Genomic DNA, 53,618 nt, shown 5'->3' with positions numbered 1-53,618 from the left:
CCCCAGACCGCCCTGTATCTGGAGGACCTGTTCCACCGGGCGGGCTTCAAGGAAGGCTGCTTCCAGACGCTGCTGATCGGCTCTGGAGCGGTCGACGCCATCCTGCGCGACGAGCGGGTGAAGGCGGCGACGCTCACCGGCAGCGAGCCGGCCGGACGCGCCGTCGCCGCCACCGCCGGCGAGATGATCAAGAAGACGGTCATGGAGCTGGGCGGCAGCGACCCCTTCGTCGTCATGCCCTCCGCCGACCTCGACCGGGCCGCACAGGTCGCCGTGACCGCGCGGGTGCAGAACAACGGGCAGTCGTGCATCGCGGCCAAGCGGTTCATCGTGCACACCGACGTGTACGACGCCTTCGCCGAGAAGTTCGTCGCGGGCATGAAGGCGCTCAGGATCGGCGACCCGCTGGAGGAGGACACCGAGATCGGGCCGCTCGCCAGCGAGCAGGGGCGGGCCGACCTGGAGGAGCTGGTCGACGACGCCAAGCGCAGCGGTGCCGAGGTGCTGTGCGGCGGCGAGCGCCCGGAAGGGCCGGGCTGGTACTACCCGCCGACCGTGCTGGCGGGCATCACCCGGGAGATGCGCATCCACCGCGAGGAGGCGTTCGGGCCGGTCGCCACGCTGTACCGGGCCGGTGACGTGGACGAGGCGGTCCTGATCGCCAACGACTCGCTGTTCGGGCTGAGTTCCAACGTGTGGACGCGGGACGAGAACGAGGTGCAGCGGTTCGCGCGGGACCTGGAGGCGGGCAGCGTGTACGTCAACGGGATGACCGCCTCCCACCCGGCGTTCCCGTTCGGCGGAGTGAAGCGGTCCGGTTACGGCCGTGAGCTGTCCGGGCACGGAATCCGGGAGTTCTGCAACATCACCACGGTTTGGCAGGGTGCGTGAGCGCCGCGCGGCTACCATCCCGTTTGTGAACCGCGAAGTGACTCTGCCTCTGATCGTCGACGACCGCGGTACCTTGCAGGTGGCTGCGTCCGACGTGAGTAAGTTGTTGCGGACCGTGGGCGGGCGGTGGCTGCACCTTGTCGAGGCCGGGGAGCAGGGGCTTGATGAGAACACGGTCGCCGCGTTGACCATTGAGTTGGCGAAGCTGGCGGATCGTATCGACGTGGCCTGTATCGCTCATAGCAGTGGGGCGCCGTAGTCGCTTCGGTCGTGTCCCCGCTCCCCTCGGGTTGGCTCCCCCGGCGTTGCCCGGGAGGCCAGTAGTTCAGCGGCCGAGAGGCTCATCGGGACCCCCTGAGGGGGGTCTGGGCGCCAGGTCCGATCACGACCCGTTGTCCCCGGTTCGGAGTAATCCGACGAGAGATCGTCGCCCCCTCGGGTGAACCTGGGTGGACCACCTTCTGACCGGTGGGCCCAGACCCGCCGGACGGCGAAAGCAGGGACGGCTCATGGCGACTTTGTGCAGACCCTCGGTGTCCGTACCCGAACACGTGATCACGATGGAGGAGACGCTGGAGCTCGCCCGCGAGCACCACGCGGACCACCCCCAGCTCCCGCTGGCCCTCCGGCTGATCGAGAACACGGGCGTCCGCACCCGGCACATAGTGCAGCCCATCGAGGAGACCCTGAAGCATCCGGGGTTCGAGGACCGCAACAAGCTCTACGAGGCCGAGGCGAAGGCCAGGGTCCCCGCGGTGATCCAGCGCGCGCTCGACGACGCGGAGCTGTTGACCTCCGACATCGATGTCATCATCTACGTGTCGTGCACGGGCTTCATGATGCCCTCGCTGACCGCGTGGCTGATCAACGAGATGGACTTCCCGAGCACCACCCGCCAGCTCCCCATCGCCCAGCTGGGCTGTGCGGCCGGCGGTGCGGCCATCAACCGGGCCCACGACTTCTGCTCGGCCTACCCGGAGACCAACGCCCTCATCGTGGCCTGCGAGTTCTGCTCGCTGTGCTACCAGCCCACCGACCTCGGCGTCGGCTCGCTGCTCTCCAACGGCCTGTTCGGCGACGGCATCGCCTCGGCCGTGGTGCGCGGCCGGGGCGGCACGGGCGTCCAGCTGGAACGCAATGGCTCGTACCTGATCCCCAAGACGGAGGACTGGATCGCGTACGACGTCCGGGCGACCGGCTTCCACTTCCTGCTGGACAAGCGGGTGCCGACCACCATGGAGCCGCTCGCCCCGGCGCTCCAGGAGCTCGCGGGCACGCACGGCTGGGACGCCGCCGACCTGGACTTCTACATCATCCACGCGGGCGGTCCCCGCATACTCGACGACCTCAGCAAGTTCCTGCAGGTCGACCCGCACGCGTTCCGGTTCAGCCGGTCCACGCTCACCGAGTACGGCAACATCGCCAGCGCCGTCGTGCTGGACGCGCTGCGCCGGCTCTTCGACGAGGGCGGTGCCGAGCACCGGGCGCGCGGGCTGCTGGCCGGGTTCGGTCCCGGCATCACCGCCGAGATGACCGTGGGCCGCTGGGTCCGGAACGGCGAGACGACACGATGAGCGAAGAGACCCTCACCGGGACCCTGCCCCCGATCCGGCACTGGCCGGCCCTCGACCTGACCGGGACGGACTTCGACCCGGTGCTCGCCGAGCTGATGAGCGAGGGCCCGGTCACCCGTGTCCAGCTGCCCAACGGCGCGGGCTGGGCGTGGCTGGTCACCCGGTACGAGGACGTGCGCACGGTGACCAACGACCCCCGCTTCAGCCGCGAGGCGGTCACGGAGCAGCAGGTCACCCGGCTCGCCCCGCACTTCATCCCGGACCGGGGCGCGGTCGGCTTCCTGGACCCGCCCGACCACACCCGGCTGCGCCGCTCGGTCGCCGCCGCGTTCACCGCGAAGGGCGTGGAGCGGGTCCGGGACAAGGCGCGCGCCATGCTGGACGAACTGGTCGACGAACTCCTCCAGGACGGCCCGCCCGCCGATCTCACGGCGGCGGTGCTCAGCCCCTTCCCGATCGCGGTGATCTCCGAGCTGATGGGTGTGCCGGCGGCCGACCGGCACGGCATGCACACCTGGACGCAGCTGATCCTGTCCTCCGCGCACGGCAAGGAGCTCAGCGAGAAGGCCAAGCGCGAGATGAGGGCCTACTTCTGCGACCTGATCGGGCTGCGCGAGGGCAGCACGGCCGAGGACGTCGCCTCGCTGCTCGGCGCCGCCGTGGGCCGGGGCGAGGTCAGCCTGGAGGAGGCCGTCGGTCTCGCCGTCCTCCTCCAGATCGGCGGCGAGGCGGTCACCAACAACAGCGGGCAGCTGTTCTACCTCCTGCTGACCCGCCCCGACCTGGCCGAACGGCTGCGCTGCGAGCCGGAGATCCGTCCGAAGGCGATCGACGAGCTGCTGCGGTACATCCCGCACCGCAACGCCGTCGGCCTCTCCCGGATCGCCCTGGAGGACGTGGAGATCGGGGGCGTACGGATCCGTGCGGGCGATGCGCTCTACGTCTCCTACCTGGCCGCCAACCGCGACCCGGACGTCTTCCCCGACCCGGAGACCATCGACTTCTCCCGCAGCCCCAACCCGCATGTGGCGTTCGGCTTCGGCCCGCACTACTGCCCCGGCGGCATGCTGGCGCGGCTGGAGTCGGAGCTGCTGGTGGACGCCCTGCTGAGCCGGGTGCCGGGCATGAGGCTGGCTGTGCCGCCCGGTCAGGTGCCCTTCAAGAAGGGCGCGTTGATCCGCGGGCCCGCGGCCCTGCCGGTGACCTGGTGAGCCGCCCATGACACAGACCGAGGGACTGCTCGTACCGCCGGGTCACGGTCGCGTCGTCGCGACGCCCGCCCAGCGCGTGACCTTCAAGGTCACGGGCACCCATTCACGGACGGCCTCCACCTTCGAGGTGGAGGTCCCGCCGGGCTTCGACGTCGGCGCCCATGTGCACACGCGCAGCGAGGAGTTGTTCTACGTCCTCGAAGGCGAACTGGACGTGCTCGCCTTCGAGCCGCGCGTCCGCACTCCCGACAACTGGCAGAAGTGGGAGTCGAGTTCGGGCAGCCGGGTGGTCCGCGCGACACCGGGCACGGTCATCGTCGTACCCCCCGGCTGCCCCCACGCCTTCGCGAACCCGACGGACAGCCCGGCGAAGATGTTCTTCCAGGCCTCTCCCCCACCGGACCACGAACGCTACTTCGAGGAGCTGCTGGAGATCCTGGGAGACGGGGGCCCGCCGGACCACGACGCGATCGAGGAGCTGCGGAGGCAGTACGACATCGAGCAGCTGACGCCGCTCAGACTTCGTTAACGGATGGGCATCCCCGACAACGTACGGGCGATCACCAGCCGCTGGATCTCGCTCGTGCCCTCGAAGATCGTGTAGATCGCCGCGTCACGGTGCATACGCTCCACCGGGTACTCCCTGGTGTAGCCGTTGCCGCCCAGAATCTGGATCGCCTGGGCGGTGACCTTCTTCGCGGTCTCGCTGGCGAACAGCTTGGACATGGAGCCCTCGGCCGCGGTGAACGGTTTGCCGCTGATCGCCATCCAGGAGGCACGCCAGACGAGCAGCCGGGCGGCGTCGATCTGCGTGCGCATGTCCGCGAGCTGGAAGGCGACGCCCTGGTTGTCGATGATCGGGCGCCCGAACTGCTCACGCGTCGTCGCGTAGTCGAGGGCCACCTCGTACGCGGCCCGGGCCGTGCCGACGGCCATCGCACCCACCGCCGGCCGCGAAGCCTCGAACGTGGCCATCGCCGCATTCTTCACCCGCTCGCCGGAGGACTTCGCCCTCTCGCGGGCACGCGCCAGCCGCTCGTCCAGCTTCTCCTTGCCGCCGAGCAGGCAGGAACCGGGCACACGGACGTTGTCGAGGACGACCTCGGCGGTGTGCGAGGCGCGGATGCCGTGCTTCTTGAACTTCTGTCCCTGGGCGAGACCCGGCGTGCCCGGCGGGATGATGAAGGAGGCGTGTCCCTTGGAGCCCAGCTCCGGGTCGACGACGGCGACGACCACGTGGACGTTGGCGATGCCGCCGTTGGTCGCCCAGGTCTTCGTGCCGTTGATCACCCACTCGTCCTTGGCCTCGTCGTACACCGCACGCGTGCGCATGGAGGCGACGTCGGAGCCGGCGTCGGGCTCGGAGGAGCAGAAGGCTGCGACCTTGACGTCGTTCTGGTCGCCGTACATCTGCGGGATCCAGGTGCCGATCTGCTCCTCGGTTCCGTTGGCGAGAACGCCCACGGCGGCGAGGCCGGTGCCCACAATGGAGAGGGCGATGCCCGCATCGCCCCAGAACAGCTCCTCCATGGCCATCGGTATGCCGAGGCCGGTGGGGTCGAAGTACTGCTGTGCGTAGAAGTCGAGGGAGTAGATGCCGACCTTCGCGGCCTCCTGGATGACCGGCCAGGGAGTCTCCTCACGCTCGTCCCATTCGGCGGCCGCGGGGCGGATGACGTCGGCGGCGAAGCCGTGCAGCCAGTCCCGGACCTCCTTCTGTTCGTCGTTGAGCTCCATGGTGAACTCGGCCATGTCCCCTCCAGCGGCGGCACGTACGGTGTTACTAGCGGTAACCCGAGTCTGTTACCGACGGGTAGGAAAAGTCAACTCCCGATGACGCCTCGGCATCCCGTTCGATGTCAGGGGCATGGACAGTGTTAGTTTGCGCAGGCGTCACCGAATCAGCACGGGTGGGGAGAGCTCATGGACACCACGCAGCGGACCGATCAGCAGCGGTCCGCCGACCGCCGACGGCGCGAGCTGCTGGAGGCCGCCGACCGGGTGGTGCTGCGTGACGGCCCGCAGGCGTCGATGAACGCCATCGCCGCGGAAGCGGGTATCACGAAGCCGATCCTGTACCGCCACTTCGGCGACAAGGGCGGGCTTTACGCGGCCTTGGCCAAGCGGCACACGGACGCGCTACTGGATTCGCTGAGGGCTGCACTGGACGCTCCGGCGGATCGGCGGGAGCGGGTGGAGTCCACCCTGGACACGTATCTTGCCGCGATCGAGGCACGGCCTCAGGTGTATCGGTTCCTCATGCATCCGGCGGAGGGCAGCACCGGAGGCGACCAGGGGTTCGACGTCGGCAAGCATTCCGCTCCGCTGCTCCGGCGGATGGGCGAGGAGTTGGCTCAGGTCATCGAGGACCGGCTGGATCTCGGACCCGGGAGTCAGCAGCTTGCCCGGGTCTGGGGGCACGGGATCGTCGGGATGATGCATGCGGCCGGGGACTGGTGGCTCGGGGAGCGGCCGTGCTCCCGGGCCGAGTTGGTGAGGTCTCTCGCTGATCTGCTGTGGGGGCGTCTTGCGGCTGCGGGGGACAAAATGGGCGGTCCGGGGTTCTGACCGCCCCTGACATCCACAGCTCAGCGGTGCCATGCAGATCGGGAGACCTGTCTCATCAACCTGCGGTGGCGCCAGCCCTTCAGGTGGTCGGCGTACACCGTGCCCTCCAGGTGATCGCACTCGTGCTGCAGGCAGCGCGCGAAGAAACCCGTGCCGTGGATCGTGATGGGCTCGCCCGTCATCGTGCAGCCCTCCACGACCGCGTGGTCATAGCGCTCCGTACCCGCTTCCAGACCCGGCAGGGACAGGCAGCCCTCCGGGCCCCGGAGCACCACGCCGTCAGTCTCCACCAGCCGCGGGTTCACGATATGTCCGAGATGTCGTACATCGTCGTCGTCCGGGCAGTCGTAGACGAACACCCGCAGCGGCACCCCGATCTGGTTCGCTGCCAGGCCCACCCCCTGGGCCGCGTACATGGTCGCGAACAAGTCCTCCACGAGGGCGGCGAGTTCGGGGCCGAAGTCCGTGACGTCCCGGCAGGGCTCGTGCAGGACGGGGGCGTGGAGCAGGGAGAGGGGCCGGACGCGCCCGCGGGCGCCCGGGATCGAGCCGTGTCGCATGGCGGCAAGGGTACGGTTCCTTCAGCTCATGCCCGCCGCGCAGGTGTGGGCCGGGATTCGGGTGTGCGAATGGATCTCGATAGGCTGAGCCCCACACCACGTAGCCGGATGGCCCCAGGCGCGGCGCGTACGCAAGGAGGATCGAGGAACTGATGGCAGGCAACTCGGACCCGCTCACGCCGCGGGCCAAGCTGGCCGTGACCGCGGGCAAGGCGGTCGCTGCGGCATCGCGTGCCGCGGGACGCGGCAGCGGATCGGTGATCGGTGGCCGGGTCGCGCTGAAACTCGACCCCGACCTCCTCGCCCGGCTCGCCCAGAACCTGGACGTCGTCCTGGTCTCGGCGACCAACGGCAAGACCACGACCACCCGGCTGATCGCGGAGGCCCTGCGGGCCGCGGGCGAGGTCGTCTCGAACGCGCTCGGCGCGAACATGCCGGCCGGCATCACCTCGGCACTGGCCGGGGGCTCGGACGCCAAGTTCGGCGTCATCGAGGTCGACGAGAAGTACCTGGCCGGGGTCGCCCGGGACACCGACCCGAAGTGCATCGCGCTGCTCAACCTCTCGCGCGACCAGCTGGACCGCGCGGCCGAGACCCGGATGCTCGCCGAGAACTGGCGCGAGGGCCTCGCCGGAACCAAGGCCGTCGTCGTCGCCAACTGCGACGACCCGCTGGTGGTCTGGGCAGCCTCCTCGTCCCCGAATGTGATCTGGGTCGCAGCCGGGCAGATGTGGCAGGAGGACGCCTGGTCCTGCCCGTCGTGCGGTGGCGTGATGCAGCGCCCCGGTGACGACTGGTTCTGCGGCGAGTGCGGATTCCGCCGGCCAACGCCCAGCTGGGCGCTCTCCGGGGACCATGTGCTGGATCCGCACGGGTCCGCCTGGCCGATCCACCTCCAGCTGCCGGGCCGCGCCAACAAGGCGAACGCGGCCAGCTCCGCGGCCGTCGCCGCCGTCTTCGGGGTGCCGCCGCAGGTGGCCCTGGAGCGGATGTACCAGGTGCAGGCGGTGGCCGGCCGGTACGACGTGGTGCAGTTCCAGAACCGTGATCTGCGGCTGCTGCTGGCCAAGAACCCGGCCGGCTGGCTGGAGACGTTCTCCCTGATCGATCCGCCGCCCGCCCCGGTGATCCTGTCCGTGAACGCGCGCGGCGCCGACGGCACCGACACCTCCTGGCTGTGGGACGTCGACTACACGCGGCTGACCGGCCACCCGATCTTCGTCATCGGTGACCGCAAGCTGGACCTCGCCGTCCGCCTGGAGGTCGCGAACCAGCACTTCCAGGTCTGCGACAACCTCGACCAGGCCGTGCAGATGTGCCCGCCCGGACGCATCGAGGTCATCGCGAACTACACCGCGTTCCAGGACCTGCGCCGCCGCGTCGGCAACTGATCAGGAAGGGCGATCACCTCATGAGCGACAACCAACTGCGGCTGGTGTGGATCTACCCGGACCTGCTGAGCACCTACGGCGACCAGGGCAACGCGCTCGTCGTGGAGCGCCGGGCCCGGCAGCGCGGCCTGGACGTGGCCCGGCTGGACGTGCGCAGCGACCAGCCGATCCCGACCTCCGGCGACATCTACCTGATCGGCGGCGGCGAGGACCGGCCGCAGCGGCTCGCGGCCGAGCGGCTGCGGCGCGACGGCCATCTGCAGCGTGCGGTGGAGAACGGCGCGATCGTCTTCTCCGTGTGCGCCGGCTACCAGATCCTCGGTCACGAGTTCATCAACGACCTCGGCCAGCGCGAGCCCGGCCTCGGCCTGCTCGACGTGGTGTCGGTGCGCGGCGAGGGCGAGCGGTGCGTCGGCGACGTCCTCGCGGACATCGACCCGCAGCTCGGCCTGCCCCAGCTGACCGGCTTCGAGAACCACCAGGGCGTCACCCACCTCGGCCCCACGGCCCGCCCCTTCGCCCGGACGCTGATCGGCAAGGGCAACGGCACCGGGGACGGCACGGAGGGCGCGTACAACGGCACGGTGTTCGGCACGTACATGCACGGCCCGGTCCTCGCCCGCAACCCGCAGATCGCCGATCTGCTACTGAAGCTGGCGCTCGACGTCAACGCGCTGCCGCCGATCGACGACCGCTGGTACGAGGCACTCCGCAACGAGCGCATCGCGGCTGCGCAGCAGCCTGCGTAAATACTGCTGCGCAGCAGCCTGCGTAGACACTGTTGCGCAGCAGCCTGCGTAAGCCTCACGTCAGGGACCTTTCAGCGTGTTCCGGCAGGCTCGTAGCGGGCCCGCCTGACGGTCCGTCCGCTCACATGTGCGGGCGCGTCCAGCAGGCGGACGCCCGCTACGGAGCCACCCCCTCACGCCGGTAGGCTGGCCCGGAATCCGCCGGACGACGTGGTCCGGTTTCCCGGCCCACGTTGAGAAGGTATTTCGGGCTATGCGCATTGGTGTCCTCACGTCCGGCGGCGACTGCCCCGGCCTGAATGCCGTCATCCGGTCCGTCGTGCACCGCGCCGTCGCCGACCACGGCGACGAGGTCATCGGCTTCCGGGACGGCTGGAAGGGCCTCCTGGAATGCGACTACATGAAGCTCGACCTCGACGCCGTGGGCGGCATCCTGGCCCGCGGCGGCACCATCCTCGGTTCCTCCCGGGTCCAGCCCTCGCACCTGCGGGACGGCGTGGAGCGGGCCAAGGGCCATGTCGAGGAACTCGGCCTCGACGCGATCATCCCGATCGGCGGCGAGGGCACGCTGAAGGCGGCCCGGCTGATGTCGGACAACGGCCTGCCCGTCGTCGGCGTCCCGAAGACCATCGACAACGACATCGCTGTCACGGACGTCACCTTCGGCTTCGACACCGCCGTGGGGGTCGCGACCGAGGCCCTCGACCGGCTCAAGACCACCGCCGAGTCCCACCAGCGCGTGCTGGTCGTGGAGGTCATGGGCCGCCACACCGGCTGGATCGCGCTGCACTCCGGCATGGCGGCCGGCGCTCACGCCATCGTCGTACCGGAACGGCCCTTCGACATCGAGGAGTTGACGAAGAGGGTCGGCGAGCGCTTCGAGGCGGGCAAGCGGTTCGCCATCGTGGTCGCCGCTGAGGGTGCCAAGCCGCGGCCCGGCTCCATGGAGTTCGACGAGGGCGGCAAGGACATCTACGGCCACGAGCGCTTCGCGGGGATCGCACGGCAGCTGTCCATCGAGCTGGAGCAGCGGCTCGGCAAGGAGGCGCGGCCGGTGATCCTGGGCCATGTCCAGCGGGGCGGAACGCCCACGGCGTACGACCGGGTGCTGGCCACGCGGTTCGGGTGGCACGCGGTGGAGGCTGTGCATCGCGGGGAGTTCGGAATGATGACCGCGCTGCGCGGGACCGACATCGTGATGGTGTCGCTCGCCGAGGCCGTGGAGACGCTGAAGACCGTTCCTGCCGAGCGGTACGACGAGGCGGAGTGCGTCCTGTAGTTCACCCAGGTACAACCCGCCCCCGGTCGCAGCCGTGACCGGGGGCGGTTCTACTCTTGGGGGCGGACAGACGCGTACAACCCCCACGAATCAGGAGCCGCCGGATGGATCACAGCGGGCACGGCATGATGATGGATCTGCCGCCGTTCACGCTGGGGCGGGGGCTCCAGTGGTCGGCGGATCCCTTCTTCCTCATCGCCTGTGTGGCCGGGCTGGCTCTGTACGGGTGGGGTGTCGTGCGGCTGCGGCGGCGCGGGGACGCGTGGCCCGTCGCCCGTACGGTGTCGTACGTCGTCGGCGTGCTGACCATCGCGCTGGTGATGTGCACCAAGCTGAACGACTACGGCATGGTCATGTTCAGCGTGCACATGGTGCAGCACATGGTGATCAGCATGCTCTCGCCGATCCTGATCCTGCTGGGCGCTCCGATCACGCTGGCACTGCGCGCGCTACCGGTGGCCGGCCGGGGTCGCAAGGGCCCCCGTGAGCTGCTCCTGGCGCTGCTGCACAGCCGGTACATGAGGATCATCACCCACCCGGTGTTCACGATCCCGCTGTTCGTCGCGAGCCTGTACGCGCTGTACTTCACGCCGCTGTTCGACTTCCTCATGGGGTCGAAGGCCGGGCACATCGCGATGATGGTGCACTTCCTCGCCGTGGGTGTGGTGTTCTTCTGGCCGATCATCGGCGTGGACCCGGGACCGCACCGGCCGGGTCACCTGATGCGGATGCTGGAGCTGTTCGCGGGCATGCCGTTCCACGCCTTCTTCGGCATCGCGCTGATGATGGGCTCGGAGCCGATGGTCGAGACGTTCAAGCACCCGCCCGCCTCGCTCGGCATCGACGCGCTCTCCGACCAGAACGCGGCCGGCGGCATCGCCTGGGCGTTCAGCGAGATCCCGTCCGTGCTGGTGCTGATCGCGCTGCTGTTCCAGTGGTACGGCTCCGAGCAGCGGCAGGCCAGGCGCAAGGACCGGGCCGCCGACCGGGACGGCGACAAGGAGCTGGAGGCGTACAACGCCTATCTGGCCTCCCTCAACGCGCGCGAGGGCTGAGCCGGCGGATTCCAGCCCGGGTATCCCGCCCGGGCGGAAACCGGGGCACCATGGTCGAGGACGGACCATGAGGAGGGTGTCGCGATGCCCGGTTCCACGAACGGTTCCACCAAGGCGATGGGGGCGATGACCGTCGGCGGGCTCGTCCTGGTGACGGCCTACACGGTCGCCCTCGGCAGCAACGGCTGGCTGTGGTTCGGATGGGTGGTGCTGGGGCTGCTGACGCTCACCATGGTCGTCACCCAGTCCTAGGCACTCTCGCCGCGGGCTTGGCTGATTACAGTGCCCGCATGAACAGCAGGACCGCGTCCTTCGACGACCTCGACCGCAAGATCATCACCGCGCTGATGGCGAACGCCAGGACCAGCTTCGCCGAGATCGGCGGGGCGATCGGGCTGTCGTCCACCGCGGTCAAACGGCGCGTGGACCGGCTGCGGGAGACCGGTGTGATCACCGGGTTCACGGCGACCGTGCAGCCCTCCGCCCTGGGCTGGCGCACCGAGGCGTACGTCGAGGTGTACTGCGAGGGCGCCGCCCCGCCGCGCCGCCTGGCGGAGGTGGTGCGCAACCATCCGGAGATCACGGCGGCCATGACGGTGACCGGCGGCGCGGACGCGCTGCTGCACGTACGGGCGCGGGACGTGGAGCACTTCGAGGAGGTGCTGGAGCGGATCCGCGTCGAACCGTTCATCCGGAAGACGATCAGCGTGATGGTGCTGTCCCACCTGCTCCCGGAAAGCCCGGAAGCGGGCGCCACCCACGCGGCACCCGAATGATCGCGCAGTAAACATCGAAGCGCGCAGTTCTACTGCGTTGTGCCGACTGACAACGCAGCGATACTGCGTACGCGCGCAGCTTTTGTTTCTTGTCTACCACCTACCTCCGTTCCTACCGTTGTGCCAACCCCCAGTGACACACAGGAAAGCGGAGGAAACCCTCTGTGGCCGAAAGTCGTGTGCCGCGCGCCCGGCGCTTCCTTGTCTGCGAACCCAGACACTTCGCCGTGCAGTACGCGATCAATCCCTGGATGCACCCCGACACGCCCGTCGACGTTGATCTGGCCCAGGAGCAGTGGCAGGAGCTGATCCGCACCTACCGCGCCCACGGCCACACCGTCGAGGCGGTCGAACCGGTCCCCGACCTGCCCGACATGGTCTTCGCGGCGAACGCTGCGTTCGTGGTCGGCGGCCGGGTCTTCGGCTCCCTCTTCCACGCGCCGGAGCGGCGCCCCGAGTCGCTCCACTACGACACCTGGTTCAAGGCGGCGGGCTACGACGTGTACCGCCCCGAGGCGGTGACCGAGGGCGAGGGAGACCTGGTGTGGACGGGCCGGTATGTGCTGGCCGGCACCGGGTTCCGCACCACCCGTGAGGCCCACCGCGAGGCGCAGGAGTTCCTCGGCCACCCGGTGATCGGCCTGACCCTGGTGGACCCGTACTTCTACCACCTGGACACGGCGCTGTTCGTCCTCGACGACGACAACATCGCGTACTACCCGGAGGCCTTCTCGCCGGGCAGCCGCGAGGTGCTCAAGCGCCTGTATCCGGACGCGGTGCTCGCCACCCGCGACGACGCGATGGCGTTCGGTCTGAACTCCGTGTCCGACGGCCGCAACGTCTTCATCGCCCCCCAGGCCGAGGCGCTGGCCGAGCGCCTGGCCGACCACGGTTACGTCCCCGTCCCCGTCGACCTGTCGGAGTTCCACAAGGCCGGCGGTGGCATCAAGTGCTGCACCCAGGAGATCCGCTGATGACAGCGCCTACTCGAGTACCCGCGCGCACGCGTACGTCCGACGACCTGATCCGGGCGGAGGAGCCGGTTCTGGCGCACAACTACCACCCCCTGCCTGTGGTCGTCGCCCGGGCCGAGGGCGCCTGGGTTCAGGACGTCGAGGGCCGCCGCTACCTCGACATGCTGGCCGGCTACTCGGCGCTCAACTTCGGCCACCGGCACCCGGCGCTGATCGAGGCCGCGCACCGCCAGCTCGACCAGCTCACGCTCACCTCCCGCGCCTTCCACAACGACCGGCTCGCCGAGTTCGCCGAGCGGCTCGCGGAGCTGACCGGCCTGGACATGGTGCTGCCGATGAACACCGGCGCCGAGGCGGTGGAGAGCGGCATCAAGGTGGCCCGCAAGTGGGCGTACGACGTGAAGGGCGTCCCCGCCGACCAGGCCACGATCGTGGTGGCGGCGGAGAACTTCCACGGCCGTACGACGACGATCGTCAGCTTCTCCACGGACGAGACGGCCCGGGCGGGCTTCGGCCCCTTCACGCCCGGTTTCCGGATCGTGCCGTACAACGACCTGGCCGCGCTGGAGGCGGCGGTCGACGAGACGACGGCGGCGGTGCTGCTGGAGCCCATCCAGGGCGAGGCCGGGGTCATCATCCCGGACGCGGGCTACCTGGCCGGTGTGCGTGAGCTGACGCGCCGCAAGGGCTGTCTGTTCATCGCGGACGAGATCCAGTCGGGCCTCGGCCGCACCGGCCGTACCCTCGCCGTCGAGCACGAGGACGTGGTCCCGGACGTGCTGCTGCTCGGCAAGGCGCTCGGCGGCGGCATCGTGCCGGTCTCGGCGGTGGTGGCCCGGCGCGAGGTGCTGGGCGTGCTGCACCCGGGCGAGCACGGCTCCACGTTCGGCGGCAACCCGCTGGCGGCGGCGGTCGGCACGGCCGTGGTGGAGCTGTTGGAGACCGGCGAGTTCCAGCGCCGGGCGGCCGAGCTGGGGCAGATCCTGCACGACGGTCTGACCGAGCTGGTCGGCAAGGGTGTGACGGGTTTCCGTGCCCGCGGGCTGTGGGCGGGCGTCGATGTGGACCCGGCCATCGGTACCGGCCGTGAGATCAGCGAGCGCCTGATGCGGGAGGGCGTCCTGGTCAAGGACACCCACGGTTCCACGATCCGGCTGGCACCCCCGCTGACGATCACGGCCGAGGAGCTGCGCTCGGCGCTGGGCGCGCTGGAGAAGGTGCTCGGCCAGGCCGGCTGAGTCGGGGCGGGGGGCCGCCGGTGTCCGGCCGCCCCCCCCCCCGCTCGGTCAGCCCTTGCCGCCGTTGCCGAGGAGCTGCTTCATCTCCTTGATCTCGGCGTTCTGCGCGCCGACGATGTCGTCGGCCATGCCCTTGGCGGGGCCGTACGCGCCCTTGCTCTTCTCCGTGGTGGCCATCTCCACGGCGCCCTGGTGGTGCTCGACCATCATGGACAGGAACTTCGTGTCGAAGTCCTTGCCGGTGGCCTTCTTCAGGGCCGCCATGTCCTCGTCGCTCATCATCCCGGACATCCCAGACATCCCGGAGTGACCGGAGTGGTCCATGCCGGCCATGGGCACCTGCTCGCCCCAGGCCTTCAGCCAACCGGTCATGGTGCGGATCTCCGGGTCCTGCGCCTTCTCGATGCGCGAGGCGAGGTCCTTCACCTGCGCCGAGGAGGCCCGGTCGTCGGCGAGCCGCGCCATCTCCAGTGCCTGCTGGTGGTGCGGGATCATGCCCTGGGCGAAGGCGACGTCCTGGGCGTTGTGGTGGGCGGCGGTGGTGGACGCGCTCGGGGTCGCCGCGGCGCCGTGGCCCGCGTGGGCCCCGCTGCCACCGCTGCCACAGGCGGCGAGGACGAGGGAGGCGACGGCGGTCACCGTGACGAGGGCGGCACGGCGCGTGAGAGTACGGGTGGTCATGCTGGAACTCCTGCTGGTCGAAAGATCTTCGGGTAGGCGTGCAGGCACGACCGCAGCGCCCGTGGGCCGGGCATGCGGTCGTCGCGGCCTCTAGATCCGCAGAAGCTGGAGTTCCGCCAGGGAGGGTGGGGCACGGGCCCCGTCCCGTGCCGTGACGGCGCACGGGCGCAGGGCACCGGCCGGTACGGGGGCGGTCACGGGGTCCGGAACGAGCGCGGGCAACTGCGGACCGCCGTTCACGGCGCCGGACGCGCAGGTGGGGTCGGCGTGGTGCATCCCAGGGCCACCGCAGTGGCCGTCACCCTCGGGACAGTCGCCCTGAACGGTGACGGTGACCCGCATATGCGCAGGCCCGACGTGCATCGCATGCGCCGCGCCCCCACCGGGAGCCAGGGCGTGCATGCCCAGCAGCCCGGCCAGCACCCCCAGCACCAGCAACGCACGCCACCGCCGCGGTGGTCGCGAGGTGTGCTGTCCGGTGCTGTGCATCGGGCACATCCTACGAGACCGAATCGGCTGACGGCGCAATCCCTCGGAGGGGCGTTTTTCGTATGGAGGACATGCAGTAATTCCGACCGGAAATCAGCTCCATTCAGGGGATTCGTCATGAACTCCACGCATGCCGCAGAAGTCACCTGGACGGGAGTGGCCGTGTCCTGCGCCGTCGCCAACGCCGTGCTGCACACGCTGCTCATCCCTGATCACCTTGAGGAGAAGTTCTACATCGGCCTGCTGTTCGCCGTGGGAAGCGCCGCCATGCTCGTCGTGGCGGTGGCCGTCACCGTCATGAAACGCCCCTTGGCCGCCTGGCTGACCGGAGTGCTCGTCAGCCTCGGCATGGTCATCGGGTTTGCGCTGTCGCGTACCGTCGGCCTGCCGGGCGGCTATTACGAAGACGGCTGGGAAGCGCCGTACGGCCCCCTGTCCTTGCTCGCCGAGGGACTGTTCGTCGTCGCGTTCCTCGGCTGGTTCTCGGTGACCACGACACGCGCGCCGGAACCACCCGGACGCCCGCCTGAGTACTCGTCAGCAAAGGCCGCGCGGGGGCAGCATTGACCGGGCGTCGACCTCGGGTGCGTCCGGCGTGAGCCCGCCGGTCGGCCATCCAGGCGTCCGGCTGTCTTGATTACCCGTCAGTAGTGCCAGGAGTGGGTCACCATTGACGAGGGCCCGGACCGGTTCCCCACAGCTGCGCCTCCACCTACACTGACACCCCACGCCATGCCGGTTGACCTGGGAGAACAAGGCAGTTGAGCTGATCCGTCGGAGTGAGGAGCGACCGCTTGTTCTACTACCTGCTCAAATACGTGCTGCTGGGCCCCCTGCTCAGGCTGGTCTTCCGGCCCCGGATCGAGGGGCTGGAGAACGTGCCGGCGTCGGGGCCCGCGATCGTCGCCGGGAATCATCTGTCCTTCTCCGACCATTTCCTGATGCCGGCGATCCTGAAGCGGCGCATCACGTTCCTCGCCAAAGCGGAGTACTTCACGGGGCCCGGGGTCAAGGGCCGGCTCACCGCGTTCTTCTTCCGCAGCGCCGGGCAGATCCCGGTGGACCGCTCCGGCAAGGACGCGGGACAGGCCGCGATCCGCGAGGGCCTCGGGGTGCTGAGCAAGGACGAGCTGCTGGGCATCTACCCCGAGGGGACGCGATCGCACGACGGCCGGCTGTACAAGGGCAAGGTGGGCGTCGCCGTCATGGCGCTGAAGGCCGGGGTGCCGGTCGTGCCCTGCGCGATGATCGGCACCTTCGAGGCGCAGCCGCCCGGCAAGGTCATTCCGAACATCCACCCCGTCGTCATCCGTTTCGGCAAGCCGCTCGACTTCTCCCGCTACGTCGGCATGGAGAACGAGAAGGCCATCCTGCGGGCCGTCACCGACGAGATCATGTACGCGATCCTCTCGCTGTCGGAGCAGGAGTACGTCGACCGGTACGCGGCCGTCGTCAAGGCGGAGCAGGCCGCCGAGAAGAAGGACCGCAAGTTCCCACGGGCCCCGCTCGGTTGACCTCTGCCGTCGGCAGAAAGGCTTCGGCCGGGGCGGGTTGCCTGCCTAGGCTCACCGCATGAAACGGGCTGTGGTGATCGGGGCGAGCGGGCAGATCGGCCGTCCGGCGGTGGCGGCGCTGGAACGGGACGGCTGGGAGGTGACGGCCGCCTCGCGGGGTGGTGGCCGGGACGCGTCGTGGGGCGAGGGGGTGCGGGCGGTCCGGCTGGACCATTCCGACGACGCGGCGCTCGCGGCCGTGGTGGGGGACGGTTGTGACCTGGTAGTGGACGTGGTCGCGTACGACGCCGGGCACGCACGGCAGTTGACGGCCTTCGCGGGCCGGGTCGGCTCCGCGGTGGTCGTCTCCAGCGTGTCGGTGTACGAGGACGGCAAGGGGCGGGGCTTCGACACCCAGGACGAGCCCGACGGCTTCCCGGTGTACCCGGTGCCGGTCACGGAGGCCCAGCCGACGGTCGCGCCGGGCGAGGCGACCTACAGCACCCGAAAGGCCGCCTTGGAGCATGAACTGCTCGCTGTGGGCGGGGAGTTGCCGACGACCGTGTTGCGGGCGGGCGCGGTGCACGGGCCGTACAGCCCGCTCCCCCGCGAGCTGTACTTCGTGAAGCGGAACCTGGACGGGCGGGACAGGCGAGTTCTCGCGTACGGCGGGGAGAGCCGGTTCCATCCGGCGAGCGCCCGGAACATCGCCGAACTGGTCCGGCTGGCCGCGGCCCGGCCCGGGTCGCGGGTGCTCAACGCCTGTGATCCGCAGATGCCGACGGTCGCCGGGATCGGGGCGGCGATCGACGTGGTCATGGGCGTGGAGACGCGGACCACGCTCGTGGACGGGCCGCCGCCCGCCGAGTCCGTGGGTGCGACTCCGTGGTCGGTGCCGCTGCCCGCCGTCTTCGGCATGTCCGCCGCCGAGCGGGAGTTGGACTACCGGCCGGTGGTGTCGTACGAGGACAGCCTGCCGGAGACCGTGGAGTGGCTGCGCCGCCAACTGGCCGAGCGGGACTGGCGGGAGTGTTTTCCGCTGCTCGCGCAGGTCTATCCCGGCCTCTTCGACTACGCGGCCGAGGACGCCTGGCTTACGGAGGCATGACGAAGGGGCGGCCGGAGAGTCCGGCCGCCCCTCGTCGCCGTACCGGAGGGGTTACGGCTTGGGCGTCGCGTGCGGTGCGCAGGTCACGTCGGAGGTGTCCAGCTTGCCGCCGAGCAGGTAGCTGTCGACCCGCTCGTTGATGCACGGGTTGACCAGGCCGGTCACACCGTGGGAGCCCGCGCCCTTCTCGGTGATCAGGCGGGAGCCCTTGAAGCGCTTGTGCAGTTCGACGGCGCCCTGGTACGGGGTCGCCGCGTCACGCGTGGACTGCACGATCAGCACCTGCGGCAGGCCTCGGTGGGTCTTGACGTCCACCGGGGTCAGCTGCTTCGTCGGCCAGGTGGCGCAGGGCAGGTTCATCCAGGCGTTGGCCCAGGTCATGAACGGGTAGTCCTTGTTGAGCCGGGTGTTGTCCCGGTCCCACTTCTGCCAGCTGGTGGGCCACTTGGCGTCGGCGCACTCGACGGCGGTGTAGACGGCGTTGCCGTTCTCCGCACTGATGTTGCCGGCCGTGTCCGACAGGTCGGGGGCGGCCGCGTCGACGAGCGCCTTGGTGTCACCGGCGGCGTACTTGCTGAAGACGGTCGCCACCGGCACCCACGAGGAGTCGTAGTACGGGGCGCTCTGGAAGAACGAGATCAGCTCGGCCGGGCCGACGACCCCACCGATGGGGTTCTTCTTGGCGGTGGCGCGCAGGTCGAGCCACTTGGCCTGGACGGCGGCGCGGGTGGTGCCGAGGTGGAAGGTGGCGTCGTTCGCGGCGATCCAGTCCTCCCAGTCCTTCCAGCGGCCCTCGAAGGCGACGTCCTGGTCCAGGTTGGCCTGGTACCAGATGTTCTCGCGGGAGGGGTTGACCACGCTGTCCACGACCATGCGGCGCAGGTGGCCCGGGAAGAGGGTGCCGTAGACGGCGCCGAGGTAGGTGCCGTAGGAGACGCCGAGGTAGTTGAGCTTCTTCTCGCCCAGCGCGGCCCGGACGACGTCCAGGTCGCGGGCGGTGTTCGGCGTGGTCATGTGGGGCAGCATGGCGCCGCTCCGCTTGGCGCAGCCGTCCGCGTACGCGCGGGCCAGCTTGCGCTGGGCGGTCTTGTCGGCCTGGGTGTCCGGCACCGGGTCGGCCTTGGGCGCCTTGACGAACTCCTGCGGGTCGATGCAGGAGATGGGCGCCGAGTGGCCGACGCCGCGCGGGTCGAAGCCCACGAAGTCGTAGGCCTTCGCGACGTTCGCCCAGATGGGGTTCTTGGTGACGACCCGGCGCGGGAAGCGCAGTCCGGAGCCGCCGGGGCCGCCGGGGTTGTAGACCAGGGCGCCCTGGCGGTCGTTCTTGGTGCCGGTGTTGCCGATGTGGTCGACGGCGAGCTTGATCTGCTTGCCGTACGGCTTTGCGTAGTCGAGCGGAACGGAGACCCACCCGCACTGGATGGGCTTCTCCAGCCCCCAGTCGGCGGGGCAGTCCTGCCAGTCGATGCCGGCCTTGGCGGCACGGGCGGCGGCGATGGCGGCGCCCCTGGCCTCGCGGTCCTGTCCGTGGCGGCTGTCGGCGCTGGCCGCGGGCGCGGACACCGCGCCGGCTATCAGGGTCGCGGTGACGAGTGCTCCGGCCGAACCGAGTGCCATCAGGCGGCTCTTCGGTCTGTTCTCCCTCAAGTGGGCCCCTCCCCGTACAGATTCTCAGAAGTGGTCAGGCGGGGATCTTCTCGGCTGTGAGGCGTCTGAGAACAGGGGGTTCCGGCTTTTCTTTACCAATCCGATAAACGGACGCCCGCGTCCCGTTGAGCGGAGCACACTAGGCGAGCAGGGTCAGGGCCTCGTCGAGCAGTCGGCGCAGCCCGAGCGCGTCGGGGGCCACGGCGCTGACCAGTACGGCGGGCCCGGCGAGCGGTACCAGCGCGGCGCTCTCCCCCAGCATCCGCGCGGCGGGCGGCTGCTCGGCGAACTCGGGCCGTATGACGACCAGTTGGCCGACCGACCGGTGTCCGGCGAGCACGGCGGGTCCGTCCCAGCCGCCCGGTGCCCCGGGCCCGCAGGACAGCTCCTGGTCCAGCACGGTACGGCCCGCGACGCGCACCGTGAGCCGGCTGGTGAGCCGCCCGGGTTCCTCCCCGACCCGGCCGAGCACCTGCTCCTCGCGCAGCACGAGCCGTGCACCGGCGCCGAGTTCAGCCCGGGTGGTGACGTGGAGGTCGCTGCCGCCGGCCGAGATCAGCTGTTCGGGCAGCCAGTGCAGCTCGCCGCGGTCGGCCACGTCGAGCCGTACGTCGTAGCGGGCCTCGCCCTTGGTCTGTCCCGGGAGCGCGAGGGTGGCGGCGGCCGACCCGACGTGCAGCCGTGCGCCCTCCTCCACGCGCGCGTCCAGCGCGAAGCGGTCGCCGCCGAGCGGGCCGCTCATCGCACCGACGACCATCACGCGTGCCTCGCCGCCGCTCGCCCGGGTGCGGCGCAGCGCCAGCGGGCCGTCGCCGTCCAGCACGGGCAGGGCCGTACCACCGCGTCCGTCGGCGCGGGCGACGATCCGTGCGTGCGCCCGGACGCCGGTCGCCGTCATACCGTCCACGCGGCGAGCCGCTCGCGCACCCAGGCGGCCACGTCCGCGACGCCCGTCTCGTCGCGCAACGACTGGAAGACGACGGGGAGTTCGGCCCGCTGCGCCTTGGCGTCGGCGGCCATCCGGGCGAGGTCGGAGCCGACGTACGGCGCGAGGTCGGTCTTGTTGACGACGAGCAGGTCGGCGGTGGTGACGCCGGGCCCGCCCTTGCGCGGGATGTCGTCACCGCCGGCCACGTCGATCACGAAGATCTGTGCGTCCACCAGTCCCCTGGAGAAGGTGGCGGTCAGGTTGTCCCCGCCGGACTCGACGAGGATCAGGTCCAGCGGCCCGACCGCGTCCTCGAGGTCCTCCACGGCCTCGAGGTTGGCGGAGATGTCGTCGCGGATCGCGGTGTGCGGGCAGGCGCCGGTCTCCACGGCCGTGATCCGCTCGGGCGGCAGCACGGCCTCCCGGAGCAGGAACTCGGCGTCCTCGCGGGTGTAGATGTCGTTGGTGACGACGGCCAGCGACAGCTCGTCGCGCAACGCCCGGCACAGCGCGGCGACGGTCGCGGTCTTCCCCGAGCCGACGGGCCCGCCGAGCCCGATGCGCAGGGCGCGGCGCGAGCCGTCGGGGCGGTGCGCGTCCGCGCTGACGGCGGAGGGACCGTGGTGGGTGTGGTCGAGGTGCATGTACGGCTCCAGTTTCTATGATGCGAACAGTCGCACGGGCCAGGCCGCGTGCCACTCCGCACCGACTTCCAACAGCGGCCCCGACGCTGCGGGCAGGGCATCGACGCCCTCGTGGAGCGCCCTGTGCGCCGCCTCCACCGCCATATCCGCGACACGATCCAGCTCGGGTGCCAGCCGGGCCAGTACGCCCGTCGCGTCGAACGGGTCGAGGCTCAGCAGACGCACGGTGGCTGTCGCCGGTCCGCTCACGCTCTCGTACGCCGCGCAGTACGCAGCGTCCACGGGGCCCAGACCGGCCGCCCTCGCCGCCACGCCGAGCACGACCGGCTGATGGGCTCCCTTGGGGAACTCCCCTGCCAGAGCGTCGAGTTCGACAGAGGGCCAGCTCGCCCGCGCGGCCCGCATCAGCTGCCGGCCGAGCCTGCGCGCGGCGGTCCGCAGGGCGGGTGAGGGCGTGCGGGCGTCCGCCGCCGCGTCCAGCTCCCGGGGGTCGACGCCCAGGGCAGCGGCAGCGGCCAAAGCCCCCGCGACCAGCCCGGCGGTGTGCAGCCGCCCCCGGCAGAAGTCCTCCAGGCTCGCGGCGGAGGTGATCCGGCCCGCCTTGACGGCGGCCTCCGCCCCGCCGGAGTGCGCGTGCCCTCCGGCGGGGAAGCGGCCGTCGGCCAGGACGAGCAGTGCTGCCCTGGCCATCAGAAGAGGAAGTAGCGCTGGGCCATGGGCAGTTCGGCGGCCGGTGCCGCCTCGACCAGCTCGCCGTCGATGTGCACCGCGAAGCTGTCGGGGTCGACCCGCACCTCGGGACGCGCGTCGTTCTCCCGCATGTCCGCCTTGGTCACCCCGCGCGTGGAGTCGATGGCGACGAAGCGCTTGCCCAGCTGCAGCCGCTCCGGCAGCCCGTCCTCGATGGCCAGCGGCGCCACGAAGTTGAACGAGTTGGCGGCCGGTGCCCGTCCGATCGCCCCGTACATCGGCCGGGGCAGGATCGGCTGCGGCGTCGGGATGGAGGCGTTGGCGTCACCCATCTGCGCGTACGCGATCTGGCCGCCCTTGATGACGAGGTGCGGCTTGACCCCGAAGAACGCGGGCTCCCACAGCACCAGGTCGGCGAGCTTGCCGGTCTCCACGGAGCCGATCTCGCGGGCCAGGCCCTGGGCGAGCGCCGGGTTGATCGTGTACTTGGCGACGTAGCGCCGTACCCGCCGGTTGTCCGCGCGGCCGTCGCCGGGCAGCGCGCCGCGCCGCCGCTTCATCACGTGCGCGGTCTGCCAGGTGCGCAGGACGACCTCGCCGACCCGGCCCATCGCCTGGGAGTCGGAGGAGATGATCGAGATCGCGCCGAGGTCGTGGAGTATGTCCTCCGCGCCGATGGTCGACGGCCGGATCCGGGACTCGGCGAAGGCCAGGTCCTCCGGTACCGCCGCGTTCAGGTGGTGGCACACCATCAGCATGTCGAGGTGTTCCTCGGCGGTGTTGACGGTGAAGGGCCGGGTCGGGTTGGTCGAGCTGGGCAGCACATGCGGCTCGGAGACCACGGTCATGATGTCCGGCGCGTGCCCGCCGCCGGCTCCCTCGGTGTGGTACGCGTGGATGCCGCGGCCGGCGATCGCGGCGAGCGTGTCGCCCACGAAACCGGCCTCGTTGAGGGTGTCGGTGTGGATGGCGACCTGGATGCCGGTGCGCTCGGCGACGGTCAGGGACGCGTCGATGACGGCCGGGGTGGAGCCCCAGTCCTCGTGCAGCTTCAGGCCCAGGGCGCCGCCGCGGATCTGGGAGAGCATCGCCTCGTGCGAGACGGTGTTGCCCTTGCCGAGGAGGCCGATGTTGAGCGGGTACTGCTCCATCGCCTCCAGCATCCGGGCCAGGTGCCAGGGTCCGGGCGTCACGGTGGTCGCCTTGGAGCCCTCGGCCGGTCCGGTGCCGCCGCCGACCAGGGTGGTGATGCCGGAGGCGAGCGCCTCGTCGGCGATCTGCGGGCAGATGAAGTGGACGTGCGCGTCGATGGCGCCGGCCGTCAGGATGCGCCCGTTGCCGGCGATGATCTCGGTCTCCGGACCGATGACCAGATCCGGATGCACCCCGTCCATCGTGTCGGGGTTGCCCGCCTTGCCGATGCCGGTGATCCGGCCGTCGCGGATGCCGACGTCGGCCTTGACGATCCCCCAGTGGTCGACGATGACGACACCGGTGATGACCGTGTCGGGGGTGCCGTCGGCGCGCGTGGCACGCGACTGCCCCATGGATTCGCGGATGACCTTGCCGCCGCCGAAGACCGCCTCGTCCCCGGCGAGTCCGGGGCCGCCGGAGCGGTCCTCCTCGATCTCGATCAGCAGGTCCGTGTCGGCGAGCCGGATGCGGTCGCCGGTGGTGGGTCCGAACAGGTCGGCGTAGGCGGCGCGGGAGATCTCAGGCATCGAGGGCACCTCCGGTCTCCCCGCGCAGTCCGGGCACGATCCGGGCGCCGGTGAGGGGCACGAGTTCGACGGCGACGGGGATGCCGGGCTCGAAGCGCACGGCGGTGCCGGCGGCGACGTTCAGCCGCTTGCCGCGCGCGGCGGCCCGGTCGAACTCCAGGCCGGGGTTGGCCTCGGCGAAGTGGTAGTGGGAGCCGACCTGGACGGGCCGGTCGGCGGCGTTGAGGACGGTGAGCCGGGTGACCTCACGGCCCTCGTTGCAGACGACCGGGCCGTCCGCGAAAAGAACCTCTCCGGGAATCATCGCGGCCCCCTCAGATGATCGGTTCGTGGACGGTGACGAGCTTGGTGCCGTCCGGGAAGGTGGCCTCGACCTGTACGTCGTGGATCATCTCCGGGACCCCGTCCATGACGTCGTCCCTGGTCAGGAGCTTGCGGCCGGAGGACATCAGCTCGGCGACCGTACGGCCGTCGCGCGCGCCCTCCAGGATGTGCGACGTGATGAGGGCGACCGCTTCCGGGTGGTTGAGCCTGAGCCCACGGGCCCTGCGCTTCTCGGCCACGTCGGCCGCCACATGGATCAGCAGTCTCTCTTGTTCGTGCGGGGTCAGTTGCACGTCCCACCTCACAGTCCTTGCTCCGGACCGTGCGGGGTCCGGTTGCCGCAGCCACCACGACGGGGATAGGTGTAACACACAGACAAATTTGCCCCGATGGTGATCAATCCGGGCAGAGAAACCCCTGGTGACGTGGATCGGCAGGCTAGTTCGCCGGAGTTTCAGCGACGTTAACCAGACCTTGATCAACACATGACTGCGTGATGGGCCCGCACATACCCGGCTACGAGACGCCGGGACCCCGGTGCTCCGCCGCGATCCCGAAGCGCTGCCGCTCCTGGGCCGCGGGCTCGACCTCGCGAACACGGGACACCGACGTGACCACCTGCTCCCCCCCGGCCGGCTCGTCGAGGGCATCGAGCCGCTCCAGGTCGGCGGCCGAGACCAGCGCGACCAACGGCTTGCCGTGCCGGGTCACGACGACGCGCTCACCGCCGTACACCACCCGGTTGATCAGGTCGGCGAGCTCAGCCCTGGCTTGGGTCACCGGAATCTCGTAGGCCATGTCCCCATCATAACGTCATGTACGTCCTGTACATTTTTTACAGAAGCGAGGCCGCCCGAGGCCCTGTCGCGCCGAGGAAGGGGTATGCCCATGACCCGACCGTCCGCCCGCCACGTCCTGCCCGAGTTCTCCGAACGCACGAGCACGGGCCACCGCACACTGGATCCCTACTCGAAGCTGTTCGAGAACCGGATCGTCTTCCTCGGGACACCGCTCGACGACACGGCGGCGACCGATGTGATCACACAGTTCATGCAGCTCGAACACACCGCCCCGGACCAGGTCATCACGCTGTACCTCAACTGCCCGGGCGGCTCGTTCGGTGCGATGACGGCGGTCTACGACACGATGCGGTACGTCAGTTGCGATGTGGAGACCTATTGCCTCGGCCAGGCGGCCTCGGCCGCCGCGGTACTGCTCGCGGCCGGGACGCCGGGCAGGCGGTTCATCCTGCCCGGCGCGCGTGTTGTGCTGCGGCAGCCCTCGCTGCCGGAGCCGGCGCAGGGGCAGCCGAGCGACCTCCTCATCCAGGCCGAGGAGTTGACCCGGATGCGCACGCTGATGGAGGAGATGCTCGTCCGGCACACCGGGCGCGACGCCGGGCAGGTCGCCCGGGACCTGGAGCGGGACCTGGTGCTGGACGCGCCGGGCGCACTGGCGTACGGCCTGGTGGACGGCGTCCTTCCGAGCCGTAGGGCTACCCCCGGCACGTACGCGGGGTGAGGAGTCGGTGCTGCCACCCGAGCTTCCTCCGCTGCCCGCACTGACCTGTGCCGAGGGCGAGTTGATCGACCGTTACCTGGAGGCGGTCGACCTGCTGGGCCGGATCAACCCGGCGCAGACCGGGGACACCTATCGTGGGCTGCGCGCGGCGCAGGCCCTGGTGCGCAAGGCGGCCGAACTGCGCGACGCGCTCGCCCTCATGCACCGACGGGGCGAATCGGAGCTGCACGGGGACACGCTGGCACGGGCGTTGAGGGTGCTCGACGGAGAGCGCCGCACTGCTCGCGTCGTGCTCCCGCCGGACTGCGTCGGCTGATCCGGACGCGCGTCCGGCCCGGCGGGGCCCGCATGTCGACGTGCCGTCCGAGCCGGACGGGAAACCGCACGAATGGCCTACCCCCGGCCGACGTATCTTCAGATTTCTTTCGAGGCCTCCCGACTTGCGCAGCACACGGGTTCCGGGCTCTCCGCAGACCTGCTCCACCGCAGGTCGGGGGCTACGTACGGGATCTGACGGCGACTCGAACAGAGCAGTGTCCACCCGAACGGGCGAGTGGTGAGTAACGCCACAAACTCCCGATTCCGTTGGGATTTTCCGACCGCTGTGAGTCAAGATCCGTGTCTGACGACAAGCCCCCGCCACAACGGCGGGGCGGTCCGGGCGGACGCCGAATCCTGCCGCCGCCCGGATGACCGGTCGACAGGAGTGGATCGGCAGGAGTGGAGGACCCAAGCAAGACGGGTCGCCGGGACGGACGTTCGTCGCAGACGGGCGGTCGTGCCGAGCAGCCCTTGGGGTGAAGCCGCGGCAACGCGGCCGGGCAACTTCGCCAGCCCGAATCCGACAGGTCATCCTTCACAGGCGGCTGACGAAGGGTTGCGCATGACTGCGCTCAATCGTGTCCCGTCGCTCATGGCCCGGGCCGGTACGGCCTCGGCTCTCACCCTTGCCGCCGTGGGCGGCTCGATCGCGGTCCCGGGCCTCGCCAACGAGGCCTCGGCCGCCACTCTGGCGACGAAAGCACTCCAGATCGCGGCCTCCAAGAAGGGCGCCCCGTACGCGTGGGGGGCCACCGGGCCGCGCAGGTTCGACTGCTCGGGGCTGACGCTCTACTCGTTCAAGAAGGCGGGCAAGAAGCTGCCGCGTACGGCCGCCCAGCAGTACAACAAGACGCACCACATCTCGGCCAGGAACCGCAAGGCCGGCGACCTGGTGTTCTTCCACTCGGGTTCCAGCGTCTACCACGTCGGCATCTACGCCGGTAAGGGCAAGATCTGGCACGCCCCGAAGACCGGGTCCGTGGTGCGGCTGGAGAAGATCTGGAGCAGGAGCGTCTGGTACGGCCGGGTCAGCTGACACCGGTTCAGAGCCTGTCTCTGAACCCCCGCCTGCGCCCCGACGGGGGTTCAGAGACAGGCTCTCAGGTCAGGAGCGGCTCCAGCAGCAGGGCCGCTCCGAGCGCCGTCAGCGCCACCCCGGTGCCCGTCTGCAGCATGCGGGCGGCCCGGGGCCGGCGCAGCCACCGGCCGAGCCGGTCCACCAGCAGGGCGACCACCTGGAACCACGCCAGCGCCAGCGCGCAGACGATCAGCGCGAGCAGCAGCGTCCTGGGCAGAGCGGAACCGCCGGACGGCACGAACTGGGGCAGCAGGCTGAGGAAGGTCAGCGAGGCCTTCGGGTTGAGGACGTTGGTGACGAAGCCCTGCCGGAGCGGGTGCCCGGCCGACGGCGCCGTCTCGTCGGTACCGGCGGCGGGCCGCCGCAGCGACCACAGGGTCCGCACACCGAGCTGCAGCACATAGGCGCCGCCCAGCAGTTGCAGCGCGCGGAAGAGCGCGGGTACGGCGACCAGCACGGCCGCGACCCCGGCCACCGCAAGTGTGGTGTGCACCAGCAGGCCGCCCGCGATACCCAGTCCGCAGACCGCGCCGGCCCGGCGGGAGACCAGGGCGTTGCGTACGACCACCGTGAAGTCGGCGCCCGGCATGGCGACGAGTCCGGCGGCGATCCCGGTGAAGGCGATGAGCTGTCCGTCCATGGGGCCAGCGTGCCTGCAGAGAGCCTTCAGCAGGTATTTCGAATCAGAAAGGCGAGCCTTAAGCAGTGCTTTAGGCTGGCACCATGTACGACCCCACCCGGCTGGCCGCGCTGGTCGCCGTAGCGGAGGCGGGCTCCATCACGCGGGCCGCCGACCAGCTCGGCTACACGCCGCCCGCCCTCTCCCAGCAGCTGGCGAAGCTGGAGCGGGAGGCGGGCACGACGCTGCTGGTACGGCATCACCGCGGGGCCCGGCTGACCGAGGCGGGCCAGGTGCTGGTGACGCGGGCCTGGGGGTACCTCCCACGCCTTTAAGGCAGTGGGGGAGGGTGCTGGACGAGCTGGAGCAGGCCCGGCACGAACTGGCGCGGCTGACCGGTCTGTCGGGCGGAGTGCTGCGGCTCGGCACCTTCCCGACCGCAGGCGTCCATCTGCTGCCGCCGGCGCTGAGCGCATTCCGCCGGGCGCATCCGGATGTCGAGCTGTCGGTCGCCGACTACGACCCGCCGGCCGGGGTCCTCGCGGTGGCGGCCGGTGAGGTGGACCTGGCGCTGACCCACGCCTATCACCCGGGCGAGGCCGCCCCGGTGCCGGCCTCGGTCGCGCTGGAGCCGGTCCTGGTGGAGGAACTGGTGCTGGTGACGGCCCCGGGGCACGCCCTGAGCAGTGCCTCGTCGCGGCTGCCGCTGGAGCAGCTGGCCGGGCAGCCGCTGATCAGCATGGCGCCGCATCATCCGGCGCGGCGGGAGGTGGAGGCGCTGCTCGCCGAGGCGGGCGCCACCGCTGCGCTCCTGGTGCCGACCCCCGGGTACGCCGTGGTGTGCGCGCTGGTCAGCGCCGGGCTCGGGGTGGCTGTCGTACCGGAGATGGTGGCGTGGACCGCGGTCACTCCGGTCGGGGTGCGGCCGCTGGAGGCGGGGCGTCTGAGCCGCACGATCTCGGTCGCCTACCGGGCCGACGAGGTCGCTCCGGCGGCGGAGGCCTTCCGGGCCCTGCTGCACGGCGCGTTCGGCCGCGCCCAGCAGACACCGCTGCGTCAGCGCCCGTCCCTGTAGTCCGTCGCCCGGCCGGGTGGGCTTGGCTACGCTGCCTCGATGGCGAAGAAGACCGCGTCGGAGCCGTGCACGTGCCTGACGGGGACACGGCGTCCAGGGAGGCGGGTCAGGGCTCCTGGCCCGCCGGGATCGGTTCGGCCGGGATGGTCCAGGGGAGTTCGATGGAGACCGTCTTGCCGCCTTCGCGGGTGGGGCGGATGCGGAGCCTGCCGCCGCACTCGGCGGTGAGCCAGCGGATGATGACCAGGCCGCGGCCGTTGTCCTGCTGGACGGCCGCGGGCAGTCTCTTCGGAAAGCGCGGATGGCTGTCCGTGACGCCGATGCGCAGGTGTTCGTCATGGTGCAGCGCGATGTCGACCGTGAACGTGGGTGACTGCCCGAAGGTGTGCTGTACGGCGTTGGTGGCGAGTTCGGAGACGATCAGCCGTACGGTGTCGGCCACTTCGGTGTCCGACGGCAGGCCCCACTCCGCAAGGGTTCCCACCACGTAGGAGCGAGCGGCGGAGACCGAGGCGGGATCGCTCGGCAGAGTGACGGATGCTTCCAAATGGTCTGCCATGGCGACGTCGTCCCTTTCCCACGGGACCGCAGTCCGACGAGGAGCGGATGGTTCGAGTACGGTCCCGGACTGGTGCATTCGCCGCCAGACTGCCATCACCGGGCCGGTCAGGGGAGCGATCCACCGAGATATGCATATATCTGTCGCTCAAAGCGGTGAACTCTGCGACGCGAGACCGTATTTGGGCGGCCTGGAAGGAGTAGGGAGTACCCATGCAGAACGGTCCCGCGGTGCGGCGCCGCAAACTGGGCGCCGAACTGCGCGCGCTGCGTACCGATTCGGGGCTCACGAGCGGTGAGGCGGCCCGTCTCGTGGGCTGGCACCAGTCGAAGGTCAGCCGCATCGAGACCGGCGCCAGTGGGGTGAAACCGGCCGATGTACGGTTACTCCTCGACGCCTACGGGGTGCGCGACGGCCAACTGCGTGAGTTGCTGCTGATGTTGGCGGGGTCCGAGGAGGCCGGCGGACGCAGCCGGTGGTGGCACGCCTATCGCGGAATCCTGCCGCCCACCTACCGGGATTTCATCAGCCTGGAGTCACAGGCCAGCGGGATGCGCACCCTGGAGACCACCGTGATCCCCGGGCTGCTGCAGACGCCCGAGTACGCCCGCGCCGTGACCCGGGCGGCCGTGGAGGGGGTGGACGAGGAGCGCCTGGACGCGCTGGTGGAGGTGCGGCTGGCCAGGCAGGACGTGCTGCGCTCCGACCCGCCGCTGGAGCTGAGCGCGGTACTGGACGAGGCGGTGCTGCGGCGCGAGATCGGCGGGCCCGAGGTGATGGCGCGGCAGCTGGAGCGACTGATCGAGGCCGCCCGTCTGCCCCAAGTCCGCCTCCAGGTACTGCCGTTCGCCACGGGGGCGCATGTCGGCCTCACCGGGCCTTTCGTTATCTTCTCATTTCCGAGCACTTCTGATCTGGATGTGGTTGTTCTCGACCAGTTGACGAGTAGCCTCTACCTGGAACGGAAAGAAGACCTCAAGGCTTACCTGGAGGCCTTCAACACCCTTCAGAGCCACGCCCTTTCCCCGGAGGACTCGGTGGATTTCATCGCCGGGATAGGTGACGGCGCATAAGGAGGCACCATGTCAGCACTGCCTCGGAACGTCCCTGTCAGTACCGATCTGCACGACGTGCCATGGCTGCGCAGCAGCTACAGCACGGGAGCCAACAACTGCGTGGAGACGGCCCGGCCGCGCTCCGGCCCCTGGGCCGGAGCGCTCGCCGTGCGCGACTCCAAGACGCCGGCCGGACCCGCACTGCTCTTCTCCCCCGAGAGCTGGGCGGGCTTCGTGACCGCGCTGCGGTGATCCCCTTCCGACCCGACCCGACCGATCCCTACTGATCAGATCCGATCACTTTCGTGCGAAGTCCGGCCGTGTCACGCCGACTCATGGTCGCGTTTCGCCGATCACACGTACAGCGCGTTCGATCTCGGCCCCGGAGAGGTCCGCGCGGGCGGTCAGCCTCAGCCGTGAGATGCCGTCGGGCACGGAAGGAGGACGGAAGCAGCCCACGGCCAGGCCTGCCGTACGGCAGTCGGCCGCCCAGCGCACGGCCTGCTCCGGGGACGGAGCCCGCACCGAGACCACCGCGGCGTCCGGACGTACCGCCTCCAGACCCGCGGCGGTCAGGCGTGCGTGCAGTTCGGCGGCGACCCCGCGGGCCCGCCCGGCCCGCGCCGGTTCGCGCCGCAGCAGCCGCAGCGCCGCGAGCGCCGCGCCGGCGGCCGCGGGGGCCAGGCCCGTGTCGAAGATGAACGTCCGGGCCGCGTTGACCAGGTGGTCGATCACCCGGGCCGGACCCAGCACCACCCCGCCCTGGCTGCCCAGCGACTTGGACAGCGTGGCCGTGACGACCACGTCCGCGGCGCCCGCGAGCCCGGCCGCGTGCGCCGCGCCCCGGCCGCCGTCGCCCAGCACGCCGAGTCCGTGGGCGTCGTCCACGACCAGTCCCGCGCCGTGCGCCCGGCAGGCCTCGGCCAGGGCGGTCAGCGGCGCCGCGTCACCGTCGACGGAGAACACGGTGTCGGAGACGACGATCGCCTCCCCGGCGTGGGTGCCGAGCGCCTTGTGCACGGCCTCCGGGTCGGCGTGCCCGACCACCTGCGTGGCGCCCCGGGCGAGGCGGCAGCCGTCGATGAGCGAGGCGTGGTTGCCCGCGTCGGACACGATCAGGGAGCCGTGCGGGCCGAGAACGGTGACCGCAGCCAGGTTCGCGGCATAACCGGACGAAAAGACCAGAGCCGCCTCGAAGCCGCAGAAGTCCGCCAGTTCGCGCTCCAGCGTGGTGTGCAGCTCGGTGGTGCCGGTGACCAGCCGGGAGCCGGTGGAGCCGCCGCCCCAGGTCCGGGCCGCCGCGGCCGCCCCTTCGACGACCTCGGGGTGGTGGGCGAGACCCAGGTAGTCATTGCTCGCCAGATCCAGCAGCGGCGAGTCGGCGGGGCGCGGGCGCAGGGTCCGTACGAGTCCTGCGCGGCGGCGCGCCTCGGCCTGCTCGTCCATCCAGCCGAACGCCATGGGTCCTCCGGGGCTTTTGTAGGTAGCGGACAGACACTAGCCGGACGACCCGCCGCCCACGGTGTGGCAATACCCACACGTCGATCTGCCAGTGTTGTGCGAACTCTCCTTGGCCCGGAGCGGCCCCGTAGGACAGGATCGGCTCCCATGGACCTGCTGAACACGCTGGTGGACAAGGGGCTTCGGCGCGAGCTGCCGACCCGCGAGGAAGCACTCGCCGTACTCGCCACCTCCGACGACGACCTGCTCGATGTGGTGGCCGCGGCCGGCAAGGTGCGCCGGCACTGGTTCGGCCGGCGCGTGAAACTCAACTACCTGGTCAACCTCAAGTCCGGCCTGTGCCCGGAGGACTGCTCCTACTGTTCCCAGCGGCTCGGCTCCAAGGCCGACATCCTCAAGTACACCTGGCTCAAGCCCGAGGACGCCTCCAAGGCGGCCGCGGCCGGCCTGGCCGGCGGGGCCAAGCGGGTCTGTCTGGTCGCCAGCGGACGCGGCCCGACGGACCGCGACGTGGACCGCGTCTCGCAGACCATCAAGGCGATCAAGGACCAGAACGAGGGCGTCGAGGTGTGCGCCTGCCTCGGCCTGCTCTCCGACGGCCAGGCCGAACGGCTGCGCGAGGCCGGCGCGGACGCCTACAACCACAACCTCAACACGTCCGAAGGGACGTACGGGGACATCACGACCACACACACGTACGCCGACCGGGTGGACACGGTGCAGAAGGCGCACGCGGCCGGCCTGTCCGCCTGCTCGGGTCTGATCGCGGGCATGGGTGAGACCGACGAGGACCTGGTGGACGTGGTCTTCTCGCTGCGCGAGCTGGACCCGGACTCCGTTCCGGTGAACTTCCTCATCCCGATGGAGGGCACCCCGCTCTCCACCGAGTGGAACCTCACCCCGCAGCGCTGCCTGCGCATCCTGGCGATGGTCCGCTTCGTCTGCCCGGACGTGGAGGTGCGCATCGCCGGCGGCCGCGAGGTCCACCTGCGCACGATGCAGCCCCTCGCCCTGCACCTGGCCAACTCCATCTTCCTCGGCGACTACCTCACCAGCGAGGGCCAGGCCGGCCAGACCGACCTGGACATGATCGCGGACGCCGGCTTCGAGGTGGAGGGCGCCGACCAGGTGACCCTGCCGGAACACCGGGCGGATGCCGCCGCGGGCGGCTGCGGCTCGCACGAGAGCGCCGGGTGCGGATCCGTCTGCGGCTCGCACGAGGGAGCGGACGTGTGCGGTACGGCCGCGGCGCCCGCCGTCAACGAGCCGCGCACGGACCTCGTCGCCGTCCGCCGCCGGGGTGCCGGAACGGATCTCGCACCCAATGCCTGACCCGTCCGGCCTGAGCGTGCCCGAGCTGCTGGAGCTGGACCGGCGGCACGTGTGGCATCCGTACGGTCCGATGCCCGGGCGGGTCGAACCGCTCGTCGTGGAGTCGGCGAGCGGGGTCCGGCTGCGCCTCGCCGACGGCTCGGGCGAGCTCGTCGACGGCATGTCGTCGTGGTGGTCGGCGATCCACGGCTACAACCACCCGGTCCTGAACGAGGCCGCGCACGCGCAGCTGGGGCGGATGAGCCATGTGATGTTCGGCGGGCTCACGCACGAGCCCGCCGTACGGCTCGCGAAGCTCCTTGTCGACATGTCACCCGACGGTCTGGAGCATGTGTTCCTGGCCGACTCCGGGTCGGTGTCGGTCGAGGTCGCCGTGAAGATGTGCCTGCAGTACTGGCGCTCGCTCGGCCGCCCCGGCAAGCAGCGGCTGCTGACCTGGCGGGGCGGCTATCACGGGGACACCTGGCAGCCGATGTCGGTGTGCGACCCCGAGGGCGGGATGCACGAGCTGTGGACCGGGGTGCTCCCGCGCCAGGTGTTCGTGGGCCCGCCGCCGACCGAGTACGAGGAGTCGTACGCGGAGCAGCTGCGCTCGGCGATCGAGCGGCACGCCGACGAGCTGGCCGCGGTGATCGTGGAGCCGGTGGTGCAGGGCGCGGGGGGGATGCGGTTCCACTCCTCCGCCTATCTGCGGGTGCTGCGCGAGGCGTGCGACGCGCACGACGTGCTGCTGGTGTTCGACGAGATCGCCACCGGCTTCGGGCGCACGGGTGCGCTGTTCGCGGCGGACCACGCGGGCGTCACGCCGGACGTGATGTGTGTGGGCAAGGCGCTGACCGGCGGCTATATGACGATGGCGGCCACGCTGTGCACCGCGCGGGTGGCCGACGGGATCTCGCGGGGCGAGGTACCGGTGCTCGCACACGGGCCGACGTTCATGGGCAATCCGCTGGCGGCGGCGGTGGCCTGCGCCTCCATCGAGCTGCTGCTCGGGCAGGACTGGCTGTCGGAGGTCCGGCGGATCGAGGCGGGCCTGCGCGAAGGGCTCGCTCCGGCCGGGGACCTTCCCGGTGTCAAGGACGTCCGCGTCCTCGGCGCCATCGGAGTGGTCCAGCTCGACCACGAGGTGGACATGGCCGCGGCCACCCGGGCCGCCGTGCGGGAGGGCGTGTGGCTGCGCCCGTTCCGCGACCTGGTCTACACGATGCCGCCGTACGTCACCGGGGACGCGGACGTGGCACGGATCGCACGCGCGGTGTGCGCCGCGGCACGGGAGGGATGAGATGCCGGTACTGGTGATCACGGGCACGGGCACGGAGGTCGGCAAGACGGTCACGACCGCGGCCGTCGCCGCGACCGCCCTTGCGGCCGGGCGTACGGTGGCCGTGCTGAAGGCCGCGCAGACGGGGGTACGGCCGGACGAGCGCGGGGACGCGGACGAGGTCGCCCGGCTCGCCGGTCCGGTGACGGCCGCCGAACTGGCCCGCTATCCGGAGCCGCTGGCACCGGGTACGGCGGCCCGGCGGGCCCGGATGGCACCGGTGCATCCGCACGAGGTGGCCGAGACCGCGGCCAAGCTGGCGACCGAGCACGATCTGGTGCTGGTCGAGGGGGCGGGCGGACTGCTCGTACGGTTCGACGCGGCGGGCGGGACCCTGGCGGACGCGGCCCGGCTGCTGAACGCGCCGGTGCTGGTCGTCGCGGCCGCGGGCCTCGGCACCCTGAACACGACGGAACTGACGGCCCGTGAACTGCTCTGGCGTGAGCTGGAGTTGGCCGGCGTCGTGATCGGGAGCTGGCCCGGCGCCCCGGACCTCGCCGCCCGCTGCAACGTGCTGGACCTCCCGGAGGTCGCGGGCGCCCCCCTGCTCGGCGCGCTGCCCGCCGGAGCCGGGGCGCTCCCGCCTGCCGACTTCCGCGCGGCGGCACCGAACTGGCTGGCACCGCGCCTGGACGGCACGTGGGACGCGGAGGCGTTCCGGATCCGGGAGGCTCCCTAGGGACGGGTACGTCCAGCGGCCCCAGGGTCCTGGGGGCTGTCGAGACGTCGTACCAGTTCGATCCGGGAGCGGATGCCCAGGCGGGTGAAGACTCCGCGCAGGTGGTGGTCGATGGAACGGGGGCTGAGCGCCAGCCGGTCGGCGATCTCGCGGTTGGTGGCGCCCTCGGCGGCCATGCGGGCGATCGTCAGCTGCTGGGCCGTGAGCAGGGCCGCGGGGTCGCCGGCGGCGGGCGCGGACACCGGGGCGCCGAGGGCACGGAGTGCGGTGCTGGGGTGGGGGGTTGACCGGAGTCACCACTCCATCGACGTTACTGGCGAGTTAGTTGACTCGTAAAGACTGGCGACTTCACCGATGCGGCGCGCGTAGACCCCTCCCGACACTCCTGACGTTCCCACCCGTTTCAGGAGGCATCATGCAGCGCCACAAGCGTCGCATCGCCACGGCACTGTCGGCGATCACCGCAACACACCTTCTGTCACTCCCCCTCACGGCGGCCCCCGCCCAGGCGGCGGGCCACGACCCCATCGTCTTCGTGCACGGGATCAGCAGTTCGGCGAGCAGCTGGGACGACTGGGTCGCGGACTTCGAGGCCGACGGCTACAGCTCCTCGCAGCTGTTCGCCTGTGACGAGACGCCGGGCAGCCTCGCGTACGCCGCCTACTGGTCGGACTGCGACGAGGCGATCAACCCCGACACCTCGGCGGAGCTGAACGGGGCGACCAACGTCGACGTCGGCTGCATTGCGCACACCGACATGAACAACGACCACGGCGTCTACGAACAGGTGCGCGACTTCATCGCCTGAGGTGTCGGGCGGGGTGCGACGGGGCTTCTCCGGGGGACAATCAGCGTAGGCCCGACCTGTACGGGAGGTTGCCATGCGGCTGTTGTCGACCGGATCCGGCGCGGTGGCGCAGAGCCCCGTCCACCACCCGATCTTCGCCCGGTACTACGCCCGGATCAGTGTGGGCGCGGAGACCCGGCTCGGGTTGGCCGGGATGCGCGAGCGGCTGCTCGCCGGGCTGTCGGGGCGGGTGATCGAGATCGGCGCCGGCAACGGGCTGAACTTCGGGCACTATCCGGAGACCGTCGCGGAGGTCGTCGCGATCGAACCGGAGCCGCTGCTCAGGAAGTTGGCCCGGGATGCGGCGCTGCACGCCCCGGTGCCGGTCGATGTGGCGCCCGGAGTGGCGGAGGCGCTGCCGGTGAAGAGCGAGGCCTTCGACGCGGCCGTGCTGTCGCTGGTGCTGTGCAGCGTGCGGGACGTGACACGGGCGCTGGGCGAGGTACGGCGGGTGCTCAAACCGGGCGGCGAGGTGCGGTTCTTCGAGCACGGCCGGGGCGGCGGCCGGGTGATGACGCTGACCCAGCGCACCCTGGACCGGACGCTCTGGCCCGCGCTGAGCGGCGGCTGCCACGTGGCCCGGGAGCCGGTCGCCGCGCTGCGCACCGCCGGCTTCGAACTCGGCCCGTACCGGCGGGTGTCGCTGCCGGAGAAGGGTCCGAAGCTGCCGACCTCGTACGCGGTACTGGGGACCGCCTGGCGGCCCGCCGAGCCCGTGCGGCGATGATTCACAGGCTCCAGCGGCGCAGTTCCCCGGCGATGTCCTCAAGGCTCGCCTCGCCGTCCTTCACCAGGCGGGCGAGGTCGCGGACCTGCTCGGGTGTGGTGGCGATCTTGAGGCCGCTGGCGACCAGGTAGGCGTAGGCGACGGCCGAGGCGAACAGCGCGTTGGAGCGCTCCAGCGCGGGCACGTGGATGAGCAGCTGGAGCAGGGCGGCCGCGCGGTCGTGCGGGGTGTCGTAGACGGGCACGCCGAATATCTCGGCCCGGTGGCGGGCGACGGCGGCGACCAGCGCGCCCCAGTCGGTGACCTGGGGGTCCCCGGGTGTCTTCTGTTCGGCGAGCATGAGCAGCCAGGCGAGGTCGATGCTGAGATCGTTCAAGGGTTCAGCTGCGACCTTCACCGGAGTCGGTGCCGCGCGCCTCGGCGAACTCCTCGGCGAACACGGACTCGTACTGCTTCATGAAGTCGGCGGCGGCGTCCACGAAGGCGCGGCCGGCCTCCCCGGCGTCCTGTCTGACCAGCTCTTCGATGTAGCGGTTGACGCTCATGCCGCGGGCCAGGGCGCGCTCGCGGGCCGCGCGGGCGGTGTCCTCGTCCACGCGCACGTTCAGCTGGGTCTTCGCCATGCTTCGACGCTAGCGCCCAGGTGCTATCAACGGCAAGGGAGCACGAGGGAAGGTGCCCCTTACACGGTGTCCGCGTCCTCGGTCGCAGGAGGGATTCCGGCTATGGGACTGGTCACACTAGTCTCGGCCGGAACGAGGGAGTCGACGACCGGGAGGCGGTCTTGTCCACACCTGTTGCGGAGCATGTGCCGGGCCGGGCGCCGGACAACGGGATCGCGGCCGGCGCCCGCGGGCTGACCAAGGCGTACGGCTCGGGCGAGACAGCCGTGCTCGCCCTGGACTCGGTCGACGTGGACATCGTGCGCGGCCGGTTCACCGCCGTGATGGGCCCCTCGGGGTCGGGGAAGTCCACGCTGATGCACTGTCTGGCGGGCCTGGACAGCGTGTCGGCCGGCCAGGTCTGGCTCGGCACCACGGAGATCACCGGTCTGAAGGACCGGGAGCTGACCCGGCTGCGGCGGGACCGGGTCGGGTTCATGTTCCAGTCGTTCAACCTCATCCCGACGCTGACCGCGGCCGAGAACATCACGCTGCCCATGAACATCGCGGGCCGCAAGCCCGACCAGGCATGGCTGGACCAGGTCATCGACACCCTGGGGCTGCGGGGACGCCTGACCCACCGCCCGGCGCAGCTCTCGGGCGGCCAGCAGCAACGGGTCGCCTGCGCGCGGGCGCTGGCCTCGCGGCCCGAGCTGATCTTCGCCGACGAGCCGACCGGCAACCTGGACTCGCGGGCGGGCCTCGAGGTGCTGGGCTTCCTGCGCAGCGCCGTGGACGACCTCGGGCAGACCGTCGTCATGGTCACCCACGACCCGGGCGCCGCCGCCCACTCCGACCTGGTGCTCTTCCTCGCCGACGGGCGGATCGTGGACCGGATGGAGCGGCCGACGGCGGACGCCGTGCTGGAGCGTATGAAGGCGTTCGACGTGGTGCGCGGACGGCTCGGCGACGACAGCACCGCCCTGGAGGACTGACCCGGTGCTGAAGGCGACCTTGAGGAGTTTCCTCGCGCACAAGGGGCGGCTGGCGCTGTCGGCACTGGCCGTCGTGCTGTCCGTGGCGTTCGTCGCGGGCAGTCTGATCTTCTCCGACACCGTCACCCGTACCTTCGACCGGCTGTTCGCCTCGTCCTCCGCCGATGTGACGGTCGAGCCGAAGGAGGACCTGAAGTCCCCGGTGCCGAGCGGCGCGGTCCAGACCGTGCCCGCGGCACTGAAGGAGCAGGTGGCGAAGGTCGCCGGAGTCGCGGCGGTCCACGCGGACGTGGCGGTGCAGAACGTGGTGGTGGTCGACAGCCGCAACAGGTCCGTCGGCCCGACCACCGGCGCCCCGACCATCGCCACCTCCTGGTACGTCACCCGTCGCAGCCCGGTGAAGCTGACCTCCGGTCATGCGCCGAACGGTGCGGGCGAGGCTCTGCTGGACGCGGACACCGCGGACAAGAAGCACGTACGGATCGGCGACACGCTGACCGTGCAGGCACAGCCGGGCACGTTCCGGGTCCGGGTCGTCGGCATCGCCACGTTCACGACCACCAACCCGGGCGCGGCCCTGGTCTACCTGGACCCCGCGGTGGCCGCCCGCGAGCTGCTCGGCTCCGCCGACCGGGCCACCAGCATCTCGGTGGACGCGGCGAAGGGGGTGACCGACGCGGACCTCAAGCGCCGCGTCGGCCAGGCGATCGGTACCGGCACCTACGACCTGAAGACCGCCGACGAGCAGGCCAAGTCGGCCGCGGCCGATCTCGGCGGGTTCCTGGACGTCATCAAGTACGTGATGCTGGGATTCGCCGGCATCGCCGTGCTCGTGGGCATCTTCCTGATCGTCAACACCTTCTCCATGCTGATCGCCCAGCGCACCCGCGAACTGGGCCTGCTGCGGGCGCTGGGCGCCGACCGGCGGCAGGTGCGGCGGTCGGTGCTCACCGAGGCGGTGCTGCTCGGTGTCGTCGGCTCCACGCTGGGCCTCGCGGCCGGGATCGGCCTCGCGTTCGGGCTGATCCGGCTGATGAGCGTGTTCGGGATGAACCTGAAGGCCACGGAGATGGTCATCGGCTGGGGTACGCCCGTCGCGGCCTACGCCGTCGGCGTCGGGGTCACCTTCGTGGCCGCGTACCTGCCCGCGCGGCGCGCGGCGGCCGTCTCACCGATGGCGGCGCTGGCGGATGCCGAAGTCGCCGGTGTGGGCAAGCCGTTGAAGGCGCGGGCGATCGTCGGGACCGTGGTCGGAGCGGCCGGTGCGGCCGCGCTGGCCGGGTGCGCGGCGGCCACGAAGACCGGCTCGGCGGCCTCCCTGCTGGGCCTCGGCGTGGTCCTGACGCTGATCGCGACCGTGATAGCGGGGCCGCTGCTGGTCCGGCCGGTGATCCGGGTACTGGGCGGCGCCTTCCCCGCGGTGTTCGGCTCGGTCGGCCGGATGAGCCAGCGCAACGCCCTGCGCAATCCGCGTCGTACCGGCGCCACCGCGGCCGCGCTGATGGTGGGCCTCGCGCTGGTCGGCGGGATGTCGGTGGCGAGCGCCTCCATGTCCGCGTCGTTCGACCGGCAGATCGACAGGACACTGGGCGCCGACTTCACCGTGCAGAACGCCAACTTCACGCCGTTCACCAAGGAGGTCACGGACACCCTGTCCGCCACGGACGGCGTCGGGCTCGTCGTACGGCAGCGGATCGCCCCGATCGCCGTGCGGCTCCCGGACGGCAAGCGCGTGCAGACGGCGGCCGCCGGATACGACCCCCGGCTCGACGACGTCGCCCACATCACCTACGCGCGCGGCGGCTCGGCCGCGGCGCTGGCGGACGGGCACCTTGCCATGGACGCCGGCTTCGCCGAGGACCACCACGTACGGGTCGGCAGTGTGCTCCCGGTCGAGTTCCAGGGCGGTCGCCGGGCGGAGCTGACCGTGGGGGCCCTCACCGACCAGGAGGGGTCCCAGGCCTTCGGCACCCAGGGCGGCATCTTCTTCGGCCTCGCGACCCTCGAGAAGTACGTGCCCGGCGGCCAGGACTCCGCGGTCTACGTCAACGCGGCCCCCGGAACCGGGGCCAAGGAGCTGCGCTCCCGCCTGGAACGGGCACTGAAGCCGTACCCGCAGGTCCAGGTGCGCGACCAGGCCGACTACAAGAAGCTCGTCCACGACCAGATCGCCGTGCTGCTCTACCTCGTGTACGCACTGCTCGGGCTCGCGATCGTCATCGCGGTGCTCGGTGTGGTCAACACCCTCGCCCTGTCGGTGGTGGAGCGCACCCGGGAGATCGGGCTGCTGCGCGCGATCGGGCTCGGCCGGCGGCAGTTGCGGCGGATGATCCGGCTGGAGTCGGTGGTGATCGCGGTGTTCGGCGCGGTCCTCGGGCTGGGGCTCGGACTCGTCTGGGGCGTGTGCACCCAGCAGGTGCTGGCCCTGCAGGGCATGACCGCGCTCGCGATCCCCTGGGGCACGATCGTCGCGGTCGTGATCGGCTCGGCCGTGGTGGGCATCGTGGCGGCGCTGCTGCCGGCGTTGCGGGCGTCCCGGATGAACGTGCTGGCGGCGATCGCGCACGAGTGACGGCGCCTTCTTCTGAGCGTGTCGCGGGCGTGATGGAATCACCGGCAGGTACTCAAGTCACGTGCTGCTGAGGAGATTTCATGCCGCGCCCGTTCCGCTTCGGGGTCAACCTGCTCACGCCCGCACCCGCCGCCGAGTGGCGGGCCAAGTGCCGCCGCGCCGAGCAGCTCGGGTACGACGTGATCCTGGTCCCCGACCACCTCGGCATGGTCGCGCCGTTCCCGGCGCTGGTGGCGGCCGCCGAAGCGACCGAGCGGCCCCGGCTCGGCACGTTCGTGCTCAACGCCGGATTCTGGAACCCGGCCCTGCTGGCCCGCGAGGTCGCGACCACCGACGCGCTGACCGGCGGCCGGCTCGAACTCGGCCTCGGGACCGGCTACGTCCGGTCCGAGCACGAGGTGGCCGGGCTGCCGTACGGCTCCCCGCGTGAGCGGGTGGACCACCTGCGGCGCACGGTCGAGGAGCTGGACCGGCTGCTGGGCTCCGACGACCACGAGCCCCGCCCGGCACAGCGCCGGGTGCCGCTCCTGATCGGCGCCAACGGCGACCGGATGCTGCGCCTGACGGCCGAGCACGCGGACATCGCGGCCTTCACCGGAGCCCGGCCGGGGCGCGCCGAGGGGACACTGGAGCCCCTGACCGACGGGGAACTGGACGAGCGGGTGGCCCGCTACCAGGCGCTGGCGGCGGGCCGGGCCGAGCCCGCCGAGCTGAACCTGCTCCTCCAGCTCGTGGCCGTCACCGACGACCCCGAGCCCGTGCTCAAGCCGTTGCTGGAACGGCAGCCGCAACTGAGCCTGGACCAGGCGATGGCCCTGCCCATCGTGCTGGCCGGCCCGCTGGAGGACGTCGTGGCGCGGGTGCGGGCGCAGCGGGAGCGGTTCGGGTTCTCGTATCTGACCGTCCTGGAGCCGTCCATGGAGGCGTTCGCGCCGGTGATGGCCCGGCTGCGGGAGGAGTCCGCATGATGGAACTCCCGGACGGGAGCACCCCCGTGTGATGGGGTGATTCCATGATCGAACTGCGTATGCGTTCCGCCCGGCCCGCCGACCTGGACAGCGTCCTCGCCTTCTGGAAGAAGGCCGCCGAGGGCACCAGCATCAGCGACGACCGCGACGGAGTGGAGCGGCTCGTCGCCCGCGATCCCGAGGCGCTGATCCTCGCCGAGGAGGCGGGTCGGCTGGTCGGCACGGTGATCGCGGGCTTCGACGGCTGGCGCTGCCATCTGTACCGGCTCGCGGTGCATCCGGAGCGGCGGCGGCAGGGCATCGGCTCGGCGCTGCTGGCCGCCGCCGAAGAGCGGTTCGTGCGGCTCGGGGGGCGGCGCGGGGACGCGATGGTGCTGGTCCGCAACGAGACCGCCCAGCACGCGTGGCGGACGGCCGGGTACGCGCCCGAGGAGCAGTGGCGGCGCTGGGTGAAGCCCCTCGCGGACTGAACCCGCGGACCTCGCGGACGGACCCCCCGGAGGCTCTTTGCTCATCCTTTACTATTGAAGGAGCATCCGGCCCTCCATGAAAGGTTGTGAGCGTCCCCCGATGGACGAGCCTCCCAGTCCGCGACATCGCGCGCCCCGCCCCGCCCTGTCCGATCATGGGACCGGGGTGACCCGATGACCGAAGTGCTGCTCCTCCTGGTGGCGATCCTGCTCTCGCTCGCCTGCGGCGCCTTCGTGGCGGCCGAGTTCTCGCTGACCACGGTCGAGCGCGGCGAGCTGGAGCGGGCGGTCGAACGCGGCGAGCGCGGTGCGGCCGGCGCCCTGAAGGCCGTACGGAACCTGACCTTTCAGCTCTCCGGCGCGCAGCTCGGCATCACCGTGACCAACCTGGTGGTCGGCATGCTCGCCGAGCCGTCGATCGGCAAGCTGCTCGCCGGGCCGTTCCGGGCGATGGGCCTTTCGGCGACCACGGCGAGTTCGGTCGCGCTGGTGCTGGGTACGGTGCTGTCCACGGTGTTCCTGATGGTCGTCGGCGAGCTGGTGCCCAAGAACTGGGCGATCTCCTCGCCGCTGGCCATGGCCAAGCGGGTGGGCAACCCGCAGCGCATCTTCAGCGCCGCCTTCCGCCCCTTCATCACCCACCTCAACAACACGGCCAACCACATGGTGCGCCGGTTCGGTCTCGAGCCCGCCGAGGAGCTGGCCTCCGCGCGCGGACCCCAGGAGCTGGCGGCGCTCGCCCGGCACTCCGCCAAGGAGGGCGCCCTGGAGGCGGACACCGCGGAGCTGTTCCTGCGGACGCTGAACCTTGCCGACCTCACCGCGGAGAACGTGATGACCCCGCGCGTCCAGGTCGTCGCCCTCGACACCCAGGCGACCTGCGAGGACGTGGCGAACGCGACCCGGGCGACCGGCCTGTCCCGGTTCCCGGTCTACCGCGGCAGCCTCGACTCGGTCGTCGGCACCGCCCACATCAAGGACGTCCTGGCGATGCCCGCCGAGGAACGGCCCCGCCGCACCGTCGCCCAGGTGATGCGGGAGCCCCTGCTGGTGCCCGAGTCGCTCACCGTCGACCGGCTTCTGGACCGGCTCGGGGGCAGGCGCACCATGGCCGTCGTCATCGACGAGTACGGCGGTACGGCGGGCGTGGCGACGCTGGAGGACATCGTCGAGGAGGTCGTCGGCGAGGTGCGGGACGAGCACGACCCGCACGAGACGCCCGACCTGGCGCCCGCCGGGGCCGACGAGGAGGGCCGCGCCCTGTACTCGGCGGACGGCGCCGCCCGCACCGACCAGCTCGCGCGCGTGGGTCTGCGGGTGCCCGAGGGGCCGTACGAGACACTGGCCGGCCTGGTCGCCACGCAGCTGGGCCGGATACCGGCGGTCGGGGACACCGTCGAGGTGGCCGGCTGGCGGCTGGACGTGGTGGACGCCTCGGGGCGCCGGGCCTGCCGGGTGCTGCTGCACGCACCGCTGGACGATGAGCAGACCGAGGGGACGGCCACCGGGAGCAGCGACAGGAAGGGCCACGGAAGGCGTCACGGGAAGAGCCGCGGGAAGAAGGAGGGGGCGCGATGACCGCCGTACAGCTGCTGATCGGTCTGGCGACGCTGGTCGTCAACGCCTTCTTCGTGGGCGCCGAGTTCGCCCTGATCTCCGTGCGCCGCTCGCAGGTCGAACCGCTGGCCCAGGAGGGCGACCGGCGCGCGAAGAGCGTGCTGTGGGGCCTGGAGCACGTCTCCGCGCTGCTGGCCGCCGCCCAGCTCGGCATCACGCTGTGCACGCTGGTCCTGGGTGTGGTCGCCGAGCCGGCGATCGCGCATCTGCTGGAGCCGGTGTTCCATGCGGTCGGCGTGTCCAAGAGCGCGGGCCACGGGGTGTCCTTCGTGATCGCGCTGACCCTGGCGACCTACCTGCACATGCTGCTGGGCGAGATGGTACCCAAGAACGTCGCGCTCGCCGAGCCGGTGCGCAGCGCGCTGCTGCTCGGCCCTCCTCTGGTCGCGCTGGCCCGGGCGCTGCGCCCGGTGATCTTCGCGGTCAACGCCTTCGCGAACGGGCTGCTGAAGCTGCTCAGGGTGGAGGCCAAGGGCGAGGTGGCCGCGACCTTCACGGACGCCCAGCTCGCCGAGATCGTCAGGGACGCCAGCCAGGCGGGCCTCATCGACGACCGGGCGCAGGAGCGGCTGCACGACGCCCTGGAGCTGGGCAGACGTCCGGTGCGGGACGTGGTCGTGCCGCTGGAGCGGGTCGTGTACGCGCGCATGGGCGTCACCCCGGAACAGCTGGAGCGGCTGTCGGCCGAGTCGGGTTTCTCCCGGTTCCCCGTGGTCGACGAGGGCCGCCGGATCGTCGGCTATCTGCACGTCAAGGACGCGCTGGACGCCTCGCCCCGGGACCTGCAGTTCCGGCTGCGCGACATGCGACCCATCGCGCGCGTGCGCGAGAGCACCCCGCTGGACGACGTGCTCACCGCGATGCGCGGCAGCCGTACGCACCTCGCGGGCGTGCTCGGCGATGACGGGCGGCTGGCCGGCCTGGTCACCATGGAGGACGTGCTCCAGGAGCTGTTCGGTCAGCCCGCGTGAGCCGTTCCGCAGCGGCCGGGGCTCGCCGACCGGCGGGTCTCCTGAGCCGTTCCGGGCCTGCCAGGGTCGGCCTTTCCGGGCTTTCCGGGGTCACCGACCGGCGGGTATGGAGGCGGGATACGATCGCTGTCGCCATGCAGACGATTCCCACACCTCCCCCGCACTCCAGCCTGGTCGCGGTCGGCGACTCCTTCACCGAGGGCATGTCGGACCTGCTGCCCGACGGCTCCTACCGGGGCTGGGCCGACCTCCTCGCCGCGCGGATGGCCGCCCGCACCCCCGGGTTCCGGTACGCCAACCTCGCCGTGCGCGGGAAGCTGATCGGGCAGATCGTCGACGAGCAGGTGGACACGGCGGCCGCGATGAACGCCGACGTCGTCACCCTCGTCGGCGGTCTCAACGACACGCTGCGGCCCAAGTGCGACATGGGCCGGGTCAAGGGCCTGCTGACCGAGGCCGTCGAGCGGCTGGCGCCCAGCTGCAGGCAGCTCGTGCTGATGCGCAGCCCCGGCCGGCAGGGCCCGGTGCTGGAGCGGTTCCGGCCGCGCATGGAGGAGCTGTTCGCCTGCGTGGACGACCTGGCCCACAAGCACGGCGCCCTGGTGGTCGACCTGTACGGGGCACCGTCGCTGGCCGACCCGCGGCTGTGGGACGTGGACCGGCTGCACCTGACGGCCGAGGGGCACCGCCGGGTCGCGGAGGCGGTGTGGCAGCAGCTCGGCTACGAGCCCGAGGACACCGAGTGGCGCACGCCGATGCCGGCCACGCCGCCGCCCGGCTGGGCAACGCGACGGGCCGCGGACGCACGCTTCGCCAAGCAGCACCTGCTGCCGTGGATCGGCCGCCGCCTGACCGGCCGCTCCTCCGGCGACGGCCGCCCGGCGAAACGGCCGGAGCTGATGCCGTACGAGGGTCCGGCGTAGCGTCCCTACTGGCGCGTGTGCTGGGAGAGCCGGCCGCCCCCCGGCGAAGTGGCGCGGCTCTCGTAGCATCCGCCGAACAACCCCATGGCGCTGGCCTGCACTAATCGCCAGTAGAATCTGGACACGTGACTTCTGCGCCCGCCAAGCCCCGCATCCCGAACGTCCTCGCCGGACGCTACGCCTCCGCCGAGCTCGCCACGCTCTGGTCGCCCGAGCAGAAGGTGAAGCTGGAGCGGCAGCTCTGGCTCGCCGTGCTGCGGGCCCAGAAGGACCTCGGCATCGAGGTGCCGGACGAGGCGATCGCCGACTACGAGCGTGTCCTCGACACCGTCGACCTGGCCTCGATCGCCGAGCGCGAGAAGGTCACCCGGCACGACGTGAAGGCGCGGATCGAGGAGTTCAACGACCTCGCCGGGCACGAGCACGTGCACAAGGGCATGACCTCCCGCGACCTCACCGAGAACGTCGAGCAGCTGCAGATCCGGCTGTCGCTGGAGCTGATGCGCGACCGTACGGTGGCCGTCCTGGCGCGCCTCGGCAAGCTGGCGGGCGAGTACGCCGAGCTGGTCATGGCCGGCCGCTCCCACAACGTGGCGGCGCAGGCCACCACCCTCGGCAAGCGCTTCGCGACCGCCGCCGACGAGCTGCTCGTCGCCCACGGGCGGGTCGAGGAGTTGCTCGGCCGCTACCCGCTGCGCGGCATCAAGGGCCCGGTCGGCACCGCGCAGGACATGCTGGACCTGCTGGGCGGGGACGCCGGAAAGCTCACCGAGCTGGAGAACCGGATCGCGCAGCACCTGGGCTTCTCGCAGGCCTTCACCTCGGTCGGCCAGGTCTATCCGCGCTCGCTGGACTACGAGGTGGTGACCGCGCTGGTGCAGCTGGCGGCGGCCCCGTCCTCGCTGGCCAAGACGATCCGGCTGATGGCCGGGCACGAGCTGGTGACCGAGGGCTTCAAGCCGGGCCAGGTCGGCTCCTCGGCGATGCCGCACAAGATGAACACCCGCTCCTGCGAGCGCGTCAACGGCCTGATGGTGATCCTGCGCGGCTACGCCTCGATGACCGGTGAGCTGGCGGGCGACCAGTGGAACGAGGGTGACGTCTCCTGCTCGGTGGTGCGCCGGGTGGCCCTCCCCGATGCGTTCTTCGCCCTCGACGGCCTGCTGGAGACCTTCCTGACCGTGCTCGACGAGTTCGGTGCCTTCCCGGCGGTGGTCGCCCGCGAGCTGGACCGCTACCTGCCGTTCCTGGCCACCACCAAGGTGCTGATGGGCGCCGTGCGCGCCGGGGTCGGCCGTGAGGTCGCGCACGAGGCGATCAAGGAGAACGCCGTGGCCACCGCGCTCGCGATGCGCGAGCAGGGCGCCGAGCGCAACGACCTGCTGGACAAGCTCGCCGTCGACGAGCGGCTGCCGCTCGACCGCGAGCAGCTGGCGGCCCTGATGGCCGACAAGCTGTCCTTCACCGGCGCGGCCGCCGACCAGGTCGGCGTCGTCGTCGGCCGGATCGACGAGATCGTCAAGCAGCACCCGGAGGCCGCCGGCTACACGCCCGGAGCGATCCTCTGACCCGCTTCACCCAGGCGGAACTGGAGGCCGCCCGCGACCGTCTCGTCCCCGACGTGGTCGCGGACGGCCTCCAGGTGCTGTTCTGCGGCATCAACCCCGGCCTGATGACGGCGGCCACGGGCCATCACTTCGCCCGCCCCGGCAACCGCTTCTGGCCGGTGCTGCACCTGTCCGGCTTCACGCCGAGGCTCATGAAGCCGGCTGAGCAGCGCGAACTGCTCACGTACGGACTGGGCATCACGAACGTGGTGGCCCGGGCGACCGCGCGGGCCGACGAGCTGAGCGCCGAGGAGTACGTCGAGGGCGGGCAGCTGCTGACCGCCAAGGTGACGCGGTGCCGGCCGAGGTGGCTGGCCGTGGTCGGGGTGACCGCGTACCGGGCCGCCTTCGGGGAGCGCAGGGCCCAGGTGGGGCCGCAGGAGCGGACCATCGGGGAGTCGCGGGTGTGGGTGCTGCCCAATCCCAGCGGGCTGAACGCGCACTGGACGGCGGCGACGATGGCGGAGGAGTTCGCGCGGCTGCGAGAGGCTGCGCAGACCTGACGGGTCAGGGCGGGGCGGTCTCCGTGACCACCGCCGGCAGCTGGAACGGCAGTTCGCCGTCCAGATGGTTCGCGGTGTCCATGTGATCCGGTGAAGCGGGCCCCCACTGACAACTGGCGGGCTGTCAGGCATCCCGGCGCTGGATGCTCCAGGCTCCCGCGAGCAGGGCGGCCGCCGCCCACGCCGCGGTCACCGCGAGCCCGCTCCAGGGGCCGAGGGAGCCGTCCCAGGTGCTGTGCAGGGCCACTTGGCCGGCCCGGTCGGGCAGGTAGTCGGCGACGCCCGCGGACAGGTCGCCGATCACGAAGGACACGATCAGCACGAACGGGATCAGGATCGAGAGGGTCGCGACGCCACTGCGCAGCACGGCCGTCACTCCGGTGGCGAACAGCGCCATCAGCGTGAGGTGGAGACCGCAGCCGACGGCACCGCGCAGCCCCTCTCCCCAGACCGGCCCGGAGGAGCCGAGAACGGCCCTGCCCACCAGCAGCGTCACCAGGCCCGTGAGCAGGCCCATGGCCAGCACCGGCAGCGCGATCGCCGTGACCTTCGCGGCGAACCAGCGCCGCCGGTCGGGCGCGGCCGCCAGCGTCAGCCGCAGGGCGCCGCCCCGGAACTCCGAGGACAGGGCCGTCGTACCGAAGGCGATCGCGGCGATCTGCCCGAAGCTGATGCCGAAGAAGGCGGAGAACAGCGGATCCGCATCATCGGCGCCGGAGTCCGGGGAAGAGGCGGCGAGCGCGGAGAACGCGGCGGTGGCGACGAGGATCGCGGCCAGGCTGCCGACGAGCGAGCGCAGCGTGCGGATCTTGATCCACTCGGCGTGCAGGACGGGGGTGAACGGCATGGTCAGGCCTCCTGGGGCTGGGTGGTGAACTCGGCCTCGGCCGCGGTCAGATCGAGGTAGGCCTGCTCCAAGGTGGCCTCTCGGGCGGCCAGTTCCAGTACGGGCACGCCCGCCTCGGCCATGAGGCGGCCGAGATCGTCCACGCGCGCGTGCCGCACGGTCCACGTGCCGTCCTCGTCCCGGGAGGCATCGTGGCCGTGGCGGGCGAGCAGGTCACCGAGCGCGCCCGCGTCGGTGGTGCGGATCCTCACCTCGGGCTGCACGCGAGCGTGGATGAATTCCTGCACGGGGGTGTCGGCGAGGAGGCGGCCCCGGCCGAGGATCACGAGGTGGTCGGCGAAGGCGGCGGTCTCGTTCATCAGGTGGCTGGAGACCAGGACGGTACGGCCGTCCTCGGCCAGCCTGCGCAGCAGGGTGCGGATCCAGACGATGCCTTCGGGGTCGAGTCCGTTGGCGGGTTCGTCGAGCAGGATCACCCCGGGGTCGCCGAGCAGGGCGGCGGCGATGCCGAGCCGCTGACGCATGCCGAGGGAGTACGTCTTCACCCGGCGCCGGGCCACCGTGGCGAGTCCGGTCTCCTCCAGCACGGCGTCGACCCTGCGGACCGGGATGCGGTTGCTCGCCGCCAGGGCGAGCAGATGGTCCCGCGCGGTACGGGAGCCGTGTGCGGCCCGCGCGTCGAGAAGTGCGCCCACCTGGCGCAGGGGTTCACGGAGTTCGGCATAGGCGCGGCCGCCGATGGTCGCGGTACCGGAGGTCGGCCGGTCGAGGCCGAGGACGAGCCGCATGGTGGTGGACTTCCCGGCGCCGTTGGGTCCGAGGAAGCCCGTGACGCGGCCGGGGCGGACACTGAAGGTGAGGTGGTCCACGGCCCGCCGGCTGCCGTACTCCTTGGTGAGGTCTCGTACGTCGATGCTGGTCATGGCACCAGCCTGGCCGGGCGCGCGGCGCGGGGCCTCCCCCGCCGGTGGAGATCGTCTCCCCCGTGCGGGGGAGGCCCGTTGTCAGTGCCACCTGCGACGATGTCCCCATGGTCCGCATCCTGCGCCCGCTCCTGCGCGGGACGACGTACACCCGCCTGCTGCACCTGTGGGTGCCCATGCTGGTCGAGAGCGTGTGGCTGTTCATCGACATGTCGAAGCCCTGGGTGCCCGCGCTCGTCCTCGTCCCGGTCGGCCTCGTACCCGCCGTGCGCATCGGCGAAGGAGTGCAGGCCCGGCTGCTGCTGACGCCTGGTGAGGAGGAGCCCGGCATCTCCGAGACACGGTCGGCGAGTTGGCGGGACCGGGCGCGCACGGTGCTGTGGCTGGAACTGCGGTGGGTCCTCGGCTGGGTGGCCTGTTTCGCCACCGTCTGGTTGCTGGTCGTCACCTACGAGCTGGCGAAGTGCGGGTGGGGAAGGGCGCCTTCCGGTGTTCCCCTGCTGGACCGGCTGCCGCCGGACCGGGCGTTCGCCCTGCTGGCGCCGCTGCCGCTGCTCGCCTTGTACGGGACCGCCTTCTGGCTCGGTGTGTTCGTCACGGCGGCCGCGCGCCGGCTCCTCGGGCCGTCCGCGGCCGAGCGGCTGGCCGCCATGGAGGAGCGTACCGAGCAGCTGCTCGAACGCACCCGCATCGCACGCGAGTTGCACGATTCCATCGGGCACGCCCTGACGGTGGCGGTGGTGCAGGCGGGTGCGGCGCGGGCGGCGGGCGATCCGGAGTTCACCGACCGCGCGCTCGGTGCCATCGAGGAGACCGGCCGGGCCGCCCTCGCCGACCTGGAGCGGGTCCTCGGTGTCCTGCGCGAGTCGGAGCGGCCCGCGAGCGCCCGGCCCACACTGGCCGACGCCGGCCGGCTCCTGGACTCGGCGCGTACCTCCGGAGCCGAGGTCGACGCGGAGGTGACCGGCCCCGTGGCGGAGGTGCCGGGGCCGGTGTCGCGCGAGGGGTACCGCATCCTCCAGGAGGCGCTCACCAACGTCCTTCGGCACGCGGGTGCCGTCCCCGTGCGGGTCCGGGTGTCCGTCGCCGACGGCACGCTCGCTCTGGAGGTCCGCAATCCGCTCCCGGCGGCGATACCCGGGCCGGGACGAGGCAGCGGGCTGCGCGGCATACGGGAGCGCGCCGCGCTGCTCGGGGGCAGCGCCCGTACCGGGCCGGACGAGGACGAGTGGCAGGTGCGTGCGGAACTGCCGCTCGGTTGATCTAGGCTGGCCGGATGCCGGTCACCGTTCTCCTCGTCGACGACGAACCCCTGGTCCGCGCAGGTCTGCGCGCCGTGCTCGAGGCGCAGCCCGACATCGAGGTGATCGGCGAGGCGGCCGACGGTGCGGCCGTCATCCCGCTGGTGCGCCAACTGCGGCCGGACGTGGTCGCGATGGACGTCCGCATGCCGCTGATGGACGGGATCGAGGCCACGCGCGCGGTGCTGCGCACCGTGGACACTCCGCCCAAGATCCTCGTGGTGACCACCTTCGAGGACGACGAGTTCGTGTACGAGGCGCTGCGCGCGGGTGCCGACGGGTTCCTGCTGAAGCGGGCTCGGCCGGCCGAGATCGTCCATGCGGTCCGGCTGGTGGCGGACGGCGAGTCGCTGCTGTTCCCCGCGTCCGTACGGCAGCTCGCCGCCCGGTACGGCGGCCGTCACGAGCCGCGTGCCCCGCTGTCCGAGGCCGGGCTGACGGACCGGGAGGCGGAGGTGCTGCGTCTCATGACGCGGGGGCTGTCGAACGCGGAGATCGCCGGCCGGATGGTCGTCGGGACCGAGACGGTGAAGTCGCACGTGAGCGCCGTCCTGGCCAAGCTCGGGGCGCGCGACCGCACCCAGGCGGTGATCGCCGCCTACGAGTCGGGATTCGTCGCGCCGGGCTGATCCGCGGGGCCGCGCCGGGTCGGCGCAGCCCGGCACTCGCCGGGGTGGGCCGGGCCCGAGTACGATCCGCCCAACACGCCTGCGAGCTGGAAGGACGGACGGTGGGGCAGCTGACCGGCGGCGATCCCTCGCTGCTGCGAAGGATCAATTCCGCGGTGGTGCTGCACGCGCTGCGTACCACGGACTGCGCGACGCTCACCGAGATCACCCGCGTCACCGGACTGTCCCGGCCGACCGTCGAGGGGGTCGTGGAAGGGCTCATCGAGGCGGGGCTCGTGGTCGAGACGGTGGCCGAGGAGGGCACCGCGCGCCGTCAGGGGCGGCCCGCCCGCCGGTTCCGGTTCCGGGCCGAGGCCGGGCATCTGCTGGGCCTGGAGATCGGCGCCCACCGCGTCGCCGCGCTCCTGTCCGACCTGGACGGGCGGGTGCTGGGCGCGCAGGCCAAAGAGGTGGACGAGACGGCTCCGGCGGACGAGCGGCTGGAGCGGCTGCGGGGCGCGGTCGCCGAGCTGCTGCGCCGGGCCGGGGTCGCGCGCAGTTCGCTGCGGGCGGTGGGCGTGGGCGCTCCGGGCATCGTCGAGGCCGACGGAACGGTCCGGCTGGGCACGGCCCTGCCGCAGTGGACCGGCCTGAAGCTCGGCGAGCGGCTCAGCCGCTCCTTCAAGTGCCCGGTGCTGGTCGAGAACGACGCCAACGCGGCGGCCGTCGCCGAGCACTGGAAGGGTGCGGCGAAGGAGACGGACGACGTGGTGTTCGTGCTGGCCGGGCTCAGCCCCGGCGCGGGTTCGCTGATCGGCGGGCGGCTGCACAGGGGGTACGGCGGGGCGGCCGGTGAGATCGGCGCGCTGCATCTGCTGGGCCGGGAGGCGACCCCGGAGACGCTGCTGTCCACCACCGACGAGCCGCTGCACCCGCTGGACGAACAGGCCGTCGCCGAGGTGTTCGCGCTGGCCCGGGAGGGCGACCAGCGGGCACGGGCGGCGGTCGAGCGGTTCATCCAGCGGCTCGTGCACGACGTGGCCGCGCTGGTGCTGGCCCTCGACCCCGAGCTGGTCGTGATCGGCGGCTGGGCGGCGGGCCTGGACGGCGTCCTCGATCCGCTGCGCCGCGAACTCGCCCGCTACTGCCTGCGCCCGCCCCGGGTGACGCTGTCCCTGCTGGGCGAGGCTGCCGTGGCCACGGGGGCGCTGCGCTTGGCCTTGGACCACGTCGAGGAGCAGCTGTTCGCGGTGGACGCAGCGGCGACGGCCCGACGCTGACCGTCCGTCCAGCGCGGGCCTCGTGCGCCTGCGGCAGCATCGTGGCTGGTCGCGCCCCGCGGCGGAGCCGCCTATCGATACAGCCCCGCCGCGCCCCTTGATCGGCTGTCCCCGCCCGGCGTTCCAGAGCTGCCCGGGGAGGGGAATATCAGTGCGCCCCGACTCAGTGCCAGGGCGCGAAGGTGATCAGGAAGCCTGGCGCTCCGGGTCGTGGTGTATCTCCACCCCTGCGGAGTCGCCGAAGGTGAGCCTGCAGGTGTCGGCGCGGTAGGTGGCCACGGAGAGCGCCGCGGTGCGGCCCTCGGCGAAGAAGCGCGTCGTGACGACCAGGACGGGCGAGCCGGGCAGCCGGTCGAGGTCCTTGGCGTCGTCCGCGCGGGCCGAACCCAGCTCGACGGCGCGGTCCTGGCCCTCCAGTTCCAGGCGCTGCAGCTCGCGCAGCACCGCACGCGCGCGTGCCGGACCGGACGGGGCGTCGATCGCGGTGAGGTCGGGCACCGAGGCGGCCGGGATGTAGAGCAGGTCGGTGGCGACGCGCTGGCCGTGGGACATCCGGGAGCGGCGCACGATGTGTACGAGCTCGCCGGAGCCGGTCTCCAGGGCGGCGGCGACGGCCGCGGGCGGCGCGTCCTGGGTGCTGTCGACGGGCTGCCAGGCGTCGTCCGCGGAACCCGGCCAGGCGTGCTGCTCGGTGCCGACGGCCACGCCCACGCGCGGGGGCGCGACGGTCGTGCCGACACCGCGGCGGCGCTGCAGGCGGCCCTCCAGCTCCAGCTGTTCCAGGGCCTGGCGGAGCGTGGCGCGGGCCACGCCGAAGCGGGCGGCGAGGTCGCGCTCGTTGGGCA

59 protein-coding genes, 2 pseudogenes and 1 riboswitch (2 of these 62 running past the window's edge) are annotated in these 53,618 nt (G+C 71.4%); of the genes and pseudogenes, 40 read left to right on the top strand and 21 right to left on the bottom strand.

Features of this window, described 5'->3' with window-relative positions:
• From ACZ5DS_RS32700 to ACZ5DS_RS32680, 5 genes are all read left to right on the top strand, one after another.
• Positions 1-891 carry the 3' portion of an NADP-dependent succinic semialdehyde dehydrogenase gene (locus ACZ5DS_RS32700; protein WP_468245747.1) on the top strand. Its footprint begins 495 nt before the window's first position, so 891 of the gene's 1,386 nt are visible here — the last part of the coding sequence; its start codon lies beyond the left edge, outside the window; its stop codon occupies positions 889-891.
• A 25-nt stretch (positions 892-916) separates the two neighbouring features.
• Positions 917-1,150 (top strand): DUF6213 family protein, encoded by a 234-nt coding sequence (locus ACZ5DS_RS32695; protein ID WP_468245745.1) that lies wholly within the window; start codon positions 917-919, stop codon positions 1,148-1,150.
• A gap of 250 nt (positions 1,151-1,400) precedes the next feature.
• The gene (locus ACZ5DS_RS32690) at positions 1,401-2,465 is read left to right on the top strand and encodes a type III polyketide synthase (protein WP_468245742.1); all 1,065 of its coding nucleotides are present in this window, start codon (positions 1,401-1,403) and stop codon (positions 2,463-2,465) included.
• A complete protein-coding gene (locus tag ACZ5DS_RS32685) occupies positions 2,462-3,676 on the top strand; it encodes a cytochrome P450 (protein WP_468245740.1) in 1,215 nt (404 codons plus the stop codon). The genes ACZ5DS_RS32690 and ACZ5DS_RS32685 overlap by 4 nt, the downstream gene beginning before the upstream one ends.
• Positions 3,677-3,683: 7 nt before the next feature.
• Positions 3,684-4,205, top strand: a complete 522-nt coding sequence (locus ACZ5DS_RS32680) for a cupin domain-containing protein (protein WP_468245738.1) — start codon at positions 3,684-3,686, stop codon at positions 4,203-4,205.
• Here the strand turns inward: ACZ5DS_RS32680 and ACZ5DS_RS32675 are convergent.
• The gene (locus ACZ5DS_RS32675) at positions 4,202-5,428 is read right to left on the bottom strand and encodes an acyl-CoA dehydrogenase family protein (RefSeq protein ID WP_468245735.1); all 1,227 of its coding nucleotides are present in this window, start codon (positions 5,426-5,428) and stop codon (positions 4,202-4,204) included. The genes ACZ5DS_RS32680 and ACZ5DS_RS32675 overlap by 4 nt on opposite strands.
• 171 nt (positions 5,429-5,599) lie before the next feature.
• Here ACZ5DS_RS32675 and ACZ5DS_RS32670 point away from each other — a divergent pair, with 171 nt between their 5' ends.
• Positions 5,600-6,244 carry a TetR/AcrR family transcriptional regulator gene (locus tag ACZ5DS_RS32670; RefSeq protein ID WP_468245733.1) on the top strand — a complete coding sequence of 215 codons (645 nt, stop codon included), beginning with the start codon at positions 5,600-5,602 and terminating at the stop codon, positions 6,242-6,244.
• A 20-nt stretch (positions 6,245-6,264) separates the two neighbouring features.
• Here the strand turns inward: ACZ5DS_RS32670 and def are convergent, their stop codons facing one another.
• A complete protein-coding gene (gene def / locus ACZ5DS_RS32665) occupies positions 6,265-6,804 on the bottom strand; it encodes a peptide deformylase (protein WP_468245731.1) in 540 nt (179 codons plus the stop codon).
• 152 nt (positions 6,805-6,956) lie between these two features.
• On the opposite strand from def, the gene ACZ5DS_RS32660 reads away from it, so the two are divergent.
• The 8 genes from ACZ5DS_RS32660 to rocD all read left to right on the top strand — a co-directional run bounded on the left by ACZ5DS_RS32660 (position 6,957) and on the right by rocD (position 14,266).
• A complete protein-coding gene (locus ACZ5DS_RS32660; protein WP_468245728.1) occupies positions 6,957-8,195 on the top strand; it encodes a MurT ligase domain-containing protein in 1,239 nt (412 codons plus the stop codon).
• A 20-nt stretch (positions 8,196-8,215) separates the two neighbouring features.
• Positions 8,216-8,944, top strand: a complete 729-nt coding sequence (locus ACZ5DS_RS32655) for a type 1 glutamine amidotransferase (protein WP_468245726.1) — start codon at positions 8,216-8,218, stop codon at positions 8,942-8,944.
• Positions 8,945-9,197: 253 nt separating this feature from the next.
• Entirely contained in the window at positions 9,198-10,223 is a 1,026-nt protein-coding gene (locus tag ACZ5DS_RS32650) for a 6-phosphofructokinase (RefSeq protein ID WP_468245724.1), read from the top strand.
• A 104-nt stretch (positions 10,224-10,327) separates the two neighbouring features.
• The gene (locus ACZ5DS_RS32645; protein WP_468245721.1) at positions 10,328-11,278 is read left to right on the top strand and encodes a cytochrome c oxidase assembly protein; all 951 of its coding nucleotides are present in this window, start codon (positions 10,328-10,330) and stop codon (positions 11,276-11,278) included.
• 84 nt (positions 11,279-11,362) lie between these two features.
• Complete coding sequence (locus tag ACZ5DS_RS32640; RefSeq protein WP_468245719.1) at positions 11,363-11,530, top strand: hypothetical protein; 168 nt, start codon at positions 11,363-11,365, stop codon at positions 11,528-11,530.
• A 38-nt stretch (positions 11,531-11,568) separates the two neighbouring features.
• Positions 11,569-12,054, top strand: coding sequence for an Lrp/AsnC family transcriptional regulator (locus ACZ5DS_RS32635; RefSeq protein WP_468245718.1), 486 nt, complete (start codon positions 11,569-11,571; stop codon positions 12,052-12,054).
• Positions 12,055-12,218: 164 nt separating this feature from the next.
• Entirely contained in the window at positions 12,219-13,028 is an 810-nt protein-coding gene (ddaH, locus tag ACZ5DS_RS32630; protein ID WP_468245716.1) for a dimethylargininase, read from the top strand.
• Positions 13,028-14,266: an ornithine--oxo-acid transaminase gene (rocD, locus tag ACZ5DS_RS32625; RefSeq protein ID WP_468245713.1), complete on the top strand. Its 1,239-nt coding sequence runs from the start codon at positions 13,028-13,030 to the stop codon at positions 14,264-14,266. Before ddaH ends, rocD begins: the two co-directional genes overlap by 1 nt.
• 48 nt (positions 14,267-14,314) lie before the next feature.
• On the opposite strand, the gene ACZ5DS_RS32620 is transcribed toward rocD, so the two are convergent.
• Together ACZ5DS_RS32620 and ACZ5DS_RS32615 are read right to left on the bottom strand one after the other, a co-directional pair.
• On the bottom strand, positions 14,315-14,947 hold the full coding sequence (locus ACZ5DS_RS32620; protein ID WP_468245711.1) for a DUF305 domain-containing protein: 633 nt from the start codon (positions 14,945-14,947) through the stop codon (positions 14,315-14,317).
• Positions 14,948-15,037: 90 nt separating this feature from the next.
• Complete coding sequence (locus ACZ5DS_RS32615) at positions 15,038-15,436, bottom strand: DUF6153 family protein (RefSeq protein WP_468245709.1); 399 nt, start codon at positions 15,434-15,436, stop codon at positions 15,038-15,040.
• A gap of 117 nt (positions 15,437-15,553) precedes the next feature.
• On the opposite strand from ACZ5DS_RS32615, the gene ACZ5DS_RS32610 reads away from it, so the two are divergent.
• From ACZ5DS_RS32610 to ACZ5DS_RS32600, 3 genes are all read left to right on the top strand, one after another.
• The gene (locus tag ACZ5DS_RS32610; RefSeq protein WP_468245706.1) at positions 15,554-16,003 is read left to right on the top strand and encodes a hypothetical protein; all 450 of its coding nucleotides are present in this window, start codon (positions 15,554-15,556) and stop codon (positions 16,001-16,003) included.
• Positions 16,004-16,230: 227 nt separating this feature from the next.
• Positions 16,231-16,950, top strand: coding sequence for a lysophospholipid acyltransferase family protein (locus ACZ5DS_RS32605; RefSeq protein ID WP_468245704.1), 720 nt, complete (start codon positions 16,231-16,233; stop codon positions 16,948-16,950).
• A gap of 70 nt (positions 16,951-17,020) precedes the next feature.
• On the top strand, positions 17,021-18,037 hold the full coding sequence (locus ACZ5DS_RS32600; protein WP_468245853.1) for an NAD-dependent epimerase/dehydratase family protein: 1,017 nt from the start codon (positions 17,021-17,023) through the stop codon (positions 18,035-18,037).
• Between the two features lie 51 nt (positions 18,038-18,088).
• Here the strand turns inward: ACZ5DS_RS32600 and ACZ5DS_RS32595 are convergent, their stop codons facing one another.
• The 8 genes from ACZ5DS_RS32595 to ACZ5DS_RS32560 all read right to left on the bottom strand — a co-directional run bounded on the left by ACZ5DS_RS32595 (position 18,089) and on the right by ACZ5DS_RS32560 (position 24,789).
• Positions 18,089-19,654, bottom strand: a complete 1,566-nt coding sequence (locus tag ACZ5DS_RS32595; RefSeq protein WP_468245702.1) for an alpha/beta hydrolase — start codon at positions 19,652-19,654, stop codon at positions 18,089-18,091.
• 169 nt (positions 19,655-19,823) lie between these two features.
• Positions 19,824-20,582, bottom strand: a complete 759-nt coding sequence (locus ACZ5DS_RS32590; protein WP_468245699.1) for an urease accessory protein UreD — start codon at positions 20,580-20,582, stop codon at positions 19,824-19,826.
• Entirely contained in the window at positions 20,579-21,256 is a 678-nt protein-coding gene (ureG, locus tag ACZ5DS_RS32585; RefSeq protein WP_468245696.1) for an urease accessory protein UreG, read from the bottom strand. The genes ACZ5DS_RS32590 and ureG overlap by 4 nt, the downstream gene beginning before the upstream one ends.
• A gap of 15 nt (positions 21,257-21,271) precedes the next feature.
• Positions 21,272-21,946 carry an urease accessory protein UreF gene (locus tag ACZ5DS_RS32580; protein ID WP_468245695.1) on the bottom strand — a complete coding sequence of 225 codons (675 nt, stop codon included), beginning with the start codon at positions 21,944-21,946 and terminating at the stop codon, positions 21,272-21,274.
• The gene (locus tag ACZ5DS_RS32575; protein WP_468245692.1) at positions 21,946-23,667 is read right to left on the bottom strand and encodes an urease subunit alpha; all 1,722 of its coding nucleotides are present in this window, start codon (positions 23,665-23,667) and stop codon (positions 21,946-21,948) included. Before ACZ5DS_RS32575 ends, ACZ5DS_RS32580 begins: the two co-directional genes overlap by 1 nt.
• Entirely contained in the window at positions 23,660-23,971 is a 312-nt protein-coding gene (locus tag ACZ5DS_RS32570) for an urease subunit beta (protein WP_468245690.1), read from the bottom strand. Before ACZ5DS_RS32570 ends, ACZ5DS_RS32575 begins: the two co-directional genes overlap by 8 nt.
• Before the next feature lie 10 nt (positions 23,972-23,981).
• Entirely contained in the window at positions 23,982-24,284 is a 303-nt protein-coding gene (locus ACZ5DS_RS32565; protein ID WP_093479411.1) for an urease subunit gamma, read from the bottom strand.
• A gap of 223 nt (positions 24,285-24,507) precedes the next feature.
• Entirely contained in the window at positions 24,508-24,789 is a 282-nt protein-coding gene (locus ACZ5DS_RS32560) for a type II toxin-antitoxin system Phd/YefM family antitoxin (RefSeq protein ID WP_468245687.1), read from the bottom strand.
• 90 nt (positions 24,790-24,879) lie between these two features.
• On the opposite strand from ACZ5DS_RS32560, the gene ACZ5DS_RS32555 reads away from it, so the two are divergent.
• The 3 genes from ACZ5DS_RS32555 to ACZ5DS_RS32545 all read left to right on the top strand — a co-directional run bounded on the left by ACZ5DS_RS32555 (position 24,880) and on the right by ACZ5DS_RS32545 (position 26,869).
• Positions 24,880-25,512, top strand: a complete 633-nt coding sequence (locus tag ACZ5DS_RS32555; RefSeq protein ID WP_468245685.1) for an ATP-dependent Clp protease proteolytic subunit — start codon at positions 24,880-24,882, stop codon at positions 25,510-25,512.
• A 7-nt stretch (positions 25,513-25,519) separates the two neighbouring features.
• A complete protein-coding gene (locus tag ACZ5DS_RS32550; RefSeq protein ID WP_468245682.1) occupies positions 25,520-25,828 on the top strand; it encodes a hypothetical protein in 309 nt (102 codons plus the stop codon).
• Between the two features lie 340 nt (positions 25,829-26,168).
• A riboswitch (cyclic di-AMP (ydaO/yuaA leader) is annotated at positions 26,169-26,392 on the top strand.
• A gap of 3 nt (positions 26,393-26,395) precedes the next feature.
• On the top strand, positions 26,396-26,869 hold the full coding sequence (locus tag ACZ5DS_RS32545) for a C40 family peptidase (RefSeq protein WP_468245680.1): 474 nt from the start codon (positions 26,396-26,398) through the stop codon (positions 26,867-26,869).
• Between the two features lie 64 nt (positions 26,870-26,933).
• Here ACZ5DS_RS32545 and ACZ5DS_RS32540 read toward each other — a convergent pair whose 3' ends face one another.
• A complete protein-coding gene (locus tag ACZ5DS_RS32540) occupies positions 26,934-27,551 on the bottom strand; it encodes a LysE family translocator (protein ID WP_468245678.1) in 618 nt (205 codons plus the stop codon).
• 83 nt (positions 27,552-27,634) lie between these two features.
• On the opposite strand from ACZ5DS_RS32540, the pseudogene ACZ5DS_RS32535 reads away from it, so the two are divergent.
• Positions 27,635-28,605 (top strand): annotated as a pseudogene (locus ACZ5DS_RS32535) (LysR family transcriptional regulator).
• A gap of 106 nt (positions 28,606-28,711) precedes the next feature.
• On the opposite strand, the gene ACZ5DS_RS32530 reads toward ACZ5DS_RS32535, so the two are convergent.
• Positions 28,712-29,164 carry an ATP-binding protein gene (locus ACZ5DS_RS32530; protein WP_468245676.1) on the bottom strand — a complete coding sequence of 151 codons (453 nt, stop codon included), beginning with the start codon at positions 29,162-29,164 and terminating at the stop codon, positions 28,712-28,714.
• A 212-nt stretch (positions 29,165-29,376) separates the two neighbouring features.
• Here ACZ5DS_RS32530 and ACZ5DS_RS32525 point away from each other — a divergent pair, with 212 nt between their 5' ends.
• Positions 29,377-30,237, top strand: a complete 861-nt coding sequence (locus ACZ5DS_RS32525) for a helix-turn-helix domain-containing protein (RefSeq protein WP_468245672.1) — start codon at positions 29,377-29,379, stop codon at positions 30,235-30,237.
• Between the two features lie 9 nt (positions 30,238-30,246).
• Positions 30,247-30,471, top strand: coding sequence for a DUF397 domain-containing protein (locus ACZ5DS_RS32520; protein WP_468245670.1), 225 nt, complete (start codon positions 30,247-30,249; stop codon positions 30,469-30,471).
• Between the two features lie 81 nt (positions 30,472-30,552).
• Here ACZ5DS_RS32520 and ACZ5DS_RS32515 read toward each other — a convergent pair whose 3' ends face one another.
• Complete coding sequence (locus ACZ5DS_RS32515; RefSeq protein ID WP_468245667.1) at positions 30,553-31,680, bottom strand: 8-amino-7-oxononanoate synthase; 1,128 nt, start codon at positions 31,678-31,680, stop codon at positions 30,553-30,555.
• A gap of 147 nt (positions 31,681-31,827) precedes the next feature.
• Here ACZ5DS_RS32515 and bioB point away from each other — a divergent pair, with 147 nt between their 5' ends.
• Genes bioB through bioD form a run of 3 tightly spaced genes read left to right on the top strand, consistent with a single transcriptional unit; the run spans position 31,828 to position 35,012 of the window.
• Complete coding sequence (gene bioB / locus ACZ5DS_RS32510) at positions 31,828-33,012, top strand: biotin synthase BioB (RefSeq protein ID WP_468245665.1); 1,185 nt, start codon at positions 31,828-31,830, stop codon at positions 33,010-33,012.
• Entirely contained in the window at positions 33,005-34,294 is a 1,290-nt protein-coding gene (locus ACZ5DS_RS32505) for an adenosylmethionine--8-amino-7-oxononanoate transaminase (protein ID WP_468245663.1), read from the top strand. Before bioB ends, ACZ5DS_RS32505 begins: the two co-directional genes overlap by 8 nt.
• A gap of 1 nt (position 34,295) precedes the next feature.
• Positions 34,296-35,012, top strand: a complete 717-nt coding sequence (gene bioD, locus ACZ5DS_RS32500) for a dethiobiotin synthase (protein ID WP_468245660.1) — start codon at positions 34,296-34,298, stop codon at positions 35,010-35,012.
• On the opposite strand, the pseudogene ACZ5DS_RS32495 reads toward bioD, so the two are convergent.
• Positions 35,009-35,275, bottom strand: a pseudogene (locus tag ACZ5DS_RS32495) (helix-turn-helix domain-containing protein); the annotation flags it as partial. The gene bioD and the pseudogene ACZ5DS_RS32495 overlap by 4 nt on opposite strands.
• A gap of 152 nt (positions 35,276-35,427) precedes the next feature.
• Between ACZ5DS_RS32495 and ACZ5DS_RS32490 the strand changes: the two are divergent.
• Entirely contained in the window at positions 35,428-35,820 is a 393-nt protein-coding gene (locus ACZ5DS_RS32490) for a lipase family protein (RefSeq protein WP_468245659.1), read from the top strand.
• A gap of 73 nt (positions 35,821-35,893) precedes the next feature.
• Positions 35,894-36,586: a class I SAM-dependent methyltransferase gene (locus tag ACZ5DS_RS32485; RefSeq protein ID WP_468245656.1), complete on the top strand. Its 693-nt coding sequence runs from the start codon at positions 35,894-35,896 to the stop codon at positions 36,584-36,586.
• 1 nt (position 36,587) lies between these two features.
• On the opposite strand, the gene ACZ5DS_RS32480 is transcribed toward ACZ5DS_RS32485, so the two are convergent.
• Complete coding sequence (locus ACZ5DS_RS32480; RefSeq protein WP_468245654.1) at positions 36,588-36,962, bottom strand: fic family toxin-antitoxin system, toxin component; 375 nt, start codon at positions 36,960-36,962, stop codon at positions 36,588-36,590.
• 4 nt (positions 36,963-36,966) lie between these two features.
• Positions 36,967-37,209: a toxin-antitoxin system HicB family antitoxin gene (locus ACZ5DS_RS32475; protein ID WP_468245652.1), complete on the bottom strand. Its 243-nt coding sequence runs from the start codon at positions 37,207-37,209 to the stop codon at positions 36,967-36,969.
• Between the two features lie 161 nt (positions 37,210-37,370).
• On the opposite strand from ACZ5DS_RS32475, the gene ACZ5DS_RS32470 reads away from it, so the two are divergent.
• The 9 genes from ACZ5DS_RS32470 to mug all read left to right on the top strand — a co-directional run bounded on the left by ACZ5DS_RS32470 (position 37,371) and on the right by mug (position 47,814).
• Positions 37,371-38,183: an ABC transporter ATP-binding protein gene (locus ACZ5DS_RS32470; protein WP_468245649.1), complete on the top strand. Its 813-nt coding sequence runs from the start codon at positions 37,371-37,373 to the stop codon at positions 38,181-38,183.
• Between the two features lie 4 nt (positions 38,184-38,187).
• Complete coding sequence (locus ACZ5DS_RS32465) at positions 38,188-40,755, top strand: ABC transporter permease (RefSeq protein WP_468245647.1); 2,568 nt, start codon at positions 38,188-38,190, stop codon at positions 40,753-40,755.
• A gap of 80 nt (positions 40,756-40,835) precedes the next feature.
• A complete protein-coding gene (locus ACZ5DS_RS32460; RefSeq protein ID WP_468245644.1) occupies positions 40,836-41,723 on the top strand; it encodes an LLM class F420-dependent oxidoreductase in 888 nt (295 codons plus the stop codon).
• A 44-nt stretch (positions 41,724-41,767) separates the two neighbouring features.
• On the top strand, positions 41,768-42,193 hold the full coding sequence (locus tag ACZ5DS_RS32455; protein ID WP_468245642.1) for a GNAT family N-acetyltransferase: 426 nt from the start codon (positions 41,768-41,770) through the stop codon (positions 42,191-42,193).
• A 174-nt stretch (positions 42,194-42,367) separates the two neighbouring features.
• Positions 42,368-43,771, top strand: coding sequence for a hemolysin family protein (locus tag ACZ5DS_RS32450; RefSeq protein ID WP_468245639.1), 1,404 nt, complete (start codon positions 42,368-42,370; stop codon positions 43,769-43,771).
• Positions 43,768-44,781: a hemolysin family protein gene (locus tag ACZ5DS_RS32445; RefSeq protein ID WP_468245637.1), complete on the top strand. Its 1,014-nt coding sequence runs from the start codon at positions 43,768-43,770 to the stop codon at positions 44,779-44,781. Before ACZ5DS_RS32450 ends, ACZ5DS_RS32445 begins: the two co-directional genes overlap by 4 nt.
• 134 nt (positions 44,782-44,915) lie before the next feature.
• Positions 44,916-45,704: an SGNH/GDSL hydrolase family protein gene (locus ACZ5DS_RS32440; RefSeq protein WP_468245635.1), complete on the top strand. Its 789-nt coding sequence runs from the start codon at positions 44,916-44,918 to the stop codon at positions 45,702-45,704.
• A gap of 125 nt (positions 45,705-45,829) precedes the next feature.
• On the top strand, positions 45,830-47,272 hold the full coding sequence (gene purB, locus ACZ5DS_RS32435; protein ID WP_468245632.1) for an adenylosuccinate lyase: 1,443 nt from the start codon (positions 45,830-45,832) through the stop codon (positions 47,270-47,272).
• Positions 47,269-47,814, top strand: a complete 546-nt coding sequence (gene mug, locus ACZ5DS_RS32430) for a G/U mismatch-specific DNA glycosylase (RefSeq protein ID WP_468245851.1) — start codon at positions 47,269-47,271, stop codon at positions 47,812-47,814. Before purB ends, mug begins: the two co-directional genes overlap by 4 nt.
• Before the next feature lie 124 nt (positions 47,815-47,938).
• On the opposite strand, the gene ACZ5DS_RS32425 is transcribed toward mug, so the two are convergent.
• Positions 47,939-48,661: an ABC transporter permease gene (locus ACZ5DS_RS32425; protein ID WP_468245629.1), complete on the bottom strand. Its 723-nt coding sequence runs from the start codon at positions 48,659-48,661 to the stop codon at positions 47,939-47,941.
• A gap of 2 nt (positions 48,662-48,663) precedes the next feature.
• Positions 48,664-49,584: an ATP-binding cassette domain-containing protein gene (locus ACZ5DS_RS32420; protein ID WP_468245628.1), complete on the bottom strand. Its 921-nt coding sequence runs from the start codon at positions 49,582-49,584 to the stop codon at positions 48,664-48,666.
• A gap of 107 nt (positions 49,585-49,691) precedes the next feature.
• Between ACZ5DS_RS32420 and ACZ5DS_RS32415 the strand changes: the two genes are divergently transcribed.
• The 3 genes from ACZ5DS_RS32415 (at position 49,692) to ACZ5DS_RS32405 (ending at position 52,773) form a co-directional block, all read left to right on the top strand.
• Positions 49,692-50,846, top strand: coding sequence for a sensor histidine kinase (locus ACZ5DS_RS32415; protein ID WP_468245626.1), 1,155 nt, complete (start codon positions 49,692-49,694; stop codon positions 50,844-50,846).
• Between the two features lie 14 nt (positions 50,847-50,860).
• Complete coding sequence (locus ACZ5DS_RS32410; protein WP_468245623.1) at positions 50,861-51,514, top strand: response regulator transcription factor; 654 nt, start codon at positions 50,861-50,863, stop codon at positions 51,512-51,514.
• A 101-nt stretch (positions 51,515-51,615) separates the two neighbouring features.
• A complete protein-coding gene (locus ACZ5DS_RS32405) occupies positions 51,616-52,773 on the top strand; it encodes an ROK family transcriptional regulator (RefSeq protein ID WP_468245621.1) in 1,158 nt (385 codons plus the stop codon).
• Positions 52,774-52,959: 186 nt separating this feature from the next.
• Here the strand turns inward: ACZ5DS_RS32405 and ACZ5DS_RS32400 are convergent, their stop codons facing one another.
• Positions 52,960-53,618, bottom strand: partial view of a GntR family transcriptional regulator gene (locus ACZ5DS_RS32400; RefSeq protein ID WP_468245618.1) — the 3' portion only. The gene runs 103 nt beyond the window's last position; only the last 659 of its 762 coding nucleotides appear in the window; the start codon falls outside the window, past its right edge; the stop codon is at positions 52,960-52,962.

The organism is Streptomyces sp. NPDC031100, from assembly GCF_055570785.1.
Note: the sequence above shows the minus strand (reverse complement) of the source record. Positions and strands in the feature narration are given on the sequence as shown.

Coding starts and splice junctions, on each gene's coding strand:
- ACZ5DS_RS32420 (WP_468245628.1), bottom strand. CDS start 49,584: ATGACCAGCATCGACGTACGAGACCTCACCAAGGAGTACGGCAGCCGG.
- ACZ5DS_RS32515 (WP_468245667.1), bottom strand. CDS start 31,680: ATGGCGTTCGGCTGGATGGACGAGCAGGCCGAGGCGCGCCGCCGCGCA.
- bioB (WP_468245665.1), top strand. CDS start 31,828: ATGGACCTGCTGAACACGCTGGTGGACAAGGGGCTTCGGCGCGAGCTG.
- ACZ5DS_RS32525 (WP_468245672.1), top strand. CDS start 29,377: ATGCAGAACGGTCCCGCGGTGCGGCGCCGCAAACTGGGCGCCGAACTG.
- ACZ5DS_RS32570 (WP_468245690.1), bottom strand. CDS start 23,971: ATGATTCCCGGAGAGGTTCTTTTCGCGGACGGCCCGGTCGTCTGCAAC.
- ACZ5DS_RS32610 (WP_468245706.1), top strand. CDS start 15,554: ATGAACTCCACGCATGCCGCAGAAGTCACCTGGACGGGAGTGGCCGTG.
- ACZ5DS_RS32595 (WP_468245702.1), bottom strand. CDS start 19,654: ATGGCACTCGGTTCGGCCGGAGCACTCGTCACCGCGACCCTGATAGCC.
- ACZ5DS_RS32655 (WP_468245726.1), top strand. CDS start 8,216: ATGAGCGACAACCAACTGCGGCTGGTGTGGATCTACCCGGACCTGCTG.
- ureG (WP_468245696.1), bottom strand. CDS start 21,256: ATGCACCTCGACCACACCCACCACGGTCCCTCCGCCGTCAGCGCGGAC.
- ACZ5DS_RS32640 (WP_468245719.1), top strand. CDS start 11,363: ATGCCCGGTTCCACGAACGGTTCCACCAAGGCGATGGGGGCGATGACC.
- ACZ5DS_RS32490 (WP_468245659.1), top strand. CDS start 35,428: ATGCAGCGCCACAAGCGTCGCATCGCCACGGCACTGTCGGCGATCACC.
- ACZ5DS_RS32620 (WP_468245711.1), bottom strand. CDS start 14,947: ATGACCACCCGTACTCTCACGCGCCGTGCCGCCCTCGTCACGGTGACC.
- ACZ5DS_RS32580 (WP_468245695.1), bottom strand. CDS start 21,946: ATGGCCAGGGCAGCACTGCTCGTCCTGGCCGACGGCCGCTTCCCCGCC.
- ACZ5DS_RS32650 (WP_468245724.1), top strand. CDS start 9,198: ATGCGCATTGGTGTCCTCACGTCCGGCGGCGACTGCCCCGGCCTGAAT.
- ACZ5DS_RS32590 (WP_468245699.1), bottom strand. CDS start 20,582: ATGACGGCGACCGGCGTCCGGGCGCACGCACGGATCGTCGCCCGCGCC.
- ACZ5DS_RS32645 (WP_468245721.1), top strand. CDS start 10,328: ATGGATCACAGCGGGCACGGCATGATGATGGATCTGCCGCCGTTCACG.
- ACZ5DS_RS32460 (WP_468245644.1), top strand. CDS start 40,836: ATGCCGCGCCCGTTCCGCTTCGGGGTCAACCTGCTCACGCCCGCACCC.
- ACZ5DS_RS32425 (WP_468245629.1), bottom strand. CDS start 48,661: ATGCCGTTCACCCCCGTCCTGCACGCCGAGTGGATCAAGATCCGCACG.
- ACZ5DS_RS32555 (WP_468245685.1), top strand. CDS start 24,880: ATGACCCGACCGTCCGCCCGCCACGTCCTGCCCGAGTTCTCCGAACGC.
- bioD (WP_468245660.1), top strand. CDS start 34,296: ATGCCGGTACTGGTGATCACGGGCACGGGCACGGAGGTCGGCAAGACG.
- ACZ5DS_RS32450 (WP_468245639.1), top strand. CDS start 42,368: ATGACCGAAGTGCTGCTCCTCCTGGTGGCGATCCTGCTCTCGCTCGCC.
- ACZ5DS_RS32635 (WP_468245718.1), top strand. CDS start 11,569: ATGAACAGCAGGACCGCGTCCTTCGACGACCTCGACCGCAAGATCATC.
- ACZ5DS_RS32415 (WP_468245626.1), top strand. CDS start 49,692: ATGGTCCGCATCCTGCGCCCGCTCCTGCGCGGGACGACGTACACCCGC.
- ACZ5DS_RS32680 (WP_468245738.1), top strand. CDS start 3,684: ATGACACAGACCGAGGGACTGCTCGTACCGCCGGGTCACGGTCGCGTC.
- ACZ5DS_RS32690 (WP_468245742.1), top strand. CDS start 1,401: ATGGCGACTTTGTGCAGACCCTCGGTGTCCGTACCCGAACACGTGATC.
- ACZ5DS_RS32545 (WP_468245680.1), top strand. CDS start 26,396: ATGACTGCGCTCAATCGTGTCCCGTCGCTCATGGCCCGGGCCGGTACG.
- ACZ5DS_RS32475 (WP_468245652.1), bottom strand. CDS start 37,209: ATGGCGAAGACCCAGCTGAACGTGCGCGTGGACGAGGACACCGCCCGC.
- ACZ5DS_RS32575 (WP_468245692.1), bottom strand. CDS start 23,667: ATGCCTGAGATCTCCCGCGCCGCCTACGCCGACCTGTTCGGACCCACC.
- ACZ5DS_RS32530 (WP_468245676.1), bottom strand. CDS start 29,164: ATGGCAGACCATTTGGAAGCATCCGTCACTCTGCCGAGCGATCCCGCC.
- ACZ5DS_RS32520 (WP_468245670.1), top strand. CDS start 30,247: ATGTCAGCACTGCCTCGGAACGTCCCTGTCAGTACCGATCTGCACGAC.
- ACZ5DS_RS32455 (WP_468245642.1), top strand. CDS start 41,768: ATGATCGAACTGCGTATGCGTTCCGCCCGGCCCGCCGACCTGGACAGC.
- ACZ5DS_RS32505 (WP_468245663.1), top strand. CDS start 33,005: ATGCCTGACCCGTCCGGCCTGAGCGTGCCCGAGCTGCTGGAGCTGGAC.
- ACZ5DS_RS32685 (WP_468245740.1), top strand. CDS start 2,462: ATGAGCGAAGAGACCCTCACCGGGACCCTGCCCCCGATCCGGCACTGG.
- ACZ5DS_RS32445 (WP_468245637.1), top strand. CDS start 43,768: ATGACCGCCGTACAGCTGCTGATCGGTCTGGCGACGCTGGTCGTCAAC.
- ACZ5DS_RS32440 (WP_468245635.1), top strand. CDS start 44,916: ATGCAGACGATTCCCACACCTCCCCCGCACTCCAGCCTGGTCGCGGTC.
- ACZ5DS_RS32410 (WP_468245623.1), top strand. CDS start 50,861: ATGCCGGTCACCGTTCTCCTCGTCGACGACGAACCCCTGGTCCGCGCA.
- ACZ5DS_RS32675 (WP_468245735.1), bottom strand. CDS start 5,428: ATGGCCGAGTTCACCATGGAGCTCAACGACGAACAGAAGGAGGTCCGG.
- ACZ5DS_RS32485 (WP_468245656.1), top strand. CDS start 35,894: ATGCGGCTGTTGTCGACCGGATCCGGCGCGGTGGCGCAGAGCCCCGTC.
- ACZ5DS_RS32670 (WP_468245733.1), top strand. CDS start 5,600: ATGGACACCACGCAGCGGACCGATCAGCAGCGGTCCGCCGACCGCCGA.
- ACZ5DS_RS32560 (WP_468245687.1), bottom strand. CDS start 24,789: ATGGCCTACGAGATTCCGGTGACCCAAGCCAGGGCTGAGCTCGCCGAC.
- ACZ5DS_RS32660 (WP_468245728.1), top strand. CDS start 6,957: ATGGCAGGCAACTCGGACCCGCTCACGCCGCGGGCCAAGCTGGCCGTG.
- ACZ5DS_RS32615 (WP_468245709.1), bottom strand. CDS start 15,436: ATGCACAGCACCGGACAGCACACCTCGCGACCACCGCGGCGGTGGCGT.
- rocD (WP_468245713.1), top strand. CDS start 13,028: ATGACAGCGCCTACTCGAGTACCCGCGCGCACGCGTACGTCCGACGAC.
- def (WP_468245731.1), bottom strand. CDS start 6,804: ATGCGACACGGCTCGATCCCGGGCGCCCGCGGGCGCGTCCGGCCCCTC.
- ACZ5DS_RS32540 (WP_468245678.1), bottom strand. CDS start 27,551: ATGGACGGACAGCTCATCGCCTTCACCGGGATCGCCGCCGGACTCGTC.